Source organism: Salipiger sp. (genome assembly GCF_048261495.1).
Lineage (GTDB): Bacteria > Pseudomonadota > Alphaproteobacteria > Rhodobacterales > Rhodobacteraceae > Salipiger.
This window is the reverse complement of record NZ_JBLXFX010000005.1, coordinates 225,303-278,577: the sequence shown is the minus strand read 5'-3', so window position 1 is coordinate 278,577 and position 53,275 is coordinate 225,303. Positions and strand designations below refer to the sequence as shown.

Sequence of the window (53,275 nt, the reverse complement as noted above, 5' to 3'; positions counted from 1 at the left end):
CGGTGCGGGTCGCGAGATCGCGGCAGGCAAAGCCGATCATGCCGAGGATCGCGAGGACGGCATCGGCTCGGAAGGCCTCGGGGGTGGGGCGGATGATCAGGAGCACCCCGGTGAAGCCCACCGCCATGGCGATCCAGCGCCGGGGGCCGATGGTTTCGCCGAGCACCAGCGCGGCCCCCAGCATCACCACCAGCGGGGCGGCCTGCAGGATGGCCGAGGTGGTCGAGAGCGGCGTGAAGGCGAGGGCGAGGGCGAAGAACAGCCGCCCCATGATCTCGAACCCGGTGCGGATCAGCAGCGGCTTGCGCAGGTAGTCGGGCGACCAGACCGGCACCCCCTGCTGGCGCGCGAAGAGCGCGTAGAGCGCCATCGCGGTCAGGCCGAACTGGATCGTCGCCACGCCGGGAGAGATGCCGCCGGTGGCGACGGCGGCCTTGTAGAAGGCGTCCTCTATGCCGAAGCCGAGCATGGCCAGGATCATCCACAGCGCGCCGCGAAGATTGGGAGTCACGGGGTTTGCACCTTTCGCAGGGGAATGCGGGGGATCGTGGCGCCGGGGGTCGCCACGTCAGCCCCCTGCATGGCGTCGGGCGGGCCGGAGGGCCGCGCCACTTTGGCGGGCGGGCACGGGGACGGTATGGGCCGGGGGCCTCGCCGGGGCGCCGGCGCGCGCGCAAGGGAGGCGCGGCGGCCGGACGTCTTCGAGTCCCCGGGCGAAGCCGCGCGTGGCCATCACTCCAGCCGGTCCAGCAGGGCGCGGGCGGCGGCCTGTTCGGCCTGGCGCTTGTTGCCTGCCGTGGCCTGCGCCGTTTCGCCGGTTTCGAGCCGCACCTCGATGGTGAAGACGGGGGCGTGATCGGGGCCGGAGCGGGCGGTTTCGACATAGGCGGGCGGCGGCATTCCGCGCCCCTGCGCCCATTCCTGCAGCCCCGTCTTGGGGTCGCGGGCGTCCTTTTCGACCTCGGCCACGCGGGGGCCCCAGAGGCGCAGGATCATCTCCTTCGCGGCATCGAAGCCGCCGTCGAGATAGACCGCGGCGATCACCGCCTCCATCGCATCGCCGAGCAGGGCCATCTTGCGGCGCCCGCCGGACATCATCTCGGATCGGCCGAGCTTGAGCGCGGCGCCGAGGTCGATCTCGCGTGCGATGTCGGCGCAGGCTTCCTTGCGGACGAGAGCATTGTAGCGCGGCGCGAGCTGCCCTTCGGAGGCCTTGCGGTCGTCGGTCAGCAGGGCTTCGGCCATGACCAGTCCGAGCACGCGGTCGCCGAGAAATTCGAGCCGCTGGTTGTCCTCGCGGCCGGGGCCGGACATGGAGGAATGGGTGAGCGCGCGGCGCAGAAGCTCGGGCCGGTCGAACTGGTGGCCGAGGCGCTTTTCCAGCGCGATGAGGTCGGCGGAACGTTTCATGTCATCTCGTGCCGGGGGCGCCCCCCGTCTTCTGGCCCCTGGACGGGCTCAGTCGATCTTGTGGAAGAACCGGTCGCCGCGCCAGGTCCAGAAGTACAGCATGGAGCGTCCGGCGGAAGAGAACACCACGCGGTTGGCGCGGCCGATCAGGTTCTCGAAGGGCACGAAACCGACGCCGCCCGCGGCCGTCGAGAAACGGCTGTCGGTGGAATTGTCGCGGTTGTCGCCCATCATGAAGTAGTTGCCTTCGGGGACGGTGTAGACATTGGTGTTGTCCGCGGGGGACTGGCCGATGTTCAGGATGTCGTGGCTCACCCCGTTGGGCAGGGTTTCGCGGGTGCGGGATTTCTCGCAGACGCCGCCTTCGCCGACCGGGCCGTTCTCACAGCGCGGCGGCAGTCCTTCGGGGCCCTGACGCTCCGCGGTCTCGGAGAACACGCCGGCGGGTTCGAGCGTCACCGGCTCGCCGTTGATCTGGAGCACGCCGTCGATCATCTGGATGCGGTCGCCGGGCAGGCCGATCAACCGCTTGATGAAATCGCGCCCGGTGACCGGATGGCGGAAGACCACCACGTCGCCGCGCTCGGGCTCGGACCCGAAGAGACGGCCGTTGGCGTCACCGTCGAGCCAGCCGCAGATGTCCTTGGCGTCGATGTCGATGCCGAAGCCGGGCATGTAGAGCGAGGGGCAGGAGGCGTAGGAATAGCCGTAGGCCATCTTGTTGACGAAGAGGAAATCGCCGATCAGCAGCGTGTCCTTCATCGAGCCGGAGGGAATCCAGAAGGGCTGGAAGAACAGGGTCCGGAACACCCCGGCGATCAGCAGCGCATAGACCACCGTCTTGACGGTTTCGAGAATGCCGCCCGATTTCTCGGTCTTTGCCATGATGAACGCCCCTTCGACCTTGCGCCCCGGCTACATGAGCGGGCGGGTCCGAAGTGTCAAGGCGGGTGGGGCGCGGCGCAAATTCCTTCCAAGGAATTTGCAAATCTTTTCGGAAAAGATTTGCGCGGGCTCCGCCGTCAGGGATGCGGCCGGGCTTCGATGACCACGAAGGCCTGGGCCCAGGGGTGATCGTCGGTCAGCGTGACGTGGATGATGGCGTCATGCCCCGGCGGGGTCATCGAGTCGAGCCGCTCCCGCGCCCAGCCAGTCACTTCCATCACCGGCTGGCCGGTGCGCAGGTTGGACACCGCCATGTCCTTCCACGAGATGCCCATGCGCAGCCCGGTGCCGAGCGCCTTGGAACAGGCCTCCTTTGCCGCCCAGCGTTTGGCGTAGGTGCCCGCGACATCCTTGCGGCGTTCGGCCTTGCGCTGTTCGGTCTCGGTGAAGACCCGGTTGCGGAAGCGGTCGCCGAACCTCTCGAGGGTGGCGGCGATCCGGTCGATATTGGCGAGATCGGTGCCGATTCCCAGGATCAATGGTCGCGCGCCTCGACCCCGGCATCGGCCTGGTTGACGACGATTTCCAGAAGGAAGGGCGCAAAATCCTGCCGGTTCTGGTCGAAACGGGTGCCCGGAACGGTGATCGTCAGCCCCTTGGCGGCGTCATAGGCCGCCGTGGCGCCGGGCAGGGACAGCGAGGACCAGCCCATGCCGTCGTCCGAGGTGACGAAGTGGCAGGTGCCGTAGCCGATTTCGGGGTCGGGCACGGTCACCATCACCGCGGCGCCGCAGCAGGCGGGTTCGTCCTGCAGCAGGTAGATCAGCGCGATGTTGCCGTTGGCATATTCGCGCGTCGCCTCGGAGAAGGGGCGGGCGAGGTTGCGGGCATTGGCCTCGGCCCGGTCGCAATCGCTCACCTGCGCCGCGGTGACCGGCGAGGCAGCGGCGATGAGGGCGAGAAGGGCGGCGCGGATCATGACCGCGCCTCGTCCATCAGCCGCCGCATTTCGGCGATGGCGGGGCCGAGGCCCATGAAGATTGCCTCGCCGATAAGGAAATGACCGATGTTCAGTTCCATCACTTCGGGAAAGGCGGCGACGGGCTGCACGGTTTCGTAGGTGAGCCCGTGACCCGCATGCACCTCCAGCCCGAGATCGTGGGCGAAGGCGGCCATCTCGCGCAGGCGCCCGAGTTCGGCGTCGCGCTCGTCCGTCCGGCCTTCGGCATGCAGGTCGCAATAGGCGCCGGTGTGCAGTTCGATCACCTGGGCACCGATCCGGTGGGCGGCTTCGATCTGCGGCCGGTCGGCGGCGATGAAGATCGAGACGCGGCATCCGGCCTCGCGCAGCGGGGCGATGAAATGCGCCAACCTGTTTTCCTCGCGCGCGACCTCGAGCCCGCCTTCGGTGGTGCGTTCCTCGCGTTTCTCGGGGACGAGGCAGACGGCGTGCGGGCGGTGGCGCAGGGCGATGGCCTGCATTTCGTCGGTCGCGGCCATCTCGAAGTTGAGCGGCACGGTCAGCGTCTCCATCAGCCCGTCGATATCCGCATCCGAGATGTGGCGGCGGTCTTCGCGCAGGTGGGCGGTGATGCCGTCGGCTCCTGCCTCCTGGGCGATCCGGGCCGCGCGCAGCGGGTCGGGATAGGCGCTGCCGCGCGCGTTGCGCACGGTGGCCACGTGGTCGATGTTGACGCCGAGTCGGAGGCGTCCGGCAAAAGTCGTCATGGAGTCCTCATCCGGTTTTGCGAGGACATTAGAACGCCTTCGGACGCGGGGAAACCGGGTTTTGCGCCGTGACGCGCCGGGGTGACGGCGCGCCCGGTGCGGGGCGGATCAATCGGAGGGCGGCGGGGTGTCGGCGGGCTTTTTCTTTTTCAGCGCGCCGAGCTTGGCCTTCAGCGCGCCCTTGCGGCGGTTCTGATAGGCGCGGATCACCGGGACCGAAAGGTAGTAGGCCGTCAGCCCGCAGATGATGCCGGGCAGGATGCCGCCGATCATGTAGGGGTAGAAGACCTCGTGGTAGAAGATCTGCAGATCGCTCCAGTCCGTCGGTTCCCGCAGGACCCAGGCGATCAGGTTGTCCCAGAGTTCGCCGCCAGCATAGGTGAACTTGTGCAGGAGGGAGCTGTGGTGCGGCTCGTGGCGGTTGATGCCCAGCAGCCAGTAGCCGGTGCGCAGCGCGGCGATGCCGATGGGCACGTAGGTCAGGGGATTGCCGAAGAAGGTCCCGAGCAGGGCGGCGATGATGTTGCCGCGCAGGATCCAGGCGAGCAGCCCGGCGACCACGAAATGCATCCCGTAGAATGGCGTGAAGGTGGTGAAGACCCCGGCAAAGATGCCGCGAGCGATCTTTTCGGGCGGATCGGGCAGGCGGTGCAGGCGATGCTGCACGTAGCGGGCCGCCCGCCCCCAGCCGCCGCGCGGCCAGAACAGTTCCAGCACGATCCTCCAGAGGGGTCGTCTGTCGCGGCGTTTGAAGACCAAGGGTCCGTCCGATCTGTCCTGCTGCGACCTCCGGCCGCGTGTTTGTCCTTCTGCGGCCGGTGCGGCCGCGCAACTGCTCTGTTTCCGCCGTTGCGGCGGTTGCCTATTCCGCCGCGGCCGGCACGGCGGCAAGCGTGGGATCGCGCCGGCGGCTGACCGAAGCCACATCGCCTTCGGCGTCGAGGGCCGAAATCACCGAATGAAGATGTTCGGCATCCCTCAGCTCAATATCCACGCGAATTCTGAAGAAATCGGGTTTCCGATCGACAAAATGCATGTCCGAAATATTGCCCAGACGCTCTCCGATCAAGGTGCAAACCCGGCCCAGCACGCCCGCATCGTTGCCCACGGTCAGTTCGAGGCTGACATCGTAGGCGGCCGGGTGGGTTCCCTCGGCCCAGTGCAGGTCCAGCCAGCGGTCGGGCTGCGCTTCGAAGGCGGCAAGTGATTCGCAGTCGATCGCGTGCACGATCACGCCCTTGCCGCGCTGGGTGATGCCGACGATGCGCTCTCCGGGCAGGGGCTGGCAGCAGCGCGCCCGGGTAAAGCCCTTGCCGTCCGGGTCGAGGCCGATCACCGCGCGATGCGCGTCGACCTCGGCCTCGTCCGCGGGGTTGAGGTCGGGATAGACCGCGTGCACCACCTCGCGGGTGGTCAGTTCGGCGCTGCCGAGCCGGGCCAGAACCTCGTCCGCATCGACGAGGCGCAGGGTGGCGGCGGCCTTTTCCAGCACCTTCTCGGTGGATTTCTTGCCGACGTGTTCGAAAGCCGACCGAGCCAGTTCGTGACCGAGGCGGATGTAGCGCTCGCGCCCGGCCTCGCGCAGCGACCGGCGGATCGCGGTGCGAGCCTTGCCGGTGGTGGCGATGTCGAGCCAGGTCGCCTGCGGAGTCTGGCCGTCGGCGGTGATGATCTCGACCGACTGGCCGTTCTTCAGCCGGGTCCAGAGCGGCACGCGGATGCCGTCGACCTTGGCCCCGACGCAGGCCGAGCCGATGCGGGTATGGATCGCATAGGCATAGTCGAGCGGCGTCGCCCCGCGCGGCAGTTTCACCACGTCGCCCTTGGGGGTGAAGCAGAAGACCTTGTCGGAATACATCTCCAGCTTCACCGCCTCCATGAACTCGTCATGGTCTTCCTCGGCGTCGAACTGTTCGGTCAGCGAGGCGATCCAGCGGGCCGGGTCGACGGCGAAGGGGTTCTCGGAGCGCACGCCCTCGCGGTAGGACCAATGCGCGGCGACGCCGGTTTCGGCGACCTCGTGCATCTGGCGGGTGCGGATCTGCACCTCGACCCGCTTGCCGTCACGGCCCGACACGGTGGTGTGGATCGAGCGGTAGCCGTTGCTCTTGGGCTGGCTGATGTAATCCTTGAACCGGCCGGGCACCGAGCGCCAGCGCTGGTGGATCACCCCGAGCGCGCGGTAGCAGTCCATTTCGGACCGGGTGATGACGCGAAAGCCGTAGATGTCGGAAAGGCGGGAAAAACCCATGCCCTTTTCCTGCATCTTGCGCCAGATCGAATAGGGCTTCTTGGCACGGCCGAAGACTTCGGCCTCGATCCCGGCTTCGTCCAGCTCGTGCCGCATGTCGCCGGTGATGCGGTGGATAACGTCGCCCGCTTCCTTCTGAAGCGTGATGAAGCGGCGGATGATCGAGGCGCGCCCCTCGGGGTTCAGCACGCGGAAGGCGAGATCCTCGAGCTCTTCGCGCATCCACTGCATGCCCATCCGGCCCGCGAGCGGGGCGAAGATGTCCATCGTCTCGCGCGCCTTCTGCATCTGCTTCTCGGCGCGCATCGCCTTGATGGTGCGCATGTTGTGCAACCGGTCGGCCAGCTTGACCAGGATCACCCGCAGGTCCTTGGACATCGCCATGAACAGCTTGCGGAAATTCTCGGCCTGCTTGGTTTCGGAGCTGGAGAGCTGGAGATTGGTCAGCTTGGTGACGCCGTCGACCAGCTCGGCCACATCGGTACCGAACTTCTCGGCGATGTCGGCATAGGAGGCGCGGGTGTCCTCGATCGTGTCGTGCAGCAGGGCGGTGATGATGGTGGCATCGTCGAGCTGCTGCTCGGTCAGGATGGCGGCGACGGCGACGGGGTGGGTGAAATAGGGTTCACCCGACTGACGCATCTGCCCGTCGTGCATCGCGCGGCCATAGTCATAGGCCGCACGAATGAGGGCTTCGTTGGTTCTGGGATTGTAGTTGCGGACCAGGGCAACCAGGTCTTCCGCCGCGATCATGGGCGTCTATCCTTACCTGGCCCGCCGAACCGGGCCGGGACCTCAGTTTTCTCCCTGCGCCTCCATCAGGGCGCGGAGCAGCTTCTCTTCGGACAGATCGTCCTCGGCGGGCTTGTCCTGCTCGGCACCCATGAGCAGCGCCATGCTGTCGTCCTCGGGCTCGTCGACCTCGATCTGGGTCTGGTGGCTCTCGATCAGACGCTCGCGCAGCTCGTCGGCGGACTGGGTTTCCTCGGCGATTTCGCGCAGCGACACGACCGGGTTCTTGTCATTGTCGCGATCCACCGTGATCGCGTCGCCTGCCGCGATTTCACGGGCGCGATGCGACGCGAGCATCACCAGCTCGAACCGGTTGGGAACCTTGTCGACACAATCTTCTACCGTCACGCGGGCCATGGAGCGTCTCACCTTTGCGGGTTGCCGTCAGAAAGGGCATATCTAACGCGCCTGTCCCCGCTTGACAAGGCGGGAGTCGTTCACAAGGGCACGACCTCGGCGCGCGCCTCCGCGGGGAGGGCGGCACAGAGCTCGGCGGCGCTTCGGCCGAGCAGCGGGTGCACCCAGTCTGCCGCCACATCGCAGAGCGGCACAAGCACGAATGCGCGGTCCTGCAGACGCGGATGCGGCAGAATCAGGCGATCGGGGGTCCTGCCGATCTGCTGACCCGGCGGCAATGCGCGCCATTCCGCCTGTGTCGCAACGTCAGGCAGCACGGTCCCGCCGATGGCGAGCAGGTCGATATCGAGCGTCCGGCTCCCCCAGCGCTCGCGCCGCAGGCGGCCGAATTCCGCCTCCACCTCGTGCAGCAGGGTCAGGATGCCGGGGGCGTCTCCCGCCCCCGCGATCACGGCGCAGGCATTCACGTAATCGGGCCCGGTCCCGGCCGGAAAACAAGGTGTTGCGTAAAGCCGGCTGGTGCGCCGCAAGATCAGGTTCCTGGCGGTCAGGGATCGGAATGCGGCCCGGACCGTCTCGGCCGGGTCGCCGGCCTCGGAACCGAGGTTCGAGCCGAGGGCGATGAGGATTTCTTGTTCCAAAGGGTACTTTCGGCTATCCTTCAGGGTATCGTACGCGGGTTGAAACCCGCCTTGAAAAGTTTAATCTTGGCGAACTGGGCGCGCCGATTTTTTTACACTCACGGACGACCGCGGCGCTCCCGATTGCTTGAAAGGACATTTGATGTTTTACAAGGACGAACGGCTGGCGCTGTTCATAGACGGATCGAATCTGTACGCCGCTGCAAAGGCGCTCGGGTTCGATATCGACTATAAACTGCTTCGCCAGGAATTCGTGCGCCGTGGCAAGATGGTGCGCGCATTCTACTATACTGCCCTGCTGGAGAATGACGAGTATTCGCCGATCCGCCCCCTGGTGGATTGGTTGCATTACAACGGCTTCACCATGGTGACGAAACCCGCGAAGGAATATACGGACAGCCAGGGCCGACGCAAGGTCAAGGGCAACATGGACATCGAACTCACCGTCGATGCCATGGAGCTCGCGCCGCGCGTCGATCACATCGTGCTGTTCTCGGGTGACGGCGACTTCCGCCCGCTGGTGGAATCGCTGCAGCGTCAGGGCGTCCGGGTGTCGGTGGTTTCGACCATCCGCAGCCAGCCGCCGATGATCGCCGACGAACTGCGCCGCCAGGCCGACAACTTCATCGAGCTCGACGAGCTTCGCGAAGTCATCGGCCGTCCGCCGCGCGAACAGCAGGCCGAACGCAACTTCGAGGTCGCGAACGGCAACTGAGGCTGGTGCGGGGCTTTGTGGGGATGAGGCTCCGCCACCATGCTGACTGACGTATGGAGCCTGGGCGGCCTGTTCCTGGCCGCCTTCGGCGCCGCGACCATCCTCCCCTTTCAGTCGGAGGTTGTGTTCGTCGGCCTGCAGATCGGAACGCTGGTTCCGGTCTGGCTTCTCGTGGTCGTCGCCAGCATCGGAAACGTGCTCGGCGCGGTGGTGAACTACGCGCTGGGACTGGGGATCGAACATTACCGGCATCGCCGCTGGTTTCCCGTGACCGAGGCGCAGCTCGCCCGAGCGCAGGACTGGTACGTGCGCTGGGGCGTCTGGACGCTGCTTCTCAGCTGGGCGCCGCTGGGGGATGCCTTTACCGTGATCGCCGGGATCATGCGCACGCCGCTCTGGCTGTTCCTGCTGCTGGTGACCGTCGCCAAGACCGGGCGCTACATGGTTCTGGCCTGGGCCACCGTCCTCGCGGCGGGAGGCGTGCCCTAGCGCAACCGGAACACAGGCGAATTCCCGCAGCGCCCGCTCTGGACCCCGCCCGCCCGAGGGCTTACCTCTGGGCCGACAGGAGACCGCCATGACCCGACCGCCCCTCATGCTATACCTTGCCGCGCCGCGCGGCTTCTGCGCCGGTGTCGACCGCGCCATCCGGATCGTCGAACTGGCGCTGGAGAAATGGGGCGCTCCGGTCTACGTGCGCCACGAGATCGTGCACAACAAGTTCGTCGTCGACGGGCTGCGCGACAAGGGCGCGGTCTTTGTCGAGGAACTGGACGAATGCCCCCCCGACCGCCCGGTGATCTTCTCGGCGCATGGCGTGCCCAAGGCGGTCCCGGCCGAGGCCGCCCGGCGCGAGATGATCTATGTCGACGCCACCTGCCCGCTGGTCTCCAAGGTCCATATAGAGGCCGCCCGCCACCACGAGGCCGGGCTCCAGATGATCATGATCGGCCATGCCGGGCACCCCGAAACCATCGGGACCATGGGCCAGCTTCCGGAGGGCGAGGTGCTGCTGGTCGAAACCGTGGAGGATGTGGCCGGGGTCGAGGTGCGCGATCCCGCGCGGCTGGCCTTCGTCACCCAGACGACGCTCTCGGTCGACGACACGATCGACATCGTCGCGGCCCTGCGCGCGCGCTTTCCCGCCATCGTCGGCCCGCACAAGGAAGACATCTGCTACGCCACCACCAACCGGCAGGACGCGGTCAAGGCGATCGCCCCGTCCTGCGACGCCCTGCTGGTGGTCGGCGCGCCCAATTCCTCCAATTCCCGCCGTCTGGTCGAGGTCGCCCGCAAGGCCGGCTGCGGCTATTCGCAACTGGTCCAGCGCGCGGACAACATCGACTGGCGCGCGCTCGAGGGTATCCGCTCGGTCGGCATCACCGCCGGCGCCTCGGCCCCCGAAGTGCTGATCGACGAGGTCATCGACGCCTTCCGTGCCCGCTTCGACGTCACGGTCGAGATCGCCGAGACCGCCCGCGAGAACGTGGAATTCAAGGTGCCCCGCGTGCTCAGGATGCCGGCATGAGCGACGACGCCACCATCGGCTTCTACGACCGCCAGACCGAGGCCTACCGCAAGGTCGCCGAGGGCTTCGACAATGACGCGCTGCGCCGGATGATGCGGGATCTGCCTCCCGGCGCGCATGTGCTCGACCTCGGCTGCGGCCCCGGCCAGGATTCGCGCCTGCTCGCCCGCGCCGGGTTCCGCGTCACCGCGATGGATGCCAGCGCCGAGATGGTCCGTCAGGCGGGGCTGGAGCCGGGCGTCACCACGCGCCACGCGACCTTCGCCGATCTCGACGACGCGGCCGCCTTCGATGCGGTCTGGGCCAGCTTCTCGCTGCTGCACGCGCCGAAATCCGACTTCCCCGCCCATCTCGCGGCGATCCGCCGGGCCCTGAAGCCGGGCGGCACGCTGGTGCTCTCGCTCAAGACGGGCACGGGCGAAAGCCGCGACAGGCTGGGCCGCTTCTATGCCTTCTACGAGGAGGACGAACTCGCCTCCCTGCTCGCCGCCGCCGGTTTCGTGGTTGCGGAGACCCGCCGGGGCAGGGCAAAGGGGATGGCCGGAACCGAGGATCCCCACGTGACGATGACCGCCCATGCCTGACCTCTTCGCCTATACCGACGGAGCCTGCTCCGGAAACCCCGGCCCCGGAGGCTGGGGCGTGCTCATGCGCGCCATGGAGGGCGACGAGATCGTCAAGGAGCGCGAGCTCAGCGGCGGGGAGGCGGACACCACCAACAACCGGATGGAGCTGCTCGCCGCGATCAACGCGCTCGAAGCCCTGGCGCGGGCCTCGACCATCACCGTGATCACCGACAGCGCCTACGTGAAGAACGGCGTGACCGGCTGGATCCACGGCTGGAAACGCAACGGCTGGAAAACCGCGGCGAAGAAGCCTGTGAAGAATGCCGAACTCTGGCAGCGTCTCGACGAGGCGCAGCGCCGCCACGAGGTGACCTGGAAATGGGTCAAGGGGCACGCCGGACATCCGGAAAACGAACGCGCCGACGAATTGGCTCGGGCCGGAATGGCGCCGTTCAAACCCGCGAAGGGCTAGGGCACCGTGTCCCTGCTCGGTTTCCTCGACCACGCCTCGGTGCTGATCTTCGCACTCACCGGCGCGTTGGTCGCCAGCCGCGCGCAGCTCGATGTCGTGGGCTTCGCCGTGCTCGCCTGCCTGACCGCGCTGGGCGGCGGCACCGCCCGCGACCTGCTGCTCGACCGGCACCCGGTGCTCTGGATCGGCGATCCCTCCTACCTCGCCACGGCCTGCGCGGCGGCGGTGATCGTGTTCTTCACCGCTCACCGGCTCGAAAGCCGCTACCGGGCGATCCTCTGGCTCGATGCCTGCGCCCTCTCGGTCGCGGTCGCCGCCGGCGCCGGAATCGCGCTCAAGGACGGCCAGCCCGCCCCGGTGGTGCTGGTCATGGGCATGATGACCGGATGCCTCGGCGGTCTGCTGCGCGATGTCGTGGCGAACGAGGTGCCGCTGCTGCTCAAGCAGGGCGAGCCCTATGCCACCTGCGCGCTCGGCGGCGCGCTGTCGCTGCTCGCGGCAGAGGCGCTCGGCCTCGCGCCCGGTGCGGCGGCGCTGGCCTCTGCGGCCGCGACCTTCGCGCTGCGCGCCTCGGCCCTCGCCTTCGGCTGGCATATTCCGGTCTTCAAGGGACGGCCGCCGCGCAGCTAGGCGCCGCGCCGCTCCCTTCTTCTGGCCGAAAATATCCCGGGGAGTCCGCAACGCGGACGGGGCGGAGCCCCATCCGACGCGGGTGCCTCACTGCAGGTCGGCAAAGGCGCGCTGCAACCGCGCTCCGGCCTCGGCCACGATGGCCTCGGTGGTGGCGAGGTTGATCCGCAGGAAGGTCTCGCCCCCCGCACCGAAATCCGGCCCGGCGCTCGCGGCGATCTTTGCCACGTCCCGCACCCGCGCGCGGATCTCCTCGAAGTCCATGCCGGTGCCGGAGAAATCCACCCAGGCGAGGTAGGTCGCCTGCAACGGCAGCGACCGCACGCCGGGGATCGCGTTCACCGCCGCATCGAAGATCTCCCGGTTGCGGATCAGATGCGCGATCTGGGCATCCACCCAGGCGGCGCCCTCGGGCGAATAGGCCGCCGCCGTCATGATGAGGCCGAGCGTGTTCGGCTTGCTGTCGAGCGCCGTCAGTCGGGCCTGCATCTGTCCCCTCAGCGCCGGGTCGGCGATGACCAGCGCGCCGCAGCGCTGCCCGGCGATGTTGAAGGTCTTGGATGCCGCCACCAGCGTGACCAGCCGGTCCCGCGCGTCGGGGGCCGCCACGTCCATCGGCACGAAGGTGTTGCCGGGATAGACCAGGTCGTGATGAACCTCGTCCGACAGCAGGGTCAGCCCGTTCTCGGCGGCGAACCCGGCCACGGCGCGCAACTCCTCCGGGCTCCAGACCCGGCCAGACGGGTTCTGCGGCGAGCACCAGATCAGCATGGTCTCCTTGCCGGTTAGCCGCGCCCGCGCGTCGTCGAGGTCCAGCTCGTAGCGGTCGCCCTCGCGCTTCAGCGGGCATTCGGTGACATTGCGCCCCGCCCGTTCGATCTTGTTCGCGAATTCGTGGTAGACCGGCGAAAAGATCACCACGTGGTCGCCCGGCTGCGTCCAGACGTCGATGCACATGGCCACCCCGTTGCCGAGCCCGTGCACGGGGACGATCCAGTCCGCTCCGATCTCCCAGGAATGGCGGTTGGCCATCCACCACGTCACCGCGCGGGTGTAGCGGGCGCCGTCCGAGAAATAGCCGAAGATGCCGCGGTCGGCCTCGGCGCGGACCGCCTCCTGCACGCAGGCCGGCGCGGGATAATCCGAATCCGCCGTCCACATCGCCAGGCCCTCGGAGGGGTCGACCCCGAAGAGAGAGCCCATCAGGTCCCATTTCGAGGAGCCGGTGCCCCGGCGGTCGATCTGCGTATTGAAGTGATCTTTCATCTGTCGACAATTCCTGCGTTGACGTCCCGGAGGCACGCTAGCGCGATGCGTCCCGGGCGCAAGAGGGGTGCCTTGCACGGTCGCGCGGATTTGCCTAGATGATCCCCCATGAAACGCGCCATCCTCATCCATCCCGATCCCCGGCTGAAGAAACTCTGCGATCCGGTCGCGGATATCGGCGACGATCTGCGCAAGCTGGCGGACGACATGCTGGAAACCATGTATGACGCGCCGGGCATCGGCCTGGCCGCGCCGCAGGTCGGCGTGCTCGAACGGCTGATCGTGCTCGATTGTGTCAAGGGCGAGACCGAGGCGCCGCGCCCGCTGGTGATGTTCAACCCGCGCGTGATCGCGTCGTCCGACGAAACCAACGTCTACGAGGAAGGCTGCCTGTCGATCCCCGATCAATATGCCGACGTCGAGCGCCCCCGCGAGGTCGAGGTGGAGTGGCTGGACCGCAACGGCGCCCTGCAGACGGAAACCTTCGGCGGGCTCTGGGCGACCTGCGTCCAGCACGAGATCGATCATCTCGACGGCAAGCTGTTCATCGACTACCTGAAGCCGCTGAAACGCCAGCTCATCACCCGCAAGATGGTGAAGCTGAAAAAGGAACGGGCCCGGATTTGAGCCTGCGCGAGATCCTCCTGTGGCCGGACACCCGGCTGAAACGGCCCTGCGCTCCGGTCGAGGACGTGGCGGCCGTCGGCGCGCTGGTCTCGGACCTCTTCGAGACGATGTATGCCGCACCGGGTCGCGGACTTGCCGCGCCGCAGGTGGGGGCGATGGTGCGGGTCTTCGTGATGGATGCGGGCTGGAAGGACGGCGAGATGACGCCGCTGGCGCTGATCAATCCGCGTCTTCTTGCGGCGTCCGAGGAAACCGCGGTCGGCGGCGAAGGCTGCCTTTCGATCCCCGGCGTCACCGTGCCGGTGCGCCGCGCGACCAGGGTCCGCATGGGGTTCACCGACATGACCGGCGCCGCGCAGGAGCGTGATTTCGAGGGTGCCGAGGCCATCGTCGCCCAGCACGAATACGACCATCTCGACGGGCTGGTGCATTTCGACCGGCTCGACCCCGACGCGGCCGCCGCGTTGATGGCCGATTACGACGCGCTCCGCGCATGACCGCGCGTCCCTGCATCCCCTGGCCGGACAAACGCCTGCGTACTCCGGCGGACCCGGTGGACCTGATCACCGACGAGGTCCGTGCGACCTGGGCCGACATGGTCGACACGATGGAGGCGATGCCGGGCGTCGGTCTCGGTGCGCCGCAGATCGGGGTCATGCTGCGGCTGGCGGTCGTGGATGCCTCGGAAGAGCGCGGGCAGGCGGTGCTGATGGCCAATCCCGAGGTGCTGCACGCCTCGGTCAAGCTGCGCGCCCATGACGAGGCGAGCCCGAACCTGCCCGGAGTCTGGGCGACCATCGAACGTCCGCGCGCCGTGACGGTGCGGTTCCTGAACGCCGACGGGGTCGTCGAGGAGCGCGATTTCGTCAACCTGTGGGCAACCAGCGTGCAGCATCAGATCGACCACCTGAACGGGCGGATGTATTTCGACCATCTGAGCAAGACCAAGCGCGACATGCTGTTGCGGCGCGCCAGAAAGCGCGGCTAGGTCGCGCCGCCCCTTCCGAACGCCGTGCTGGCGGGACGGGTGCAAAGTGCGTATTTGGAACAAGAAGAAGCAGGGGGCGCGAAACCGACCATGCGTGTGATCTTCATGGGAACGCCGGAGTTTTCCGTGCCGGTGCTCGAGGCACTGGTGGCGGCGGGGCACGAGATCGCCGCGGTCTATTGCCAGCCGCCGCGCCCTGCCGGTCGCGGCAAGAAGGAGCGCCCGACACCCGTTCATGCCCGCGCGCTCGACCTCGGGCTCGAGGTGCGCCATCCCCTGCGGCTGCGCGGGGCGGAGGAACAGGCGGCCTTTGCCGCGCTCAAGGCCGACGTGGCGGTGGTGGTGGCCTACGGGCTGATCCTGCCGCAGGCGGTGCTCGACGCGCCGGCGAAGGGGTGCCTCAACATCCACGCCTCGCTCCTGCCGCGCTGGCGGGGGGCGGCGCCGATCCATCGCGCGATCATGGCGGGGGATGCCGAGACCGGCATCTGCATCATGCAGATGGAGGCGGGGCTGGACACCGGTCCGGTGCTGCTGCGCGACTCCACCCCCATCGCGGAGGAGGACACCACCGGGGCCCTGCATGACCGGCTGTCGGCCATGGGGTCCGCGCTGATCGTGCAGGCGCTGGAGCGGCTCGACACGCTGGTGCCGCAGCCTCAGCCCGAGGCCGGCGTGACCTATGCGCAGAAGATCGACAAGGCCGAGGCCGCGATCGACTGGACGGCGGACGCGGTCGGGGTCTCGCGCCTCGTGCGGGGATTGTCGCCGTTTCCGGGGGCCTGGACCATGCTGGGCGGAGAGCGGATCAAGCTGCTCGGCGCGCGGGTCGTCGACGGTGACGGAGCGCCGGGATGCGCACTGGACGACGGCCTCACCATCGCCTGCGGTCGCGGCGCGATCCGGGTCTCGCATGCGCAGCGGGCGGGCAAGGGCGCGCAGGAAGCGGCGAGCTTTCTGCGCGGAATGCCGGTGCCGGCGGGCACCGTGCTGGGAGAGGGCTGATGTTCCCCACCATGATCGGCACCGTGGTGATCGCCGGAATCGTCGGCTATGCCGCCGAGCGCAGCGGCTTCACGCGCAACGGCATTCTTCAGAGCATCATCATCTGCATCGGCGGGGCGTTCCTCGCCTATTTCATACGGATCATGTTCGGCATCGGCTTCGGGTCCCCGGGGGTGAACGCCGTGGCCTCCTCGGTCGGAGCGCTCATCATCGTGCCGACGCACTGGCGGCGCAGGAGGTAGGGCATGGGCGTGGTATGGCTTCTGATCGTCGGGGCGGCGGCGGGGTTTCTCGCCACCCGCGTCATGCGGGTCGAGGCGGGGGTGGTGCAGACCGTCGTGCTCGGCATGCTCGGGGCGGTGATCGGCGGGCTGGTCCTGCGGCTGCTGATCGCGGTCACCGGCGCGCTGGCCGGGCTGGTGGGTGCGGTCCTCGGGGCGATGCTGCTGATCTGGCTCTGGAAGACCTACGGCCCGCGCTGAGCGGTTGTGCGGCGCTGCAGGTACTCTGCGCGGATCGCCGGAATTGTCTCTTCCGCGCACAGGGCTACATGATGCACCGACTGTGAAGGGAGTGTTCGGATGGGTCAGCTGGTCGACGGAAAATGGCAGGACAAGTGGTACGATACCTCGAAAACCGGGGGCAAGTTCGTCCGCTCCACCACGGCGTTCCGCAACTGGATCACGCCCGACGGCGCGCCCGGCCCCTCGGGCGAGGGCGGCTTCGCGGCGGAGGCGGGGCGCTATCATCTCTACGTCAGTCTCGCCTGCCCCTGGGCGCATCGCGCGCTGATCTTTCGTGCGCTCAAGGATCTGGAGCCGCTGATCGACGTCTCCGTCGTCCATCCCGACATGCTGGGCGAGGGTTGGACCTTTGATGCGGATTATCCCGCCGCGACCGGCGACCGCCTGCACGGCGACCGCTTCCTGCGCGAGACCTATCTGCGCGCGGACCCCGGGCTCTCGGGCCGGGTGACGGTTCCGGTGCTCTGGGACAAGCAGCGCGAGACCATCGTGTCGAATGAAAGCGCCGAGATCATCCGCATGTTCAACAGCGCCTTCGACGGGCTCACCGGCAACCGCGACGATTACTGGCCCGAGGCGCTGCGCGAGGCCATCGAACCGGTGAACGCCCGCATCTACGACACCGTCAACAACGGCGTCTACAAGGCCGGGTTCGCGACCACGCAGGAGGCCTATGACGAGGCGGTGCATCCGCTGTTCGACACGCTGGACTGGATCGAGGAGCGCCTGTCGCGCAACCGCTACCTCATGGGGGCGCGGATCACCGAAGCCGACTGGCGCCTGTTCACCACGCTGATCCGGTTCGATTCCGTCTATCACGGCCATTTCAAATGCAACCGGAACCGGATCGTCGATTTTCCCGAACTCTGGGGATACACGCGCGAATTGTACCAGTGGCCGGGGGTGGCGGGGACGGTGAACCTCGATCACATCCGGCGGCATTACCACTACAGTCACGAGACGGTGAACCCGCACCGGATCGTGCCCATCGGCCCGGATCTCGACCTTGATGCGCCGCACGGGCGCGGACGGCTGGCCGCGGCATGACCGCCGCGCACGATCAGCCGGGCGCCGTCGATTGCCCGAAATGCTCGACCATCAGGGCAAGATCCGCCGGGGGGGTCGCGCTGGGGACATAGGCGCAGGCATTGGCACAGTGCCGGAAGATCGACCCGTCCGAGAAGAACGACGTGTTGGTCACGAAGATCACCGGGGTGTCGGGCTGGCGATAGCTGGCAAAGTCCGCGACCGCGAGCGCGCTGCCCTCGTCGATCACCAGGTCGAGGACGATGATGCCGAAGCTGATCTCGTGCAGCAGGCTGGTGGCGGAATCCTGATCGTGCGCCAGCCACACGGCGGAGCCCATGCGCTCAAGGTGTCGGCGCCAGAGCTCGGCGAGCTCCCTGCTGCTTTCCACGATGAGGACGTTCATTGGGGTCTCCGACAAATCCACTGTGACCTTTCCACAGTCAGAGGGTCCCGGGGATGCTCCCGAAGACCTCTCGCCACTTGTCTTCCCCACTTGTAAACAAAAGATTAATCCTTTGACAACGCACGTGAACAAATAGCTAACATTGGCGAAGACCCGCCGCTTGCGCGCCGGCCTGACTGCGGTAGGGTGCCGCACAAACCAGCATAGGGGATTCCATGCGCTGCCGTGACCTTCTTTTCGTGACACTTTCCGCGCTCGCGCTTGCCGGTCACGCGCGTGCCCAGGATACGCCCTGCGGCGGCGAGTTTGCCGCTTTCGTGGACGGGCTCGAATCCGAAGCGGTCGCCAGCGGTCACGATCCCGACACGGTGCGGCGATTCCTGGCCGGTGTGCGGCTCGATCCGAAGGTGCTGCAATCCGACCGGGGGCAGGGCATCTTCCAGACCCCGTTCATCGAGTTCTCGCGCAAGCTCATCAGCCAGAACCGGCTGGATCGCGGCCGCGCCATGTCCGAGCAATGGGACGAGGTCTTTGACCGGATCGAAACGGATTTCGGCATCGCCCGCGGCGTGCTTCTGGCCTTCTGGGCGTTCGAGACGGATTACGGCTCCTTCCAGGGGGATTTCAACACGGCGAACGCGCTGGTGACGCTGGCGCATGATTGCCGCCGCCCCGACATCTTCCGCCCGCAGATCTTTTCCGCCATGACACTCTACGAGCGCGGCGATTTCGACCCGGCCACGACGACAGGTGCCTGGGCGGGCGAGATCGGCATGGTCCAGATGCTGCCCAAGGACATTCTCGAAAACGGCATGGACGGCGACGGCGACGGACATGTGAAGCTCAAGACCTCCGTGCCGGATGCGCTGATGTCGGGGGCAAGGATGCTGTCCGGGCTGGGCTGGCGGCCGGGCGAGCCCTGGCTTCAGGAAGTGGTGCTGCCGCCGGATCTCGACTGGTCGATGACCGGGCTCGAAACCACGCTGACGGTGGCGGAATGGGAACGGCTCGGGGTCCGCGCGCGCGAGGGCGCGCTGGACGACGGCCGCTTCGAAGCCTCGATCATCATTCCGCAGGGCCGGGGCGGGCCGTCCTTCATCGCCTATCCGAACTTCCGCATCTATTTCGACTGGAACCAGAGCTTCGTCTACGTGATGACCGCCGCCTATTTCGCCACCCGCCTCGACGGGGCGCCGGTCTATGACGCCGGTTCGCCCGATCCCGGCCTGTCCGGCGCGCAGATGCAGGACCTTCAGCGCCGGCTTTCCGACCTCGGATACGATGTCGGCGGGGTCGACGGGATCCTCGGCGCGGGCACCCGGGCCGCCGTGCGCGACATGCAGTCCAAGCTGGGGCTGCCGTCTGACGGCTGGCCGACGCGCGACCTTCTCGACAAGCTCTGAGCACATTTCCGCGACCGTCCGCCGCAGGCCGGAACCGGCCTGTCCCGACCGGTGTTGGACGGCATGAAACGCGCCATCCCCCTTCTTCTCCTCGCCGTCCTCGTCTCCGCCTGCATCCCGGAGACCAGGACCCTGTCCAAAACCGTCCCCGAGTCCATGCAGGGCCGCTGGGGGCTTGTGCCCGCCGATTGCACCAGCACGGCGGGCGACAACAAGGGCCTCATGACCGTGAGCGCCGACTCGCTGCGCTTCTACGAGAGCACGGCGGAGATCGCCGAGGTGCGCGAGCGGACGGAGACCCGCCTCGACGCCGCCTTCTCCTTCTCGGGCGAAGGCATGGTCTGGACCCGCGACATGGTGCTGACCGTGAAGGACTCCGGCAACACGCTGATCCGCGAGGAATCCGGGCCCCAGGCGCTGCAGCCACTGACATACGCGCGTTGCGGCTGATCCGGGGTCTTGCCACAGCCTTGAGTTGAATTACACTTCCGCGACAGGAGGTGGTCATCCATGCCAGAACACGCGTCCGGCGTCGAAGTCCTTCACCGGCGCTTTCCGCCGACCGGGACGATCCCGAACAATCCCGCGCTCCCGGTGGTGATCCTCAGGGGCGCGTTCACCCCCGTGCCGCCGGACGAGATCTGCGAGCGGTTCGAGAAGAACGGCTGGACCGGGACATGGGTTTCGACGGTCTTCGATTACCACCACTACCATCCCGATGCCCACGAGGCGCTTGCCGTGGCCAGCGGCCGGGCGGAGATCCAGCTCGGCGGTCCGGACGGAGAGGTGTTTGCCGTGGTGCCCGGAGATTGCCTCGTGCTGCCGGCCGGCACAGGGCATTGCTGCCTGTCGGCGAGCGCCGATTTCCGCGTCTGCGGCGCCTATCCCGCGGGGCAGGAGGCCTATACCACCCGCCGCGCCGGGGCGCATGCGGCGCAGGATGCCGACACCATCTCGCGCGTGGCCCTGCCGGTCAGCGACCCGGTCTTCGGCAAGGGCGGGGCCACGGTCCGGGCGTGGTGGGGCTGATCGGCGACGCCGCCCGCCGGTTCAGCCGGGGATGATCTCGAACCGGAGGACATCCACCATGCCCCGGTCGGTGATCTTGAGCGACGGGATCACCGGCAGTGCCAGGAAGGCGAGTTGCAGGAACGGCTCTTCGAGGCTGACGCCGAGGCCGCGGGCGGCGGCGCGCAGCTCGACAAGCCGGTCGCGCACCTCCTCGAAGGGGGAAAGGCTCATCAGCCCGGCGACCGGCAGCGCCAGCTCCGCGAGAACCTCGCCGTCGCGGACCACGACGAAGCCGCCCTCGATCTCGCCCAGCCGGTTGGCGGCGACGGCCATGTCGCCGTAGGAGACGCCGACGCAGGCGATGTTGTGATGGTCGTGGCAGACGGTCGACGCGATCGCGCCAGCCGTCAGGCCGAACCCCTTCACGAAGCCGGTTGCGATGTTGCCGTTCCTGCCGTGGCGCTCGACCACCGCGATGCGCACGAGGTCGCGCGCCGGGTCGGGCGCCTTGTCGCCGTCGCGGATCTCGATCCGCTCGTGCAGGTGATCGGTCAGGATCTGCCCTTCGCGGATGCCGATGACGTCGGTCTCTTCGCGGTTGCCGGTGCTGCGGAAGCTCTCTGCCACGACGCGGGGCGCCCTGACCGACTGCCGCCCGACAGGCGCCACCGTGCCGCGCGCGGCAAAGGCCGCATCGTCGACCACCACGCCGCCCGCCAGGACCATCGCCGCATGGCACCCCTCCAGAGAATCCACCGCGACGATATCCGCCCGTTTGCCAGGCGCGATCATGCCACGGTCCCCGAGCCCGAAGGCCTCGGCCGCCGACAGCGATGCCGCCCTGTAGGCCGCAAGCGGCGGCGTGCCGAGCGCGATCAGCGTCCGGATCATGTAATCCAGGTGACCATGTTCGGCGATGTCCAGCGGGTTGCGGTCGTCGGTGCAGAGGCACATGTAGGGCGAGGTCCGCTCGTCCAGCAGCGGTTGCAGCGCCCGCAGATCCTTGGAAACCGACCCCTCCCGGATCAGCACCCGCATCCCCTTGCGCAGCTTCTCCAGCGCCTCGGGGGCCGAGGTCGCCTCGTGCTCGGTGCGGATGCCTGCGGCGACGTAGGCGTTCAGATCGCGCCCGGACAACAAGGGGCAATGGCCGTCGACATGCCCGCCTTCGAACAGACGCAGTTTCTTCATCGCCTCCGGGTCGCGGTGGATCACCCCCGGGTAGTTCATGAATTCCGCCAGCCCGATGCCGGAGGGATGCCCCATGAGCTCGGCCAGATCCTCCGCCGAAAGCGCGGCCCCGGCGGTCTCCATATGCGTCGAGGGCACGCAGGACGACAGCTGCACCCGGATGTCCATCAGGCTGTGCCGGCTGGCCTCCTGGAAATACCGGATGCCCTCGGCGCCGATCACGTTGGCGATCTCGTGCGGATCGCAGATCGCCGTGGTGACTCCGCGCGGGGTCACGCAGCGGTCGAATTCGAAGGGCGTGACCAGCGAGCTTTCGATGTGCAGATGGGTGTCGATGAACCCCGGAACCAGGACCAGGCCCGACACGTCCAGAATGCGCCGCCCCTCGTAGCGGTCGAAGACCCCGACGATGGTGTCGCCGCAGATCGCCACGTCGCCTTCGAGCAGCGCCCCGGTCACCAGGTCGAAGACCCGACCTCCGCGCAGCACCAGATCCGCCGCCTCGTCCCCGCGTCCCTGCGCGATGCGCTGTTCCAGACCTGCCATCGAAAGCCCCCTTCATCACCTTTCCCGATGATTTGCACGCCAGCCGGCGCGGCGCGAGTCCTCCGACCCCTTCCGGCCCGAAATATCCCGTGTGCGGCGCGGCCTGCCGCGACGGGAGCAGCGCGTCGGGCCCGCAGGACTTGCAAATGGCACCCCGGGCGGGTTTTTCTGGTCACCATCAGAACAGGGAGAAAAACAATGAAACCGCTTCACCTTGCCGCCGCAGGCCTGATGCTGCCGGCCGCCGCCTTCGCCGATTGCGATACCGTCACCTTCTCGGATGTGGGCTGGACCGACATCACGGCCACCACCGCCGCCACCACCACGCTGCTGAAGACGCTGGGCTACGAGACCGAGGTCAAGGTGCTCTCGGTTCCCGTGACCTACACCTCGCTCGCCCGCAAGGATATCGACGTCTTCCTCGGCAACTGGATGCCGACGATGGAGGCCGACATCGCCCCCTACCGCGAGGCCGGGACCGTGGATTCGGTGCGGGCGAATCTCGAAGGCGCCAAGTACACGCTGGCCACCAATGCCAAGGGGGCCGCGCTCGGCATCAAGGATTTCGCCGACATCGCCGCCCATGCGGAAGAGCTCGACTCCACCATCTACGGGATCGAACCCGGCAATGACGGCAATCGCCTGATCCTCGACATGATCGAAGCCGACGCCTTCGGTCTGACCGGTTTCGAGGTCCGCGAAAGCTCCGAACAGGGTATGCTCGCGCAGGTCGGACGGGCGGTGAACCGCGACGAACCCGTGGTCTTTCTTGCCTGGGAGCCGCACCCGATGAACGCGAATTACGATCTGACCTACCTGACCGGCGGCGACGACTATTTCGGACCGAACCTCGGCGGGGCCACGGTCTACACGAACACCTCGGCAGGGTATGTCGAGGCCTGCCCGAACGTCGGCAAGCTGCTGGAAAACCTCGAATTCTCGCTGGCCATGGAAAACGAGATCATGGGTGCGATCCTCGACGACGGGGAAGAGCCGGAAGACGCCGCCAAGGCCTGGCTCGCCGCGAATGCCGACGTGCTCGGCGGCTGGCTCGACGGGGTGACGACAAAGGACGGCGGCGATGCGCTCGCGGCCGTGACCGCCGCCCTCGAATGACCCGCGCGCCGGGGGCGGTGTACATCCGCCCCCGGCCGGCACCGGGCCTGCGTCGAGACCGGAACGGGAAGAATTGAAGGCATCTTGCCGGTGCCGTTCAGCGGATCTTCAGGAAACGCGCGCCATCATGGCACCCTGATCGTTGCAATCCGGGATCCTGTGGCATGTCGCTCCGTTTCATCATGCTAGGTGCACTGGCGCCGCTCGTACTTCTGCTGGCCTTCTTCCTCGAACAGGATCTGGCAAAGCTCGCCGCGGCCAGGGCGGAACAGTTGCGCCTGGTGTCCGTCGTGGCGGAAACCGACGCGCTGGCGGACCTCGTGCACGAACTGCAGAAGGAGCGGGGATATTCCGCCGGATTCATCGCCTCCCGCAGGGCGAATTTCAGCGTCGAGATCGTGAAACAGCGGCAGGACACCGATGCCGCGCTCCGCGCCTATCGCGGCGCCATCCCCGAAGCGACGAAATTCGCGCCCGCCCTGATCGCGGAGGCGGACAAGGCGCTGGCAAAGCTGGACGAGATGCGCGGTTCGGTGGACGACCTCGCCCTGACGGTGCCCGAGATGGCGGGCTTTTACACCGGTATCATCACCCATTTCCTCGATGCGGCCACGCGCATTCGCACCGGTGCCGCCCATGTCGACGCGGGCACGGCCATGGAAGCGCGCGAACTCGTTGCTCTGGCCAAGGAAAGCGCCGGGCTGGAACGTGCCATGGGGGCGACCGGCCTCGGCGCACCCGCCTTTCCCGATGCGGTGCACCGGACTTTCCTGGACCTCGGCAGCCGCCAGCGCGCCTTTCTGATCCGAGCGGGAGAGGTTCTGAACCGACCGGACTTCGTGACGGAGATCCTGAACGATCCCTCTGCGGTGAAGGTGCAAACCCTGCGCGAGGCGATCACCGCGCTGGCATATGGCGGTCAGATAGGGGATCTGACCGCTCCCCGGTGGTTCGCCGCCTCCACCGCGTGGATCGATCACCTGCGCGACGTCGAATCCGCCCTGGTCGACGAACTTTCCGGCTTCGCCGCGCAGAACGCGGCGGCGGCGCGAAGGCAGTTCCGTACCATGTCGCTGATGTTCGGCACTGCCGGGCTTGTCTTCTTCGGTGTCGCGATCGGGCTGTCGGAATTCGTGACCCGGCGCCTGCGCAAGCTCACCGCGATCATGTACGAATTCGTCGAAGGCCGTTTCGATGCCCGGGTGCCCTATGTCAAATCGCGGGGCGAAATCGGGCAGATGGCCAAATCCATCGATCGGTTCAAGCAGTTGTCAAAGGCCGCCATCGAAAAGCGCGCGCAGGACGAGGCGCGGCTGAATGCCAAGCACCAGCAGGTGGTCGACCTGGTGACGGAAGGGCTGAACGCGCTCGCCCGCGCCGATCTATCGCTCAATTTCGACGAGCCGCTGGCCTCGGAATACGACCAGATCCGCGCGGATTTCAACACCTCCACCGCCCGGTTGCGGGATGTGATGGTCGCCCTGTCGACAACGGTGAGCGATCTGCAGCAGAAATCGGGGGACCTGCGCACCGCGGCGTCGGACCTGGCCGACCGGACCACCACGCAGGTAAGCACCATCGGCCGCACGGCAACGACCGTCGCGGGGCTGAGCCAGACGATCCAGCAGACGAGCAGCGCGCTGAAGGATGCCAAGAGCCTCGCGGGGGAGGCACGCGGTCGCGCCGACCGCTCCGGAGAAGTGGTGCAGAACGCCGTCGCCGCCATGGACCGCATCGCGGAATCCTCGGGGCGCATTGCCCAGATCACCTCGGTGATCGAGGATATCTCCTTCCAGACCAATCTCCTCGCCCTCAATGCCGGGGTCGAGGCGGCGCGCGCCGGGGCCAGCGGCAAGGGGTTCGCCGTCGTGGCGATGGAGGTGCAGGGCCTGGCCAGCCGCTCTGCCGACGCGGCGCTGGAAATCAAGACGCTGATCGAGGAGAGCGCGCGCGAGGTCAAGGGCGGGGTCGATCTGGTGGGGGAGACCGGCGAGGCGCTTCAGGCCATCCTCGACCAGATCCTGAGGGTCGACGACGTTCTGACCGGCGTCAGCGAAGCCGCCGAAGCGCAGAGCCGCGAACTTCAGGAGGTCAACGCCGCGATGACGCAACTCAACGAATTGACCGATCAGAACACCGCCGTCGCCGATGCAAGCCGGGTCGCATCGACGGAACTCGCCGACGGCGCACAGCGACTGGCCCGCATGGTCGGGGAATTCGACCTCGGTCGGCAGGAACATTCCCGGATGCGAGGGGCCCGGGCCGCATGAAGCCGAGACGATGGTGAGCGTCCTGCAGGATCATTCAGCGCTTGACCGCCCGATGGCCGCGCGACAGGTTCGGCAGGATGGAATGGCTCACAGAACACAAGATCCCGGTCGGCGATGCGGCCGAAGCGGTATTCACCTGGTTGCAACGCCACGCGACCTGGTTCTTCGACGGCCTGGCCATTGTCATGGAACATCTGATCGACGGCATCCTCTGGGTCCTGCAGACACCGCCCGAGCTGTTGGTGATCGCCGTCTTCGTGGCGCTGACCGGGGCCTGTCACCGGAACTGGCGGGTGCCGGCGCTGGTCGCGGCGGGTTTCCTGTTCATTCTGAACCAGGGCTACTGGGAAGAAACCACAGAGAGCCTCACGCTGGTATTGTCCGCCTGCGTGGTCTGCATGGGGGTCGGCGTGCCCATCGGCATCGCCGCGGCGCATCGCCCGAAACTCTACCGCAGCATGCGCCCGGTGCTCGACCTGATGCAGACCCTGCCGACCTTCGTCTATCTCATCCCGTCGATCGTCTTCTTCGGGATCGGCATGGTTCCCGGCCTCATCGCCACGGTGATCTTCGTGCTCCCCGCCCCGATCCGGCTGACCTGCCTCGGCATCTCCTCGACCCCTGCCGCCCTCACCGAAGCGGCGCGGGCGTTCGGGGCCACGCCACGCCAGACCCTCTGGAAGGTGGAACTGCCCCATGCCGCACCGCAGATCATGGCCGGGCTGAACCAGACAATCATGTTGTCGCTGTCGATGGTGGTCATCGCGGCGCTGGTCGGGGCGGACGGGCTGGGCGTTCCGGTTCTGAGGGCCCTCAACCGGGTCGACACCGGGCTCGGCTTCGAATCCGGGCTCATCATCGTGGTGGTCGCGATCATGCTCGACCGCGCACTGAGAGTACGGGAATGAACGTCGCAGTTTCCTTCCGCGAGGTCTGCATCGTGTTCGGCGACCAGCCCGAAACCGCGCTCCCCCTTGCCGATGCCGGGCAGAGCCGTGCCGAAATCCAGGCGGGCACCGGGCAGGTTCTGGGCGTGCACGAGGCCAGTCTCGACGTCCGGGAGGGCGAGATCGTGGTGTTGATGGGGCTGTCTGGGTCCGGCAAATCGACCCTGCTGCGCGCGGTCAACGGCCTCAACCCGGTGTCGCGCGGGTCGCTCCTCGTGCATGACGGCGACGGCATGGTCGACGTCACCACCTGCAGGGGCGAGACCCTGCGCCGTCTCAGGCAGCAGCGGATCGCCATGGTGTTCCAGCAGTTCGGCCTGCTGCCCTGGCGCAGCGTGGCGGAAAACGTGGGCTTCGGCCTCGAACTGGCGGGCATGGCCCCGGCCGAACGCCAGGACATCGTGGCGCGGCAACTGGCGCTGGTCGGCCTGTCCGACTGGGGGAACCGCAAGGTGGGCGAGTTGTCCGGCGGCATGCAGCAGCGGGTGGGACTTGCCCGCGCCTTTGCCACCGATGCCCCGATCCTGCTCATGGACGAGCCTTTCTCGGCGCTGGATCCGCTGATCCGCTCGCGGCTTCAGGATGAATTGCTCGACCTTCAGCGCGATCTGCGGCGCACCATCATCTTTGTGAGTCACGATTTAGACGAGGCGTTCAAGCTCGGCGGGCGGATCGCGATCATGGAAGGCGGGCGCATCGTGCAATGCGGCACCCCGCGCGAGATCTTTTCTAACCCGGTCAACGATTACGTGGCCGATTTCGTGGCGAACATGAACCCGCTCGGGGTTCTGACCGCGCGCGACGTGATGACGGAGGGGCAGGGCGGGCCGGAGGTGGCGGCGGAAACGCCGGTGCGCGATCTCATGACCCTGCTGAAGGAGACCCACACCCTGACCGTGACGGAGGGCGGCGACGCCATCGGCCAGGTCACCGCCGATAGCGTGGTCGCGCGCCTCGCCGGGTGACGGCTGGGGTCTAGCGGATCATCGCCTTGATCGCGCGGGCATGGGCGGCATCCGCGCCCAGCGTGTCGAGCGACAGCGCCCGCGCCTCGGTCATCAGCGCGTCGGGCTCGACGATGCGGTCGATCAGACCCCAGGTCAGGGCCTCCTCGACCGGGATCTTCTGTCCCGCCATCAGGATCATCCGCGCGCGCGACGGCCCGACCAGCGCGCTCAGCCGCGCCGGGTCGGAGGGCTGCGGCAGGAAGCCGAGCTTCATCACCGGGTAGAACACCTTGGCTCCCGGCACCGAGAGGCGCAGATCGCAGGCCAGCGCCATGCCCATGGCGCCGCCCGCGACGGTGCCGTTCAGCGCGCAGATCGACAGGCCCGGCAGGCGCGCGATCGCGCCGGAGAGACGTTCCCAGAGGGGGGAGGTGGCCAGCCCGGCCCGCGCGGCTTCCAGATCCGCCCCGGCGGAGAACACCTTGCCCACGCCGGTCAGGACCAGCACCCGCGCCTCGCGGGCAGCCTCCGCGATCTCGCACAGGCGCTCCAGCATCTCCGGCGTCAGGGAATTGGCCTTGTCCGGGCGGTCGATGACCGCGATCCAGTAGCCGTCGTCCTTTTCCAGGGAGATCATGCGAGGCCGACCTTCGCCCGGATGCCTTCGTCACGCAGCGACACCTCGTCGCCGAGAAAGCCGTCGGCCTCGGCAGAGCACATCCAGACCAGCGTGCGTGCGACCCATTCCGGGGGGATGTGATCTTCCCACGCCAGTTGCGACACCGGGTTGATGCCCGAGGCCTTGATCTCGCGTTGCATCTGCGTGGCGACGGTGCCGGGCGACAACGACAGGGCGCGGATCCCCTTGTCGCGGTTTTCCTTGTCCGCCATCCGGGTCAGCATCAGCGCCCCGGCCTTCGAGGAGCAGTAGTGCGACCAGCCTTCCACCGGCCCGTGCGCCGCCCCCGATCCGATGGTCAGGATCGTGCCGCCGCCCGCGCCGATCATCACCGGCAGGGCCGCGCGCATCCCGTGAAAGACGCCCTTGAGGTTGATGTCGATCACCGCCCCCCAGGCATCGGGATCTGCGTCGGCAAGGTGCGAGACCGGCTCGATCACGCCGGCGTTGTTGACGAGGATGTCCAGCGATCCGAAGGCGGTGAGCGCGTTGCGCACCGCCTGCTCGACTTCCCAGTAGCGCGAGACCTCGCAGGACATGGCGACCGCTTTCGCCCCGATTTCGCCGGCGATCCGCGCAACGGCATCGGTGCTGCGCGCCAGCAGCACCACGTTCGCGCCGGCATCGGCAAAGGCCCGCGCAGCCGCCGCCCCGATTCCGCGGCTCGCCCCCGTGATCAGCGCCGTTTTCCCCGTCAGGTCCATGACTTGCCTCGCTCTCTTCGATTCACGTTCTTGGTAAAGGCAGGAAAACCCCCGGTCCAGCCCCTTGACCCGATGACGGTCGAGGCACAGGGTATGGGCCATTCATCCGGTCCCTGAACTTGAAGAGGTGTTTCATGAGAGTATCGGTCACGGCGCTGGGCGCCAGCCTCGCGGCACTTCTGGCGGCCTCCCCCGCGTTTGCCGACGTTACCCCTGCACAGGTCTGGGACAATCTTTCCGGGTACATGGCGGAACTCGGCTATACCGTCGGCGGCACGGTGGGCGGGTCCGACGCGAAGATGACCGTGTCCGGTGCAACCATCTCGCTCCCGGTCGAGGAGCCCGACGGGACGGCGGTCATCCGGCTCGGCGACCTGTCGCTCAGCGATCTCGGCGACGGCACGGTCCGGGTGAGCTTTCCGGAGTCCATGCCGATCGAGGTCATGGTGACGCCGCCAGACGAACAGCCCGTGGAAGTGGTGATCGACTACCGCCAGCAGGGGCTCGACATGATCGTGTCGGGAGCGCCGGAAGAGATGGTCTATGCGGCCACCGCGGACTCGATCACCCTCGCGCTGAGCAAGCTGGTCGCGGACGGCGCCGAAATGCCCCGCGACGTGATCCGCGCCGAGATGAGCCTTGCCCCGGTGACATCGGACAGCACCATCGGCATGCGCGGCGACATGCGCCACATCGCCCAGTCCACCACGATCGGCACCCTGTCCTACGACATCGCCGGACGGGCGCCGGACGGCAGCGGAAGCGGCAATGTCACCGGCCGCATGTCGGGCGTTTCCGGCGCGAGCGACATGGTCCTGCCGACCGGCATGGCAGAGACGGATCCGGCGGCGATCATGGCGTCGAGCCTCGAGGGCACCAGTTCCTTCCGCCACGAGGGCGGGGACGTGCAGTTTTCCTTCACCGAGGACGGCAAGACCACGAGCGGCGCCGCATCGAGCGGCGGGTTCGACCTCTCGGCGCGGTTCTCCGGCGCGGAGATGGCGCTCGACACGCGGGCGACCGGCGTCACCTGGAACGCGGCGGGAGGCGACCTGCCGTTCCCGCTCAGCGCGTCGACGGATGAACTGGCCTTTGCCACCGTCCTGCCGCTGGCGAAGTCCGACACGCCGGAGGACGTGGCCCTCGGGGTGACGCTGGCAGGCTTCACGACGGCGGACATGATCTGGAACCTGTTCGATCCGGGCAAGGTTCTGCCGCGCGATCCCGCCACCATCGCCATCGACCTGACCGGCAAGGTCACGCCCTTCGTCAATCTGTTCGACGAGGCGGAAATGGCGCGGGTGGAGGCCGGCGAAGTGGTTCCCGGCGAACTCAACGCGCTGACGCTGAACAGCCTGACGGTCGAAGCGGCGGGCGCGAAGATCACCGGGACCGGGGACTTCGTCTTCGACAACACCGACATGACGAGCTTCGAAGGGATGCCGAAGCCGACCGGCGAGGTGAACCTCACGGTGGCCGGCGCCAACGGGCTGATCGACAATCTGATCCGTATGGGCTTCGTCAGCGAAGAGGATGCGATGGGAGCCCGGATGATGCTGAGCATGTTCGGGGTGCCCGGACCCGCGCCGGATTCCCTGACGTCGAAGATCGAGGTCAACGATCAGGGCCATGTCCTGGCCAACGGCCAGCGCATCAAGTGACGATGACCATGGGCACGGGGCGGTCCCGTGCCCATGGAGCGCCGCAAATCTTTTTCAAAAGATTTGCAAATTCCTTGAAAGGAATTTGGCCGCCCGTGGCTCAGACCGGTTCCCGGAGGGCCGGGAGGCCGACGCCCGTGGAGTCGAAGCCGCCGTCCACCGCCAGCACCTGGCCGTTGACGTAGGAGGCCTTGTCCGACGCGAGGAAGACGATGGCTTCCGCCAGTTCCCGCTCGGAGCCGTAGCGATTGAGCGGAATCGCATCGTGATAGGCCTGGATGATCGCCGGGCTGTGCACGGCCATGGAGAGCTTGGTCTTGACCGGTCCGGGGGCGACGCAATTGGCGCGGATGCCGAATTCGCCCAGTTCCGCCGCATGTTGCTTGGTCAGGTGGATGACCGCGGCTTTCGAGGTGCCGTAGGCGACCCGCAGCGTCGAGGCCCTCAGACCGCTGATCGAGGCGATGTTGACGATGGCGCCGCGGGAATCCTTGAGCGCATCGGTGCAGGCTCTGGTGCACAGGAACACGCCGTCGAGATTGGTCGCCATGACCCGGCGCCACATCTCGAAATCGCAATCCTCGATGGGGCCGAACTCGGCGACCCCGGCATTGTTCACCAGGGCGTCGATCCGGCCTGCCCGTTCCAGCGTGTCGCGCACCATGGCGTTCACGTCCTGCGGATTGGAGACGTCGCGCTCGACGGCGAGGACATGGTCGCGCGCGGAGGCCACCTTGCGCAATTCCTCGGCATCGCGATCGACCATCGCCACCGTCCAGCCCTGTTCCAGGAACAGGTCCGTCGTCGCCAGGCCGATGCCGCGCGCCGCACCGGTCACGATGGCACATTTTCGGGTCATTTCGCTCCTCCCCTTTCGAAATGGTATACCATCCTTTTGGCATGGTGATGCGGCAGAGGAAAGGGATTTGGCGCCGCGCCGCTCAACCCGGTGCGTCGGCGGCGATCCTGCGGCGCACGGCGCTCAGGAACTGCGAACAGACGCGGGACATCGACCGGCGGCCCGACCAGAAGGCATAGGCCGCGCAGTCGATGCGCGGTGTGAAGCGCCGGACGCAGAGTTTGCCGTCGTTCATCTGGCGCGCGGTCCAGGGATCCACGAGGGCGGAGCCGAGACCCGCGCGGACCATGGCGCAGGCGGTCGCGGCGTTGCTGACCTCGATGGCGAATTCGAAGGGAACGCCGGCCTTGCGGAACCCGTCCCGGGTGACCTCTCCCAGCGTCGTGCGGCCGTCGAGCGCGATGAAGGGCTCGCCGCGCAGATCGTCGGAGGTGATCGCCCCCCGCGAGGCCAGCGGGTGGTCCGGGCGGCAGATGCAGACCATCTCCTCCACGGCGAGCTTCTGGGTCACCAGACCGGGTCCCGCGCGCAGTTCGAGGCCGAAGCCGATGTCGACCTGCCCGGTTTCGACCCCGCGCACCACCTGCGACAGCCTGCGGATGTCGTAGCGATAGGTCATGCCGGGATGGCTGGTTGCAAATTTCTTGAGCACTTCCGGCAGAAGGCCGAGGCCAAGCGGCCCCGTGGAGAGGATGCGCAACCGGCTCAGCTTGTCCGTTCTCAGATCGTCGATCCGCTCTTCCAGAGCTTGCAGCGTGCTGAAGATCGGCTCTGAATCCTCCAGCAGGATCTTTGCGGAATCGAGCGGGTAGATGCGGTTGTTGGATCTCTCAAACAGCTGAATTTCAAGAGATGTTTCCATCTTTCGAATGGCGTTCGAGATCGCCGGTTGCGACATGCCGAGGCTGCGCGCGGCACCGGCGGTCGTGCCGCGGAGGATCACCGTCCGGAGGATTTCGATCTGTCTCAGGCTGAGCATCATATTCCTCGGATGAATAGGTTTTGCGATAAATTAATAACCTGCTTTGTTGCGGTCGCAAGGCGTGGCCACTACTCGTTGAAGCGGGTCGCGACGGTCGCCGCAGAGGCCCGCCGCGTGTCCCGCAAAGACAGGAGGTCAGGATCGTGCCCAGGATCATACGTATTGCCGCCGCGCAGATGGGCCCCAATCAGAAGCGCGACCGCCGCGAGGATATCCTCGACCGGATGATCGCCCTGCTCGAAGAGGCTGCCGGCAGGGGCGCGCAACTCGTGGTATTTCCGGAACTGGCCTTTACCACCTTCTTTCCGCGCTGGCTGCTGGAGGGGGCGGAGCTTGACGGCTATTACGAAACCGCGATGCCGAACCCGATGGTGCAGCCGTTGTTCGACCGCGCGCGCGAGCTGTCGGTCGGCTTCAACGTCGGCTATGCCGAACTGACCCCGGAGGGCCGCCGTTTCAATGCCGCGATCACCACGGGGCCGGATGGGGCGATCCTCGGCAAGTATCGCAAGGTGCATCTGCCGGGCTCGGTCGAGCCGCGCGCCGGCTCGACGTTCCAGCAGCTCGAGAAACGCTATTTCGAATATGGTGACGAGGGGTTCCGGGCCTTCGACGGGGTCGAGGACTGGGGGCATCCGCGCATGGGCATGCTCATCTGCAACGACCGCCGCTGGCCCGAGGCCTGGCGCGCCTATGGTCTTCAGGGGGTGGAGCTGATGGTGATCGGCTACAACTCGGCCGCTTATGATCCCAATGGCGGTTCGACCGAGGATTCTTCGTTGCGCACCTTTCATTCCAAGCTTGTCGCGCAGGCGAACGCTTACATGAACGCGACCTGGGCGGTGGCCGTGGCCAAGGCCGGGGACGAGGACGGATCGGGCCTGATCGGCGGCTCCTGCATCGTCGATCCGAACGGATGTCTCGTCGCCGAGGCGCAGACACTGGGGGACGAGGTCATCGTCGCGGAGTGCGACCTGGACGCATGCCTGCAGGGCAAGACCAAGATGTTCGACTTTGCGGCCCATCGCCGCCCGGAGCATTACCGGAGGCTGATCGACCAGGTCGGCGTTGCGTGATGCCCCGTGCCGCGATGCTGCAGGGACCACTTATCTGAGACGGAGAGGCATTTGGCCGAATACGAACTGCTGCTGAAGAACGGGGCCTGCGTCACGCCTCACGGGATCGAGACCGCCGACGTCGTCGTGAAGGACGGGCGCATCGCGGGTATGGGCAGTTTCGACGCCGCCCTCGCGGACGAGGTGATCGATTGCAGCGGGTTGCACGTGCTGCCCGGCCTCATCGACCCGCATGTGCATGCCCGCGACCCCGGCGACCCCTCGGTCGAAACCTTGCTGACCGCGACGAAGGGCGCCGTCCTGGGCGGTCTCTGCGGGATCTTCGACATGCCGAACACCGTGCCGCCGCTGCTGTCGGTCGCGGATCTCGACGCCAAGCGCGCGCGCATGCCGGAGGAGACCTGGTGCGACGTGGGCTTCTACGTCTCTGCCGCGCGGTCGAACCTCGACAGCCTCGAAGAGCTCGAGGCGCAGGCCAATGTCTGCGCGGTCAAGCTTTTTGCCGGCGGGTCGCGCGGCGATCTGCTGGTGGAGGATGACGCCTCGATAGAGACCGCCCTGCGCAACGGACGCCGCCGCATGTGTTTCCATGCCGAGGACGAATACCGCGTGCGGGAGCGCAAGGCGCTTTACGCTTCGGGCGATCCGCACCGCCTGCATGCCGAATGGCGCGATGTGGACTGCGCGATGATCGGCACCCGGCGCATCGTCGGCCTTGCGCGCAAGGTCGGCAGGCCGGTCCACATTCTGCATGTCTCGACCGCCGAGGAACTGGAGTACCTCTCCGGCTGCCGCGACATCGCGACGGTCGAACTTCTGGTGAACCATCTGACCCAGACCGACGAGGCCTATGACCGGCTGGGCGGCTACGCGGTGATGAACCCGCCGATCCGCTCCGAACGTCATCGCGAGGCGGCCTGGGCGGCGCTCAACAGCGGGGCGGTGGATGTCATCGGCTCGGACCACGCGCCGCACTCGCGGGAGGCCAAGGAAAAGCCCTGGCCGGACACCGCCGCCGGGCTGACCGGCGTGCAGACGCTGGCGCCGATCATGCTCGACCATGTCAACGCCGGTCGGCTGCCGCTCACCCGGTTGGTCGATCTGATGTCGGCGGGTCCGGCGCGGGTCTACGGCGTGCCGACCAAGGGGCGGCTGGCCGCGGGCTTCGACGCCGATTTCACCATCGTCGACATGAAGAAGCAGCGCACCATCGACTCCGGCTGGATCGCCTCGCCCTGCGGGTGGACGCCCTTCGACGGCCATTCCTGCACCGGCTGGCCGCGCATGACGATCATCCGGGGCCGCACGGTGATGCGCGATGACGAGCTTCAGGGCGCCCCGGCGGGCAAGCCGGTGCCCTTCCTCGGCACCGGCATGACGCGCTGAGCAGAAAGCAGGTAGGCAGGGCGATGACAGGACCGATCCTTTTCATCAATCCGAATTCGTCGCGCAGGGTGACCGATGGCATGGCAGAGGCGCTCGCCCCCCTTGCGCCCGCCTGGGCGCCGGGGTTCGAATGCCTCCGCCTCGAGGACGGGCCGCCGACCATCGCCACCGATCTGCACGTGGCCGAGGCGGCGGTCGGGCTTGCACGGCTGGTCCGGGAACGGCCCGATGCCGCGGCCTATGTCGTGGCCTGTTTCTCCGATCCCGGTCTCGAGGTGATGCGCAGCCTGACGGATCGCCCGGTCCTCGGGTTCCAGCAGGCGGGCGTGATGGCGGCGCTGGCGCGGGCGGATCAGTTCGGGATCATCTCGCTCGGACCCGCCTCGAAGGCGCGGCACCGGCTGCGGCTGCGGCAGGCCGGGGTGATGTCGCGCTTTGTCGGTTCCGTCGATCTCGGCGGGGTCTCGGCCGAGGATGTGGGCCACGACGCGGACACCTTCGACAAGAGCTGTGCGGCCGGTCAGGGACTGGTCGCTCTGGGCGCGGATGTGGTCGTGCTGGGCTGCGCGGGGTTTGCGCCGCAGCGCCGGCGGATCGAGGAAGCCATCGGCGTTCCGGTCATCGACCCGGTCATCGCCGCCGCGGGGCTGGCGCTGGCCGCCTGCCTCTAGCGCGGCAGCTTCAGCGGATAGGGCAAGTCGTGAAACTCGGTATCCTCGGCGTCGCTCTTGCGGGCCATGAGGACGGCCACATCGCAGCGCCGGTCGGGGCTGAGCAGGCCGTGATGCCAGACCCCGCGCCGGTATATGACGCCGACGCCCGGCGGCAGCAGCACAGGCATGAGACGCCCAAGGTCCGGCCTTCCGTCGGGCAGGGACGGGCAGACCGCCGTCAGCAGCGTGACCGAGGCCAGCGGCATGAAGCTTTGCGCGCTGAGCGGGTGCCGTTCGATCCGGGACAGCAGGATGTCGCCCGCCACGGGCTCCAGCCGGTTGACCCACAGAAGCGGCCGCGTCCCCGGCAGCATGTCGTCATGGGCCAGGGGAAGGTGACGGCGGCCCGCGCGACCGTCGTGCCGGATCACCGCGCCGAAGGGGGCAAAGACCTCGTCCGAGATCATCACGGGCGCGGGGCCGATGCGGGGCACGGTCATGGCGACGCCCCCGTCAGCCCGCCACCGGCGGATGCTCGCGTACCCAGTGGCGGGCAATGTCGACACGGCGGCAGATCCAGACGCCGTCCTGCGCGCGGATATGTTCGAGGAAGCGGCGCAGGGCGACGGCGCGCCCGGGATGCCCCATCAGGCGGCAATGCAGGCCGACGCTCATCATCTTGGGATGGGTTGCGCCCTCTTCGTGCAGCAGGTCGAAGCTGTCGCGCAGGAATTCGAAGAACTGCCCGGCCGTGGCCGCGTTCCCGCGCGAAAACTTCCCGTCATTGAGCGCGAGGCTGTAGGGCACCACGAGGTGGTCGCGCCCGGAAACCCGCGTCCAGTATGGCAGTTCGTCGGCATAACTGTCGGAATCGTAGAGAAAGCCGCCATGCGCGACGATCAACTCGCGCGTCCGCTCGGTCGGGGCATAGCGGCAGTACCAGCCGGCCGGCGCCTCGCCGCTCATCCCGGAAATCACGTCGAAGGCGCGGGCGATGGCGGCGCGTTCCGCGTCTTCGGTCAGTCCCTGGTGGCGGATCCATCGGTCCCCGTGCGCGCAGACGTCCCAGCCGTTGGCGACAAGGGCGCGCACCACCTCGGGGTTCCGCTCGAACGCGCGGGCACAGCCGAAGACGGTGGCGGGAACGCCGGCCTCCTGCAGGATGCGGAACAGCCGCCAGACACCGACCCGGCTGCCGTATTCGTACATCGATTCGGCCCCGAGATCGCGGCTTGCAAAGGCACCGCCTCCGCCCTCGGTCAGCCCGCCTTCGGACAGGCCGTCGCCATCGGGAAAGCTCTCTTCCGAACCCTCTTCGTAGTTCACCACGATATTGACGGCGATCCGCGCGCCGCCGGGCCAGCGCGGATCGGGCGGGTTGGGGCCGTAGCCGATGAAGTCGCGGTCCATGTCAAACTGCCTTTCGTGTCGCGGGTCCGGGGCGGGGTCAGCGCCGGTCGGCCCCGAGGATCTGCGCCCCGGTCCGCAGCCAGTCGACATGGTCGCGGCAGGCGGTTTCGGGCGGGCGGAAGTCGAAGCCGAAATCCGTGGTGAACCGGGCGGAGAGCAGCGGTTGCCGCAGGTCGCCCGGATGGTCGGGGAAGAACAGACCGCTGTCGCTGCCGTCTTCCGCCCCCGCGTCGTGGCGCCAGCCGGGGCAGAGCGTGCCGAGGGCGTCGGCCAGGATCTCCGGCGGCCATGTCCGTCCGATGCCGAGGTTGTAGAGGTCGCGCGGCACCTCCGGCGCAGTGGCGAGCAGCACCAGCGCCTCGGCCACGTCGCGGCTGTAGGTCCAGTCGCGCCGGTGGCCCCGGGGCAGCCGCACCGGCGTGTCGGTCATCGCGGCGCGGACAAGCTGGAAGGGCAGGCTCATCAGGTCGCGGGTGGCGGTTTCGCGTTCGTGCGGGCCGAACAGCGCGGTGATGCGGGCGCGCACGCAGGACAGGCCGAAGCTTGCGGCGGTTTCGGTCACGAGGCGCTCGCTCGCCAGTTTGGTGTAGCCGTAGACCGAGGCGGGGCGGGGCGCGGCCGTCTCGTCCACCGGCGCGCGGTCGTACAGGGCGTGTCCGTAGACCGCCGTCGAGCTGGGATAGACGAAGCGCGCGACACCGGCCTTGCGTGCCTCCTCCAGCAGGATGGCGGTCGAGACGGTGTTGACGTCGAACGCCGTCTCGACGCCGGTCAGGCTGCTGCCGGGGGCAAGGGTGACCGCCGCCGCGTGGATCACGCAGGACACCCCGTGCCGCGCCAGCACCCCGGCAATCGCGCGACGGTCGCGGACGTCGGCGGTCTCGGTCACGATGCCCGCGGGCAGATCGAAACCGGCGGGCAGGGGGCGGTCGTTCAGCGCCACGCAGCCGAGGCCGCGGGCCGCGATCGCGTCGACGAGGTTGAGCCCGAGGAAGCCTCCGGCGCCGGTCAGGAGGATGGTCATGGAGGGGCGGCCCCGACGGGCAGGCCACCGGCCCGCGTCTCGGGGCCGGCGGTCGTCGGCAGGCAGCGCGGTGCGTCCATGCCTCAGTCGCTCATGTTGCGGGGCAGCCAGAGCGCGAGGTCCGGCAGGTAGATGATGATCGCGATGAAGGCGATGAAGGCCAGCACGAAGGGCGCGATGCCGATGAAGACATCGTTGATGTCGGAATCCTTCGGCCGCAGGTTCTGGATCACGTAGAGGTTCAGCCCCACCGGCGGCGTGATCAGCGAGAGTTCCATCAGGATCGTCAGGAAGACACCGAACCACAGCGGGTCGAAGCCGGCGGCGATGACGATGGGCACGACGATGCCGACGGTCGTGACCATCATGGCCACCGCTTCGAGAAAGCAGCCGAGCACGGCGTAGAACAGCACGAGCAGCCAGATCAGCGCATAGGGTCCGAGCCCGGCCTCGGAGATCGCGCGCGAGGCGTCCTGCGGCAGGCCCAGGATGGAGATGATGAAGTTGAGGCAGAAGGCCGAGACGATGATGAGCATGATCATCGAGGTCGTGCGGAAGGCTGCCGCGAAGGCGGCGTGCATCATGCGGATCGACAGCTTGCGGTTCCAGGCCGCCAGCCCGAGGGCGGCGACGATGCCGAGGGCGGCCGCCTCGGTCGGCGTGGCGAGGCCGCCGTAGATGCTGCCCATGACGATGAAGAAGACGAGGAAGATCGGCGTGACCTTCCACAGCATCCGGATGCGTTGTGCGACGGGGACGGGTTCGCTCCGGATCGCGGGCGGGGCGATGAAGACCGAGACGATGACGATGGTCAGCGACATCATCCCGGCCAGCAGCAGGCCGGGTACGATGGCGGCGATGAACAGCTTGCTGACCGACAGTTCGGCAAGCGTGCCGTAGACGATCATGAGGATGCTCGGCGGGATCAGCACGCCCAGCGTCCCGCCCGAGGCGAGCGAACCGTAGATCAGGCGGCGGTTGTAGCCGCGCGCCTCGAGTTCGGGAATGGCGATGGTGCCGATGGTGGCGGCGGTCGCCACGCTCGACCCTGAGGTCGCGGCAAAGACGGTGCTGGCGTAGATGTTGGTATGCAGCAGGCCGCCGGGCAGCCGGTTCATCCAGACCGAAAGCGCGGAATAGAGCTGGTCCGCGACCCCGCCCCGGATCAGGATTTCGCCCAGCATGACGAACAGCGGGATGGCGACCAGGGTGAAGTCGTTCATCTTGTCCCAGGCGATCGAGCCGAGCGAGGCGACCATCATCCCGTTGCTCAGCAACTGGTCCGCGCCGTAGGCGAGCAGGATCAGGGCGCTGGCGACATGCAGCCCCAGCATGAGCAGGGCCAGAAGCCCGCCGACGAAGAGGAGTGCGATCTCCATTATTCGAGCCCCTGCACGCGGGCGCCGTCAACGCTGCCCGCGCCCGAGGCGTTCTCGCCCAGAAGCTCCGCCGTCCCCGCCTCGTCGCCGGTCAGGACGGTCTGGAACAGGTGCAGTAGGCGCACCAGGATGGCGAGGAAGAACAGGCAGAACCCGGCGGTCCAGATCGCCTGCGGGTAGACCATCGGCGTGCGCAGCGGCGTGTTCGAGAAGGCGCCGAACATCTGCGATTCCTCGGTCAGGCGGTAGGCTTCCAGCGCCAGCATGGCGACCACCACCCCGAGGATCGCGATGGCCAGCACGGCGAGGAGCCGGCCGACGGGCCGGGGAAGCTTGCGCACGACCAGGTCGATGCGGATGTGGGCATGTTCGTAAAAGCAGTAGGCCAGCCCCAGCGACGCGGTGGTCGCAAGAGCATAGCCGCCGTATTCGTCGATCCCCTGCAGGGATGCGTTGAACACCTTCCTCAGAACGACTTCGACGCAGATGCCGAAGGACAGCAGGATCACGAACCAGCCGCCGATGATGCAGGCGGCGTGCGAGACGGCCTGAAGGGCCGCCTCGGCCGTCGGTATGATACGTTTCATGGTTTTCTTGCGCCGAAGTCTTCTGGTGCGGAAGGGGGTCGCGGGCCGATCACTCGGCCGCGATCACCTTGCCGATGGTCTCGTCGAAACGCTCGCCGCATTCCGGGAAGATCGGGGTGCAGCTGGCTTTCCAGTTCGGGATGACCGTCTCGTTCACGATCTTGGCGAGGATGTCCTTGTCCGCTTCCGAAACCTCGGTGAAGGTCATGCTGCCCGGCTCTCCGCCCAGTTCGCATTCGCCCTGGCCGGTGGCGCAGGCGACGCCCTGCTGGTGGACGGCGGGCGCCATCTCCCAGAGCCGATCCTCGGCGACCTTCATCTTTGCCTTGATCATCTCCTGGTCCTCGGTCGACAGCTTGTCCCAGAAACCCTTGTTGGCGACCTGGATCACCTGGCTGTAGCTGCCGAGCGGGAAGTTGTAGAGGTGGTTCGCGACTTCGTGCCACTTCGTCCGGTAACCGTAGGTGGACCCGGTCGAGCCGCAATTCACCAGCCCCCGCTGCAGCGCCTGGTAGACCTCGCCGCCGGTCAGGTTGACCGCCGTGGCGCCGAGCTGTTCGAGGGTCTCCGCCGCCGGGGCCCCGGCGACCCGCACCTTGCGCCCGGCAAGGTCGGAGATGCTGTTCACCGGATCGTTGCACCAGACGATCTGCGGGTTGAACGGCCAGTGGCTCAGCAGCACGCCGTCGAAACGCTCCAGACGCTCGGCCATCGTCGGGCGGTAGGCGTCCGAGATCTTGCGCAGCGTCTCGTAGTCGTAGGCCAGTCCGGGCAGGTCGACCGCCACGAGCGAGGGTTCGTCACCGGCCACGTAGGCGGGGTTGATCGTCATGATGTCGAAGGAGCCGCGCTTGAGAAAGCGCAGCGCCTGGTCGCCCTTGAGACCGGATTCGTTCAGCGTCAGGTACTGGACCTCGATCCGGCCGCCGGAGTCCGCTTCGATGCTTTCCCACATCGGGCGGTCGACATCGTCGATCTGGGGCTGGTTGCCGAAGAAGCCGAGGACCTTGATCGTCACGTCGGCGGCCTGCGCCATGCCTGCCGTCGAAACGGCAAGGGCAAGCGCGGCGGTGATGACTCTGGATGCTTTTCTCACTGTTGAACGTCCCTGTTCGTTGGGGGGTATCCATGCCGCCCCTGCGGGCGACCATTCCGGTTTTGTCTGGGTCGGCGCGGGGCCGGAGCCGTGGAATTCCTGGTAACCCTCTGTTCTTGCTTGTCTGGTTCGAGGCGGCGCAGGCAAGTCGAAGGCCTGCGTCACCAGATGGTCAGATCCCGGTTGCGGGCAGGGCGCTGCGTGGCGTTGCCCTGCCGGTCACGCGTCCCCCCGGCCATGAGCCGCCCCGCGCCGGTCTCCGAGACCTGACCGGATTGAATTCTTTGCCCCCAGTGAATTTCCAATTAATTGTCGGAGCATCCATATAACTCAGGGTTATACGAGTGAACGTCCGCTACCTCGAGATCTTCAACGCCGTCATGCAGTCGGGCTCCACTTCGGCGGCGGCAGAGCTTCTGATGATCTCGCAGCCGGCGGTGTCGAACCAGCTGCGCCAGCTTGAATCGCAGATCGGGCTGCAACTGTTCGACCGTCGCAGCAGGCGCCTCGTCCCGACCCGCGAAGCGACATTGCTCTATGAGCGGTCGCGCAATTTCTTTACGGCATTACAATCGCTTGATGCCTTTTCCGAGCAGCTTCGCAGGGGCGAGCGCGGGGTCCTGAACTTTGTCTGCAGCCCCACCATGACGAACGGCTGCGTGCCCCAGGCCATCCGGCGTTTTCATCAGGACCGGCCGGAGGTGGCGCTCAAGATCGACATGCCCTCGAACGAGCGCATCGTCTCGATGATCCTCTCCGGGATGACCGAATTCGGCCTCACGATCACGCCGCTGGAGCATCCGAACCTCGAGTCCTCATTGCTCGCGAAGTTGCCGATATTCTGCGTTCTGCCGAAATATGATGCGCTTTCCGAACGCGAGACGATCCGGCCCGACGACCTTAAGGGGCGCAAGCTGATCTCCTACCCCCGGCAGTCCGAGGTCGGCCGGATCATCGAGTCGGTGTTGCCGGTCTCGGCCCGAAACGCCGCCCCCTTCGTCGAGGTGCGCTACATCTCCATGGCGCTCCGGGTGGCCGAGGCGACCGGGGGCATCGCGCTTGTGGACGAGGATACCGCGCTTGCCGCGAACCAGGATGTGGTGTGCGTGCGGCCCGTCGAGACCGATCAGTACCTGCCCCTGCTGGCGACGCATCTGAAGGGTCAGAAGCTGTCGCTCATCGCGGAACGCTTCATCGAGGACTACGTCAGGGTGACGCGCGCCGGTCCGCGCTGACCTGCCCCCGCCAGGCGGTTGTCCCTTGCCATCGCGGTGGCCGCCGGTGAACTATCGCACCGGGGAGGTCCGACTTCAGAAGGATCCGGGCACAATGACATCCAGACCACTCGCGGATCGCGTCGCGATCATCACCGGCGCGCGCGGCGATCTCGGGCAGGCCATCGCGGCGCGGCTTCACGAGGCCGGGGCGCGTGTCTGCCTTGTGGATCTCGAACCGGTCGCGCTGGCGGGGGAAACCGGCGAGGGGGTTCTGCCGCTTGCCTGCGACATCACCGACGAGGACGCGGTGGACCGGACCGTCCGGGCCGTTGCCGCGCATTGGGGGCGGATCGACATCATCGTCAACAACGCGGCCGCCGAGTCGCGCATCGGCAAGATCTGCGATCTGCCGGTGGAGGCGTGGAGGCACACGCTGGATGTGAACCTGACCGGCGCCTTCCTGCTGTCCCGCGCCGCGATCCCGCATCTGCGCGAGACCAAGGGCGTCATCCTGAACATCGCCTCGCAGCTCGGGCACGTGACGGCGCGGGGTCATGCCGCCTATTCGGCAAGCAAGGCCGGGCTGATGTCGCTCACGCGGACACTGGCGCTGGACCATGCCGACGAAGGCATCCGCGCGGTCAGCCTCTCGCCGGGGGCGGTCATGACCAGCCGCCTGATCCGCCGCGCGGGCAGCGAGGAGGAGGTTCTGAACCAGCACGGGCCGCGCCATCCCATCGGGCGCATCGGCAAACCCTCGGAAATCGCCGAGGCGGCCCTGTTCCTCGTCAGCGATGCCGCGGCCTTCATCACCGGCAGCGATCTGCTGGCCGACGGGGGGTATACGCTGAAGTAAGGTGGGTCACGCGCCTCCGGGGTCGGACAGTGCCGCCCGGACTGCCGGGCGAAGCTGTGCTTCCAGCCGGGCAGGGCGCAGGTGTGTGTCTCCCGATCCTGCGGTGCTCAGCTCCATGGCGATCGCCCGCCGCTCGTCCGTTTCGACGATCCAGAGCGCAGGGTCCGCCCACCCACGGAAGCGATGCCGTTCCAGAAAGGCGCGTACCGCGTCGGCGCCCGGCCGGGGCCAGGGCGGTGCAGGCGTCTCGCCTTCGAGCAGTTGCTGCACCGTGGCGAGGTCTTCCTGCCGTGCGGGCCTGAGGATCAGCTTGCCCGCCTGGCGCCGCGGCGGGTTCAGGAAATGCCATTGCTCGGGGGTCATCACGTGGTCGCGGCATGTCATGGCCGATCCCGCGCCATGAAAGAACAGGCGCCGAGTCACCGGACGGGGCGAAAAGCCGAGCCTGTGGAGAAGCGCGACCGAGGTGGCGTTGTCCTCGCGGCAGGTCGCGATCAGCGGCGGACCGTCCCTCGCGAAACAGGCTCCGAGCGCGGCGTGCAGGGCACACGTCATGTGCCCGCCGCCCTGATGCCGCGGATCAAGCCAGTACCAGAACCGCGGGCCGATACAGAAGCCGCCGATCACCCGCCCCGAGAGCTCCAGCAGCCGGACCGTCTGCAACGGATCGCGCGCGACGGCGAGCACCTCGCGCGCCTGCGCCGGGTCGACCGGCGGGCGGATGGCGGCAAGCCACTCGGCGACGCGCGGATCGGAGAGTTGGGCGGCGATCTCGGCCAGGTCGTCGTCGCGCATCTCGCGAAGCGTCGGGCGCGGCGGAACGGAGGGGGGCGGAGGCTGGATCATCGGACGGACCAGATGGCTGCGACGCGGGGATCGGCGCCGCCAAGGCACGCAAACCGATTCGCTGCGTCGCGGCGGAATGGGCATCGCGGCAGCCGGGCGGCCGAGGGGTTGGAACACATTTTTACGTCCTCCTCCGGACGGTGTAACGGGGCTTTACGATTTCCCGCCGCTCCAGCCATTGTCCGCCAAAAATTCATATTTTTCAAAGGTTTTGATTGCACGGCGGCGGCGCGGCGATAGCCTGTTGCGACCTTGGATCAACGGAGGGGAGGCCGCGATGATCACGAGCGATATCCGTCCTTTCAAGACCATTCCGACAGGCGCGGAGCGACGACGGCAGCCGCTGTCCGTCCCCCGGATCACCGGGAGTGCGCCGTGACGGACAACCCCGACACCCTCGAAGGCCTGCTGATGGCCCGGCTCGCCGTTGCGCAGAAGATCTCGGCGGCGACGGCGGAGCATCTGCGCCTGAACCAGCGGCTCTGCGGGATGGAGGTTCTGGAGATGGGCGAGGTCGAGGAGACGGCGCAGGGCATGGCGATGCTGCGCGACGAGATTTCCGCCTGCGAAGGCCGGATCGGAACACTGGAACGGGACATGGCCGCGCTTGACGAGGCATTGGCGCGGCACAGCAAGGGAGAAGCGACATGATCGAGACCAAACCACCGCAGGCGACCAACCTGTTCGACCTGATCGGACGGGAATGGGCGCTGGAGGGGGCCGTCACCGGGCTGACCTTCAACGCCGGGACCAGCGCGGTGGCCTGCGCGATGGAGGACGGCACCCTGACCATGCTGCCGGTGGCGGATTCCGAGCACCCGGAAAAGCGCATCCGCATGGACCTGGAAACCGGGCGCACCACGATCCGCCCGCGCGAAGGGGCGCTGCCCCATCCCCAGCGGACCGAACGCCTGCGCCCCGGCGCCGCGCTCTGCGCGCTGGGCGGGCAGGGCTTTGCGGTCGCGGGCGAGGGGGCCTCGCTCTGGCGGGTCACGGCGCGGGGTCAGACCGTGCGCCTGGCGCGGGACGGGGTGGCGCCGGTTTCGGCGCTCTGCTCGGTCGGGACGGAGCGGATCTGTGTCGCGCGGGACGGCCATCTGAGCCTGATGGATGCCGAGGACATGACCCTGCTGGCGAATTGCGCGCTCCCCCTGCCGGTAGAGCGGCTGGAGGCTTCGGCCGACGGCATGCTGATCGTCGCCTGGTCGCCCGAACGTTTCACCATCCTCAAGGCCGGAACGCTGGCCGTTCTGGCCGTCATCGCGGCCCCCGGTCAGGTCAACAGCCTTGCCTGGTCGCGGGACCGGCGCTGGATCGCGGCGGGTTGCGAGGACAAGTCACTGGTTCTGGTCGATGTGCTGCGCGGCCTTGCCGACCGGATCGTCGATTTCCCCGCCCCGGTCATGTCGGCCGGGTTCAACGCCGAGGCGGAGGCGCTGGTCGCGTCCGGGGCCTTTCGCGTGGTCGGCTGGCGTTTGCCCGACCTGCCGTTCGGAGACCACGAGGGCGACCCGATCCGCAGCGGCCGGGCGGGGCTGACCATCGTCGAACGGGTTGCGCCGAACCCGGTGCGCGACACCTGCGCGGTGGGTTATGCCAGCGGGTTGGTGACACTCTGCCCGCTCGGTGGGCGCGACGAGCTGATGTTGCGCGAAGGGGCGGGCGCGCCGGTCACGGCGCTGGACTGGTCCGGGGACGGTACGCACCTGGCGATCGGGTTCGCCGATGGCCGCGCGGGCATCGTGACCTTTCCCAAGGTCATGTTCAAGTAACTGCAAACACATGAAAATCGGGAGGAACCATGAAACCTGAACTGTCAGTCGAAGAACAGAGCAAGGACCGCTATTTCAAATCGCTCGCAGCGATCGCGGAAGAGATGGTCGAGGCGCATGGCAAGGATTTCGCCATGGGCGCGCTGGTGCTCGCCGCGCGCTGGATCGCCGAGGGCAAGTTCGGAAAGACCGAAGAGCCGGTCCACTAGTGGCGCGTCGCCCCGCCCGCGTGGCGGGGCGCGGGACGCGACAGGCTGCGGATCTGCTGGATCAGCACCCGCCCCAGCGGCGCGGCCAGCGGGGCGAGGCGCGCGTCGGCTGCGCCGGCGGGCGCCGCCATGTCCGCGGCGCGGCCAAGCGCGTCGCTCAGATCGGGGGCGATGAGATGCGCATAGGCACAGAGCTCATGAAGCCGGAAGGTCGAGAAATAGAGGGAATCGTCGTTGCCCAGCCCCCGGCGGTCCGGTTCGGGCGGGGTCAGGGCGTTGCTGTGCACCGCCGCCCCGAGAACCGCGAGCACCTGCTGCCGCCACCGGGCGTAGTCGGTATCGGCGGAGTGATCGAGCCCGATGTCGTAGAGCTTTTCCGTGACGGCGCGAAAGGCGCGGCCGCCGGCGATGTGGCGGCGCCAGAACTCGTTCGCCTCCTCCACATCGCGGCAGGCGACGAACCGCGCGGCGAGCTTGCGACGCGCCAGCAGCGCCAGCATCATGTCCACATCTTCCGAGATCGACCGGGCGATCTGCATTGCGGGCATCGGGAGGTTGGTCAGCGCAAGCATGCGCAGCGCGGTGACCTGTTCGATCAGGCGGGCGGAGACGGCCGTCATGCCCTGCCATTGCGCGGGATCGGGGCCTGCCGTGCCCTGCGCGCGGCCCTGCGTCGCGGCCTGGTTCAACGCCTTCAGCCAGATCACGCATTGATCAAAGAGAAACACCAGATCGACCTGCGCGCTGGTGCCCGTGTCGATCCGGGGCAGCGCGCGAAAGCCCGGCATGGCGCGCACGGCAATCCGCCAGGGGCCATCGAAATCAAGCCCTTGCGCCGACCAGAGCTGCCGGACCCGCGCCAGCAACTGCGGCGAGAGGCCCGGATACGACAACTCGGGCGGTGCACTGTCCAGGGGGACGATTTCGCCGATCAGATCGTCGCTCATGGGCCGGTCCATCCGCTTTGGGTTTCCCGCAGGATAGACGCGCGGCCGGTTCCGCGGCCAGAATTTTCTGCGCGGGGGGCAGTCTCATGTCGATGAGCCTCGGCCTTGTGACCACGCAGAAGCAGGCGTTCGTGCTTCACCAGTCGATGGCGCTTCTGCGGATGTCGTCGCAGGAGCTGACCGATTTCCTGCTCGAAACCGCCGAGGTCAATCCGCTCCTTCTCGTGACGCGTCCGAGGCGGCGGCTGCGGGTGCGCAACAGCACGACCGACGCGCTGGAGGCGATGGCGGAAGAGGCCTCCGCCAGCCTGTTCACCCATGTGACCGCCGAATTGCGCGGCCTGCTGGCGCGCGGCGGCCTGCTGGCGAGGATCGTCGAGGCGCTGATCGAGGAACTGGAGCCGAGCGGATGGCTGGGCGCGCCACTCTCCGGGATCGCCGGGCGGTTCGGGATCGCCGAGGCGCACGTGGCCTCGGTCCTGACGCTGGTGCAGAAACGGGTGGAGCCCGCGGGGCTCTTTGCGCGCTCGCTTCAGGAGTGCCTGCGCCTGCAACTGGAAGAGCAGGGCGAGGTCGGTCCCGACATGCTGGCCGTGCTGGCGCATCTCGATCTGCTGGAACGCGGCAACGCAGGCGATATCGCGAAACGGACGGGAGTGTCGCACGATCATGTGCTCGACTGCTTGGCGGCGCTGCGCAGGCTCGACCCCAAGCCCGGCGCGCGCTTTGCCCCGCCGTCTGCCGCCCTGATGCGCGAACCGGATGCGCAGGTGGTCCGCGGGCCGCATGGCTGGGAGGTCCGCTTCCACGCCGCTTCGGAACCGACGGTCGGCATCGCCGCGCTTCCGCGCGGCCTGCGCAGCGACGAGGTCGCGCAGGCGCTGAAACAGGCGCGGGCGCTGAAACAGGCGTTGGACTTGCGGCTCTCGGCGATGCGCAAGGTCGTGGCCGAACTCGTCGTCCGCCAGCAGGCCTATTTCGACCACGGCGCGGTGGCCCTGCACCCACTGGCGATGGCGGATCTCGCCCGGGCGACCGGGTTTCACGCGAGCACCGTCGGCCGCGTCCTGAACGGCTACCTGATCGAAGGGCCGCACGGCGTGATCGGCGCGCGCGATCTCTGCTCCGGCGCCGCCTCGCGAGGGAGCGGCGCCCATTCCAGAACGCAGGTGATGGCGCTGCTTCGGGGGCTTCTGGACAGCGAAGACCCCGCCGCGCCCCTGTCCGACGCCCGGCTGGCCGCGCTGCTGCTGGCCGAAGGCGTCACCCTTTCGCGCCGCATGGCAGCGAAATACCGCCAGCTTCTGGGCTATGCGCCCGCTGCGCTGCGGCGCCGACGCGCCTGATCCATCCCGTCCCGAACGCGCACGACCGGACATCCGGGATGTCCGGTGTAACGCTGCGTCACTGTCCGCTGTAACGTCCATCCGCCCGCCGTCCGACCGGGGTGTAACGCAATGTGACGGTGCGGCGGCCTGTCGCAGGTGCGCCCCCGCCCCGGAAATTTCCGCACAAAAATAAGTGGAAAATAAAACTTCTTAAAATCAACACCATGGCGGGAATTTTCCGGAAAGATCCCGCCCTTCTCCCGGCTCTGGAACGCCGCCTGCCTATTGGATCGGCACAAGATGAACGCTCCGCCCCCGGCGGGGAGGTCGCAAGAACGAAGGAGAGGAAGCCGCACCGCAGCGAAATCCGGCCCGCCAGCCCACCCGGCGCGCCGCACCGCAGCAAAGCCGCCGCTTTCCAACCTTTGCCGTGATCCACGGCCCGATGCCCGACCCGGGCGGAGGGCGCTTTGAACCCGGCGACGCATGTCGCCCATCATCGCGGCCGGACCACCGGCCGCCGAGCTTGAGAGGAGGCTCATGGCATGACTTTGACGTTGAACAAGATCACGTCGCAGCGTGGCATTTCGGTCGGGGAGGCCACGAAGAAGATTTCGGACCTCGGCTGGAATCCCACCTACGTCCAGGAGGCAAGCACCTTCCCCACGGACTACAAGATCACCAAGGCACCGCGCGATCCGATGAAGCAGGTGCTGCGGTCGTATTTCCCCATGGAGGAGGAAAAGGACAACCGCGTCTACGGCGCGCTCGACGCCGCTCTGCGTGGCGACATGTTCCGCAATGTCGAACCGCGCTGGATCGAATGGATGAAGCTGTTCCTGGCGATCATCCCCTTCCCGGAAATCTCGGCCGCGCGGTCGATGGCCATGGTGGCCCGTCTCGCACCGGGGGAGGATCTGCGCACCGGCTTCACCATGCAGATGGTGGATGAATTCCGCCACTCCACGATTCAGATGAACCTGAAGAAGTGGTACATGGAGAACTACATCGATCCGGCCGGCTTCGACATCACCGAAGAAGCCTTCGGCAAGTGTTATGCCACCACCATCGGACGCCAGTTCGGCGAGGGGTTCATCACCGGCGACACCATGACCGCCGCCTGCATGTACCTGACCGTGGTTGCGGAAACCGCCTTCACCAACACGCTGTTCGTGGCCATGCCGTCCGAAGCCGCCCGCAACGGCGACTATGCGCTGCCGACGGTGTTCCTGTCGGTGCAGTCCGACGAGAGCCGCCACATCGGCAACGGGCATTCGCTGCTGATGGCCGCTCTGAAGGAGCCGGAGAACCACCTGCTGCTCGAGCGCGACCTGCGCTACGCCTTCTGGCAGAACCACGCCATCGTCGATGCCGCCATCGGCACCTTCATCGAATACGGCACCACCAACCGCGACAAGGACAAGGAATCCTACGCGGAGATGTGGCACCGCTGGATCTTCGAGGACTACTACCGGACCTACATGCTGCCGCTCGAGAAGTATGGCGTGAAGGTGCACCACGACGACGTGCAGGAAGCCTGGAAGCGGATCACCGAAAAGAACTACGTCCACAAGGTCGCCCAGTTCTTTGCCGTCGGCTGGCCCGTCAACTTCTGGCGGATCGAGGCCCAGACCGACAAGGACTTCGAATGGTTCGAACACAAGTACCCGGGCTGGTACGCCGAGTTCGGCGAGTTCTGGAAATGGTACGACAAGCTGTCGGTCCCCGGTGAAAAGATCATCACCTTCAACGAGGATGTCGGCTACGTCTATCCGCACCGCTGCTGGTCCTGCCTGGTGCCCTGCCTCATCCGCGAGGACATGGTGGTCGACGAGATCGACGGGCAGCTCCACACCTTCGCGCACGAGCTGGATCGCTGGACCGCAGTCGAGGCCTTCTCGAACGAATACCAGGGCCGGCCGACTCCGGCGATGGGCAAGTTCTCGGGCAAGCGCGAGTGGGAGACGGTCTATGACGGCTGGGATCTTGCCGACGCGATCAAGGACCTGAACTTCGTCCGCGACGACGGCCAGACGCTCGTGCCGCAGCCGCACCTGCGGTTCGACGACAAGGACATGTGGAAGCTGGAGCACGTCCGCGGCCACACGCTCGGGTCGCCGCTGAACGCGCTGCGCGGGATGTCCCCGACGGATCGCGAGGCGCACATCGCCGAGTATCGCAAGGGCTTCACCATCAACCCCTGCAACTGATGCCGAAAGGAGAGGCCGCGCCGCGCGGCCTCTCCACCAAAGCTGCGCCCGGAAGAGGCGCGGAAGGACCCGGGAGAAGACAGACATGGCGGACATCCATACCGTCCGATTGGAGCCAGTTGGCGTGGAATTCGAGGTCGAGGAGGGCGAGACCATCCTCGATGCGGCCTTCCGCCAGGGCATCGCGCTGCCGCACGGCTGCAAGGAAGGCCAGTGCTCGGCCTGCAAATGCGTGCAGCTCGAGGGCGAGACCGAGATGCTGAAATATTCGACCTTCGCGCTGAACGACGGCGAGAAGGACAGCGGGCACGTCCTGATGTGCCGCACGCTGGCCTACAGCGACGTGGAGATCGAACTGCTCAACTACGACGAGGAGCTGCTCTCCAAGTCCATTCCCGTGAAGGACTATTCCGGCAGCATCGTCGATTTCCGCAAGCTGACCCACGACATCCGGAGCGTTCGGATCGACCTGGATGCGCCTCTCAAATTCTGGGCGGGCCAATATGTCGACATCACCGTCAGGACCGAAGAGGGGGAGGAGATTACACGCTCGTTCTCCATGGCAAATCCGCCGAGCGAAACCCAGAGCCTCTCCTTCATCATCAAGAAATACCCCGACGGACGATTCTCGAACGAACTCGACGACGGAGGAATCCGCGCCGGGGCCGAGGTCAGGGTCACCGGACCCTACGGGATGTGCTTCCGACGGGAAGACCGGGAAGGACCGGTGATCCTGGTGGGGGCGGGGTCGGGCATGTCGCCGGTCTGGTCGATCCTGCACGACCACATCGCGAGCGGCGAAGAGCGCCCGGTCTATTTCTTCTACGGCGCCCGGTCGCAATCCGACCTGTTCAAGCTGGACGAGATCGGCGCGGTGACGGCGGCCCATCCTTCGGTGCGCTTCATCCCCGTGCTGAGCCACGAGGAAGAAGGCAACGGCTGGGAGGGCGAGCGGGGCTTCGTGCACGAATGCGTCGACCGCACCCTGCGCGGGCTGGGGATCGAAGGCCAAGGCGATGTCTATGCCTGCGGCCCGCCGCCGATGATCGACGCGCTGACGCCGGTGCTCTTCATGCACGACTACGACACGGATCGCATCTTCTACGACAAGTTCACGCCCACTTCCGGTTCTTCGGGCCACTGAAACGGCCCGAACGCTAGTGACGTGAACACTCATCAACAAGGGAGGCTACAATGGTAGCAACATCAAGCTCGGTCGGATCCGGGGCAGCAGGCGCCGCGATCTTCGCAGGGTCCAAGAGCCGCAAGTACAATTACTACGAACCGCGCGGCAAGCGGGCGACCCATTACGAGGACGTCACCGTCGACGTGCAGCCCGATCCCGAACGCTACCTGATCCAGAACTGGATCATCGAGTTCGAGGGCGGCAAGGGCGGCGGCGCCTATCAGAAGACCTACACCAAGGCGCAGTCGTCGAACTGGCACGCCTTCCGCGCGCCGGACCAGGAATGGGAGCGGACCCACTACCAGCGCCAGTCCCGGATCGAGACGATGGTGCAGGCGGTGATCTCGAACGCCCGCAAGGCCGGCGCCCCCACCGCCTTCGACAAGGTCTGGACGATGGTGCTGCAGAAGCATCTCGGCGCCTGGAAGCATGCGGAATTCGGCATGGGCACCTCGCTCATGCAGGCGCAGCGCTACGGCTACACGCAGATGATCAACAACGCCACGCTGACCAATTCCTCGTACAAGATGCGGCTATCGCAGGACATCACGCTCTACCTGGCCGAGATCGGCATGGATATCGACGGCTGGGACGACACGCTGGGCAAGACCGCCTGGCTCGAGGATCCGATCTGGCAGCCGACCCGCGAGGCGATCGAGACGATCATGGGCACCGAGGATTACCTCGAACAGTATTTCGCCATCAACATCATCTTCGAACCGCTGGTGGGCGAACTGTTCCGCTCGGGGTTCCTGATGCAGGCGGCGGCGGCGAACAACGATTTCATCACCCCGCCGGTGATTTCGGCCGCCGAGGCGGACTACGAGCGCAACCTCGCCAACACGGTCGACCTTGTCTACCTGCTGGCCAACGACCCGGAGTTCGGGGCGCAGAACAGGGCGCTGTTCCAGTCCTGGATCAAGAAGCACGGCGACCTGGCCGACAAGGCCGCCGCCGCGCTGCAGCCGATCTGGTCGCAGCCGCATTCCAAGCCGGTCTCGTTCGAGGATGTCAAAGCCGTGTCGCACGAGCGCATCGGCCAGATCCTCGGCGAGCTGGGCCTGAACCGTTAATCGCATTCAAGGGAGACACACATGTCCAGCACTGCACGTGACGCGTCCAAGGGCAACATCTTCAAGGCCATGAAGGACATCACCTTCGAACAGTCCATCTCGCACCAGTGCGGGGTGACGATGAACGACAGCGTCGAGGCCCGCGCCATCGCCGAGTTCATGGATCAGGACCCCAAGGTGACGGTCACCTACAACCCGGCCACCATCCGCGTCGACGGCGAGGGCAAGCTGATCTTCAAGATGGACGAGATCGCCGAATTCCTCGGCCGCGACATGACGGCGGAAATCTTCGAGGTGAACACCTCCACCCACTATGGGCGGATGGTGCGCGTCGATGACAACACCGTCGTCCTCTACGGCGACATGGAAGAGATGTTCGAGTTCATCTGATCCACCGATCCGGGGCCGGGAGGGACACCGGCCCCGTCACCCCCAAACAGCCCATCCGACAGTGATTTCGAGGGAGGAAACCATGTTCAAGACACCCGACGGCAAGGAAGTGTTCATTCTGGACGCCCACACCCATTTCTGGGACGGCAGCCCCGAGAACCAGTCCAATATCCACGGCAAGCAGTTCATCGACTGCTTCTATGCCTACCACACCAACCTGAGCCCCAAGGAACATCTCTGGGAAAAGCCCAAGTTCGAGAAGTATTCCGAGGATGACATCTACCGCGACCTTTTCGTCGACGGTCCCGACGACATGGCGATCATCCAGTCGACCTACCTTTCGGACTTCTACAAGACCGGCTTTTCCAAGATCGAACGCAGCGCCTCGATGGCGGCGCGTCATCCCGAACGCTTCATCATCAACGGCACCTTCGATCCGCGCGACGGGGAAAAGGCGCTGGAATACATCCACTACATGAAGGAAGAGTTCGATATCA

At 67.0% G+C, this 53,275-nt stretch carries 60 protein-coding genes (2 of these 60 only partly in view); 35 read left to right on the top strand and 25 right to left on the bottom strand.

The features are described from left to right. The 10 genes from ACN0RJ_RS12685 to folK all read right to left on the bottom strand — a co-directional run. Nucleotides 1-511 carry the 5' portion of a DMT family transporter gene (locus tag ACN0RJ_RS12685; RefSeq protein ID WP_417720244.1) on the bottom strand. The gene continues 377 nt to the left of window position 1, outside the view, so 511 of the gene's 888 nt are visible here — the first part of the coding sequence; it begins with the start codon at nucleotides 509-511; the stop codon falls past the left edge of the window. 221 nt (nucleotides 512-732) lie between these two features. Further along, entirely contained in the window at nucleotides 733-1,410 is a 678-nt protein-coding gene (rnc, locus tag ACN0RJ_RS12680) for a ribonuclease III (protein WP_417720243.1), read from the bottom strand. Nucleotides 1,411-1,458: 48 nt separating this feature from the next. Further along, on the bottom strand, nucleotides 1,459-2,295 hold the full coding sequence (gene lepB, locus ACN0RJ_RS12675) for a signal peptidase I (RefSeq protein WP_417724484.1): 837 nt from the start codon (nucleotides 2,293-2,295) through the stop codon (nucleotides 1,459-1,461). 137 nt (nucleotides 2,296-2,432) lie between these two features. Continuing rightward, complete coding sequence (gene acpS / locus ACN0RJ_RS12670) at nucleotides 2,433-2,834, bottom strand: holo-ACP synthase (RefSeq protein ID WP_417720241.1); 402 nt, start codon at nucleotides 2,832-2,834, stop codon at nucleotides 2,433-2,435. Continuing rightward, the gene (locus ACN0RJ_RS12665; RefSeq protein WP_417720240.1) at nucleotides 2,831-3,274 is read right to left on the bottom strand and encodes a hypothetical protein; all 444 of its coding nucleotides are present in this window, start codon (nucleotides 3,272-3,274) and stop codon (nucleotides 2,831-2,833) included. The genes acpS and ACN0RJ_RS12665 overlap by 4 nt, the downstream gene beginning before the upstream one ends. Then, nucleotides 3,271-4,023 (bottom strand): pyridoxine 5'-phosphate synthase, encoded by a 753-nt coding sequence (locus ACN0RJ_RS12660; protein WP_417720239.1) that lies wholly within the window; start codon nucleotides 4,021-4,023, stop codon nucleotides 3,271-3,273. The genes ACN0RJ_RS12665 and ACN0RJ_RS12660 overlap by 4 nt, the downstream gene beginning before the upstream one ends. 108 nt (nucleotides 4,024-4,131) lie before the next feature. Continuing rightward, a complete protein-coding gene (locus tag ACN0RJ_RS12655) occupies nucleotides 4,132-4,782 on the bottom strand; it encodes a DUF2062 domain-containing protein (RefSeq protein ID WP_417720238.1) in 651 nt (216 codons plus the stop codon). A gap of 103 nt (nucleotides 4,783-4,885) precedes the next feature. Then, nucleotides 4,886-7,027 (bottom strand): RelA/SpoT family protein, encoded by a 2,142-nt coding sequence (locus ACN0RJ_RS12650; protein ID WP_417720237.1) that lies wholly within the window; start codon nucleotides 7,025-7,027, stop codon nucleotides 4,886-4,888. Between the two features lie 42 nt (nucleotides 7,028-7,069). Then, complete coding sequence (rpoZ, locus tag ACN0RJ_RS12645; RefSeq protein WP_417720273.1) at nucleotides 7,070-7,423, bottom strand: DNA-directed RNA polymerase subunit omega; 354 nt, start codon at nucleotides 7,421-7,423, stop codon at nucleotides 7,070-7,072. An 80-nt stretch (nucleotides 7,424-7,503) separates the two neighbouring features. Continuing rightward, a complete protein-coding gene (folK, locus tag ACN0RJ_RS12640) occupies nucleotides 7,504-8,064 on the bottom strand; it encodes a 2-amino-4-hydroxy-6-hydroxymethyldihydropteridine diphosphokinase (RefSeq protein ID WP_417720236.1) in 561 nt (186 codons plus the stop codon). 142 nt (nucleotides 8,065-8,206) lie between these two features. Between folK and ACN0RJ_RS12635 the strand changes: the two genes are divergently transcribed. The 6 genes from ACN0RJ_RS12635 (at nucleotide 8,207) to ACN0RJ_RS12610 (ending at nucleotide 11,975) form a co-directional block, all read left to right on the top strand. Then, nucleotides 8,207-8,779: an NYN domain-containing protein gene (locus ACN0RJ_RS12635; protein WP_417720235.1), complete on the top strand. Its 573-nt coding sequence runs from the start codon at nucleotides 8,207-8,209 to the stop codon at nucleotides 8,777-8,779. A 39-nt stretch (nucleotides 8,780-8,818) separates the two neighbouring features. Beyond that, nucleotides 8,819-9,268 carry a YqaA family protein gene (locus ACN0RJ_RS12630; protein WP_417724483.1) on the top strand — a complete coding sequence of 150 codons (450 nt, stop codon included), beginning with the start codon at nucleotides 8,819-8,821 and terminating at the stop codon, nucleotides 9,266-9,268. Nucleotides 9,269-9,356: 88 nt separating this feature from the next. Then, nucleotides 9,357-10,307, top strand: a complete 951-nt coding sequence (ispH, locus tag ACN0RJ_RS12625) for a 4-hydroxy-3-methylbut-2-enyl diphosphate reductase (RefSeq protein ID WP_417724482.1) — start codon at nucleotides 9,357-9,359, stop codon at nucleotides 10,305-10,307. After that, a complete protein-coding gene (locus tag ACN0RJ_RS12620) occupies nucleotides 10,304-10,891 on the top strand; it encodes a methyltransferase domain-containing protein (protein ID WP_417724481.1) in 588 nt (195 codons plus the stop codon). The genes ispH and ACN0RJ_RS12620 overlap by 4 nt, the downstream gene beginning before the upstream one ends. Then, complete coding sequence (rnhA, locus tag ACN0RJ_RS12615) at nucleotides 10,884-11,345, top strand: ribonuclease HI (protein WP_417720231.1); 462 nt, start codon at nucleotides 10,884-10,886, stop codon at nucleotides 11,343-11,345. The genes ACN0RJ_RS12620 and rnhA overlap by 8 nt, the downstream gene beginning before the upstream one ends. Before the next feature lie 6 nt (nucleotides 11,346-11,351). Further along, nucleotides 11,352-11,975 carry a trimeric intracellular cation channel family protein gene (locus ACN0RJ_RS12610; protein ID WP_417724480.1) on the top strand — a complete coding sequence of 208 codons (624 nt, stop codon included), beginning with the start codon at nucleotides 11,352-11,354 and terminating at the stop codon, nucleotides 11,973-11,975. A gap of 87 nt (nucleotides 11,976-12,062) precedes the next feature. Here the strand turns inward: ACN0RJ_RS12610 and ACN0RJ_RS12605 are convergent, their stop codons facing one another. After that, nucleotides 12,063-13,241 carry a MalY/PatB family protein gene (locus ACN0RJ_RS12605; protein WP_417724479.1) on the bottom strand — a complete coding sequence of 393 codons (1,179 nt, stop codon included), beginning with the start codon at nucleotides 13,239-13,241 and terminating at the stop codon, nucleotides 12,063-12,065. A 108-nt stretch (nucleotides 13,242-13,349) separates the two neighbouring features. Between ACN0RJ_RS12605 and def (ACN0RJ_RS12600) the strand changes: the two genes are divergently transcribed. From def (ACN0RJ_RS12600) to ACN0RJ_RS12570, 7 genes are all read left to right on the top strand, one after another. Continuing rightward, the gene (gene def / locus ACN0RJ_RS12600) at nucleotides 13,350-13,868 is read left to right on the top strand and encodes a peptide deformylase (RefSeq protein WP_417720228.1); all 519 of its coding nucleotides are present in this window, start codon (nucleotides 13,350-13,352) and stop codon (nucleotides 13,866-13,868) included. Further along, nucleotides 13,865-14,365, top strand: a complete 501-nt coding sequence (gene def, locus ACN0RJ_RS12595; protein ID WP_417724478.1) for a peptide deformylase — start codon at nucleotides 13,865-13,867, stop codon at nucleotides 14,363-14,365. The genes def (ACN0RJ_RS12600) and def (ACN0RJ_RS12595) overlap by 4 nt, the downstream gene beginning before the upstream one ends. Beyond that, on the top strand, nucleotides 14,362-14,856 hold the full coding sequence (def, locus tag ACN0RJ_RS12590) for a peptide deformylase (RefSeq protein WP_417720226.1): 495 nt from the start codon (nucleotides 14,362-14,364) through the stop codon (nucleotides 14,854-14,856). The genes def (ACN0RJ_RS12595) and def (ACN0RJ_RS12590) overlap by 4 nt, the downstream gene beginning before the upstream one ends. 90 nt (nucleotides 14,857-14,946) lie before the next feature. Continuing rightward, nucleotides 14,947-15,861, top strand: a complete 915-nt coding sequence (gene fmt / locus ACN0RJ_RS12585) for a methionyl-tRNA formyltransferase (protein WP_417724477.1) — start codon at nucleotides 14,947-14,949, stop codon at nucleotides 15,859-15,861. Beyond that, entirely contained in the window at nucleotides 15,861-16,103 is a 243-nt protein-coding gene (locus ACN0RJ_RS12580; protein WP_417720224.1) for a hypothetical protein, read from the top strand. The genes fmt and ACN0RJ_RS12580 overlap by 1 nt, the downstream gene beginning before the upstream one ends. 3 nt (nucleotides 16,104-16,106) lie before the next feature. Then, on the top strand, nucleotides 16,107-16,343 hold the full coding sequence (locus ACN0RJ_RS12575; RefSeq protein ID WP_417720223.1) for a GlsB/YeaQ/YmgE family stress response membrane protein: 237 nt from the start codon (nucleotides 16,107-16,109) through the stop codon (nucleotides 16,341-16,343). Nucleotides 16,344-16,442: 99 nt separating this feature from the next. Further along, entirely contained in the window at nucleotides 16,443-17,432 is a 990-nt protein-coding gene (locus ACN0RJ_RS12570) for a glutathione S-transferase family protein (RefSeq protein WP_417724476.1), read from the top strand. A 13-nt stretch (nucleotides 17,433-17,445) separates the two neighbouring features. Here the strand turns inward: ACN0RJ_RS12570 and ACN0RJ_RS12565 are convergent, their stop codons facing one another. Then, nucleotides 17,446-17,817 carry a response regulator transcription factor gene (locus tag ACN0RJ_RS12565; protein WP_417720221.1) on the bottom strand — a complete coding sequence of 124 codons (372 nt, stop codon included), beginning with the start codon at nucleotides 17,815-17,817 and terminating at the stop codon, nucleotides 17,446-17,448. Between the two features lie 215 nt (nucleotides 17,818-18,032). Here ACN0RJ_RS12565 and ACN0RJ_RS12560 point away from each other — a divergent pair, with 215 nt between their 5' ends. From ACN0RJ_RS12560 to ACN0RJ_RS12550, 3 genes are all read left to right on the top strand, one after another. After that, nucleotides 18,033-19,220: a lytic murein transglycosylase gene (locus ACN0RJ_RS12560; RefSeq protein WP_417724475.1), complete on the top strand. Its 1,188-nt coding sequence runs from the start codon at nucleotides 18,033-18,035 to the stop codon at nucleotides 19,218-19,220. 63 nt (nucleotides 19,221-19,283) lie between these two features. Then, on the top strand, nucleotides 19,284-19,670 hold the full coding sequence (locus tag ACN0RJ_RS12555) for a hypothetical protein (protein WP_417720219.1): 387 nt from the start codon (nucleotides 19,284-19,286) through the stop codon (nucleotides 19,668-19,670). A gap of 60 nt (nucleotides 19,671-19,730) precedes the next feature. Next, on the top strand, nucleotides 19,731-20,249 hold the full coding sequence (locus tag ACN0RJ_RS12550; protein WP_417720218.1) for a cupin domain-containing protein: 519 nt from the start codon (nucleotides 19,731-19,733) through the stop codon (nucleotides 20,247-20,249). A 21-nt stretch (nucleotides 20,250-20,270) separates the two neighbouring features. Here ACN0RJ_RS12550 and ade read toward each other — a convergent pair whose 3' ends face one another. After that, nucleotides 20,271-21,968: an adenine deaminase gene (gene ade / locus ACN0RJ_RS12545; RefSeq protein ID WP_417724474.1), complete on the bottom strand. Its 1,698-nt coding sequence runs from the start codon at nucleotides 21,966-21,968 to the stop codon at nucleotides 20,271-20,273. Nucleotides 21,969-22,166: 198 nt separating this feature from the next. Here ade and choX point away from each other — a divergent pair, with 198 nt between their 5' ends. From choX to choV, 4 genes are all read left to right on the top strand, one after another. Beyond that, entirely contained in the window at nucleotides 22,167-23,084 is a 918-nt protein-coding gene (gene choX, locus ACN0RJ_RS12540; protein ID WP_417724473.1) for a choline ABC transporter substrate-binding protein, read from the top strand. Nucleotides 23,085-23,266: 182 nt separating this feature from the next. Beyond that, entirely contained in the window at nucleotides 23,267-25,354 is a 2,088-nt protein-coding gene (locus tag ACN0RJ_RS12535; RefSeq protein WP_417724472.1) for a nitrate- and nitrite sensing domain-containing protein, read from the top strand. A gap of 77 nt (nucleotides 25,355-25,431) precedes the next feature. After that, nucleotides 25,432-26,262, top strand: a complete 831-nt coding sequence (choW, locus tag ACN0RJ_RS12530; protein ID WP_417720214.1) for a choline ABC transporter permease subunit — start codon at nucleotides 25,432-25,434, stop codon at nucleotides 26,260-26,262. Beyond that, nucleotides 26,259-27,266 (top strand): choline ABC transporter ATP-binding protein, encoded by a 1,008-nt coding sequence (choV, locus tag ACN0RJ_RS12525; protein ID WP_417724471.1) that lies wholly within the window; start codon nucleotides 26,259-26,261, stop codon nucleotides 27,264-27,266. Before choW ends, choV begins: the two co-directional genes overlap by 4 nt. Before the next feature lie 10 nt (nucleotides 27,267-27,276). On the opposite strand, the gene ACN0RJ_RS12520 is transcribed toward choV, so the two are convergent. Together ACN0RJ_RS12520 and ACN0RJ_RS12515 are read right to left on the bottom strand one after the other, a co-directional pair. Further along, the gene (locus ACN0RJ_RS12520; protein WP_417720212.1) at nucleotides 27,277-27,885 is read right to left on the bottom strand and encodes an enoyl-CoA hydratase/isomerase family protein; all 609 of its coding nucleotides are present in this window, start codon (nucleotides 27,883-27,885) and stop codon (nucleotides 27,277-27,279) included. Beyond that, the gene (locus tag ACN0RJ_RS12515; protein WP_417724470.1) at nucleotides 27,882-28,631 is read right to left on the bottom strand and encodes an SDR family oxidoreductase; all 750 of its coding nucleotides are present in this window, start codon (nucleotides 28,629-28,631) and stop codon (nucleotides 27,882-27,884) included. Before ACN0RJ_RS12515 ends, ACN0RJ_RS12520 begins: the two co-directional genes overlap by 4 nt. 134 nt (nucleotides 28,632-28,765) lie before the next feature. Between ACN0RJ_RS12515 and ACN0RJ_RS12510 the strand changes: the two genes are divergently transcribed. Next, the gene (locus ACN0RJ_RS12510) at nucleotides 28,766-30,292 is read left to right on the top strand and encodes a DUF2125 domain-containing protein (RefSeq protein WP_417724469.1); all 1,527 of its coding nucleotides are present in this window, start codon (nucleotides 28,766-28,768) and stop codon (nucleotides 30,290-30,292) included. A 100-nt stretch (nucleotides 30,293-30,392) separates the two neighbouring features. Here the strand turns inward: ACN0RJ_RS12510 and ACN0RJ_RS12505 are convergent, their stop codons facing one another. Together ACN0RJ_RS12505 and ACN0RJ_RS12500 are read right to left on the bottom strand one after the other, a co-directional pair. After that, the gene (locus ACN0RJ_RS12505; RefSeq protein ID WP_417724468.1) at nucleotides 30,393-31,151 is read right to left on the bottom strand and encodes an SDR family NAD(P)-dependent oxidoreductase; all 759 of its coding nucleotides are present in this window, start codon (nucleotides 31,149-31,151) and stop codon (nucleotides 30,393-30,395) included. 82 nt (nucleotides 31,152-31,233) lie between these two features. Next, on the bottom strand, nucleotides 31,234-32,130 hold the full coding sequence (locus ACN0RJ_RS12500; RefSeq protein ID WP_417724467.1) for a LysR family transcriptional regulator: 897 nt from the start codon (nucleotides 32,128-32,130) through the stop codon (nucleotides 31,234-31,236). Nucleotides 32,131-32,276: 146 nt separating this feature from the next. Between ACN0RJ_RS12500 and ACN0RJ_RS12495 the strand changes: the two genes are divergently transcribed. The 3 genes from ACN0RJ_RS12495 to ACN0RJ_RS12485 are packed head-to-tail and all read left to right on the top strand — an operon-like array spanning nucleotide 32,277 to nucleotide 35,266. Continuing rightward, nucleotides 32,277-33,209, top strand: coding sequence for an N-carbamoyl-D-amino-acid hydrolase (locus tag ACN0RJ_RS12495; RefSeq protein ID WP_417724466.1), 933 nt, complete (start codon nucleotides 32,277-32,279; stop codon nucleotides 33,207-33,209). A gap of 51 nt (nucleotides 33,210-33,260) precedes the next feature. Further along, a complete protein-coding gene (locus ACN0RJ_RS12490; RefSeq protein WP_417724465.1) occupies nucleotides 33,261-34,595 on the top strand; it encodes a dihydroorotase in 1,335 nt (444 codons plus the stop codon). Between the two features lie 23 nt (nucleotides 34,596-34,618). Then, nucleotides 34,619-35,266 (top strand): aspartate/glutamate racemase family protein, encoded by a 648-nt coding sequence (locus tag ACN0RJ_RS12485; RefSeq protein ID WP_417720205.1) that lies wholly within the window; start codon nucleotides 34,619-34,621, stop codon nucleotides 35,264-35,266. On the opposite strand, the gene ACN0RJ_RS12480 is transcribed toward ACN0RJ_RS12485, so the two are convergent. From ACN0RJ_RS12480 to ACN0RJ_RS12455, 6 genes are all read right to left on the bottom strand, one after another. Then, nucleotides 35,263-35,748 (bottom strand): ureidoglycolate lyase, encoded by a 486-nt coding sequence (locus ACN0RJ_RS12480; protein ID WP_417724464.1) that lies wholly within the window; start codon nucleotides 35,746-35,748, stop codon nucleotides 35,263-35,265. The genes ACN0RJ_RS12485 and ACN0RJ_RS12480 overlap by 4 nt on opposite strands. Nucleotides 35,749-35,761: 13 nt before the next feature. After that, nucleotides 35,762-36,658, bottom strand: coding sequence for an allantoinase PuuE (locus ACN0RJ_RS12475; protein ID WP_417724463.1), 897 nt, complete (start codon nucleotides 36,656-36,658; stop codon nucleotides 35,762-35,764). A gap of 37 nt (nucleotides 36,659-36,695) precedes the next feature. After that, a complete protein-coding gene (locus ACN0RJ_RS12470) occupies nucleotides 36,696-37,682 on the bottom strand; it encodes an NAD-dependent epimerase/dehydratase family protein (RefSeq protein ID WP_417724462.1) in 987 nt (328 codons plus the stop codon). Nucleotides 37,683-37,765: 83 nt separating this feature from the next. Next, complete coding sequence (locus tag ACN0RJ_RS12465) at nucleotides 37,766-39,061, bottom strand: TRAP transporter large permease (RefSeq protein WP_417720201.1); 1,296 nt, start codon at nucleotides 39,059-39,061, stop codon at nucleotides 37,766-37,768. Then, entirely contained in the window at nucleotides 39,061-39,648 is a 588-nt protein-coding gene (locus ACN0RJ_RS12460) for a TRAP transporter small permease subunit (RefSeq protein ID WP_417720200.1), read from the bottom strand. Before ACN0RJ_RS12460 ends, ACN0RJ_RS12465 begins: the two co-directional genes overlap by 1 nt. Nucleotides 39,649-39,697: 49 nt before the next feature. Further along, entirely contained in the window at nucleotides 39,698-40,744 is a 1,047-nt protein-coding gene (locus tag ACN0RJ_RS12455; RefSeq protein ID WP_417720199.1) for a TRAP transporter substrate-binding protein, read from the bottom strand. A gap of 344 nt (nucleotides 40,745-41,088) precedes the next feature. Between ACN0RJ_RS12455 and ACN0RJ_RS12450 the strand changes: the two genes are divergently transcribed. Further along, nucleotides 41,089-41,979 carry a LysR family transcriptional regulator gene (locus ACN0RJ_RS12450; protein ID WP_417720198.1) on the top strand — a complete coding sequence of 297 codons (891 nt, stop codon included), beginning with the start codon at nucleotides 41,089-41,091 and terminating at the stop codon, nucleotides 41,977-41,979. Nucleotides 41,980-42,073: 94 nt separating this feature from the next. Further along, a complete protein-coding gene (locus tag ACN0RJ_RS12445) occupies nucleotides 42,074-42,817 on the top strand; it encodes an SDR family NAD(P)-dependent oxidoreductase (protein ID WP_417720197.1) in 744 nt (247 codons plus the stop codon). A 6-nt stretch (nucleotides 42,818-42,823) separates the two neighbouring features. On the opposite strand, the gene ACN0RJ_RS12440 is transcribed toward ACN0RJ_RS12445, so the two are convergent. Beyond that, on the bottom strand, nucleotides 42,824-43,612 hold the full coding sequence (locus ACN0RJ_RS12440; protein WP_417724461.1) for a GNAT family N-acetyltransferase: 789 nt from the start codon (nucleotides 43,610-43,612) through the stop codon (nucleotides 42,824-42,826). A gap of 426 nt (nucleotides 43,613-44,038) precedes the next feature. Between ACN0RJ_RS12440 and ACN0RJ_RS12435 the strand changes: the two genes are divergently transcribed. From ACN0RJ_RS12435 to ACN0RJ_RS12425, 3 genes are read left to right on the top strand one after another with little or no spacing between them, the layout of a single operon-like run. Then, the gene (locus ACN0RJ_RS12435) at nucleotides 44,039-44,314 is read left to right on the top strand and encodes a hypothetical protein (RefSeq protein ID WP_417720195.1); all 276 of its coding nucleotides are present in this window, start codon (nucleotides 44,039-44,041) and stop codon (nucleotides 44,312-44,314) included. Then, nucleotides 44,311-45,435: a hypothetical protein gene (locus ACN0RJ_RS12430; protein WP_417724460.1), complete on the top strand. Its 1,125-nt coding sequence runs from the start codon at nucleotides 44,311-44,313 to the stop codon at nucleotides 45,433-45,435. Before ACN0RJ_RS12435 ends, ACN0RJ_RS12430 begins: the two co-directional genes overlap by 4 nt. Nucleotides 45,436-45,464: 29 nt before the next feature. Then, the gene (locus tag ACN0RJ_RS12425; protein WP_417724459.1) at nucleotides 45,465-45,644 is read left to right on the top strand and encodes a hypothetical protein; all 180 of its coding nucleotides are present in this window, start codon (nucleotides 45,465-45,467) and stop codon (nucleotides 45,642-45,644) included. Here ACN0RJ_RS12425 and ACN0RJ_RS12420 read toward each other — a convergent pair. Next, the gene (locus ACN0RJ_RS12420; protein ID WP_417724458.1) at nucleotides 45,641-46,591 is read right to left on the bottom strand and encodes a hypothetical protein; all 951 of its coding nucleotides are present in this window, start codon (nucleotides 46,589-46,591) and stop codon (nucleotides 45,641-45,643) included. The two genes, ACN0RJ_RS12425 and ACN0RJ_RS12420, sit on opposite strands and share 4 nt — an antisense overlap. Before the next feature lie 86 nt (nucleotides 46,592-46,677). Here ACN0RJ_RS12420 and ACN0RJ_RS12415 point away from each other — a divergent pair, with 86 nt between their 5' ends. From ACN0RJ_RS12415 to ACN0RJ_RS12390, 6 genes are all read left to right on the top strand, one after another. Continuing rightward, nucleotides 46,678-47,937 (top strand): RNA polymerase subunit sigma-54, encoded by a 1,260-nt coding sequence (locus ACN0RJ_RS12415; protein ID WP_417724457.1) that lies wholly within the window; start codon nucleotides 46,678-46,680, stop codon nucleotides 47,935-47,937. Nucleotides 47,938-48,464: 527 nt separating this feature from the next. Continuing rightward, entirely contained in the window at nucleotides 48,465-50,129 is a 1,665-nt protein-coding gene (locus tag ACN0RJ_RS12410) for an aromatic/alkene/methane monooxygenase hydroxylase/oxygenase subunit alpha (RefSeq protein WP_417720190.1), read from the top strand. Between the two features lie 85 nt (nucleotides 50,130-50,214). Continuing rightward, on the top strand, nucleotides 50,215-51,273 hold the full coding sequence (locus ACN0RJ_RS12405; RefSeq protein WP_417720189.1) for a 2Fe-2S iron-sulfur cluster-binding protein: 1,059 nt from the start codon (nucleotides 50,215-50,217) through the stop codon (nucleotides 51,271-51,273). A 50-nt stretch (nucleotides 51,274-51,323) separates the two neighbouring features. Beyond that, the gene (locus ACN0RJ_RS12400) at nucleotides 51,324-52,388 is read left to right on the top strand and encodes an aromatic/alkene monooxygenase hydroxylase subunit beta (protein WP_417720188.1); all 1,065 of its coding nucleotides are present in this window, start codon (nucleotides 51,324-51,326) and stop codon (nucleotides 52,386-52,388) included. Between the two features lie 21 nt (nucleotides 52,389-52,409). Continuing rightward, complete coding sequence (locus ACN0RJ_RS12395; RefSeq protein WP_417720187.1) at nucleotides 52,410-52,778, top strand: MmoB/DmpM family protein; 369 nt, start codon at nucleotides 52,410-52,412, stop codon at nucleotides 52,776-52,778. An 82-nt stretch (nucleotides 52,779-52,860) separates the two neighbouring features. Beyond that, nucleotides 52,861-53,275, top strand: the 5' portion of a protein-coding gene (locus ACN0RJ_RS12390) for an amidohydrolase family protein (RefSeq protein WP_417720186.1). 608 nt of this gene lie beyond the right edge of the window; 415 of the gene's 1,023 nt are visible here — the first part of the coding sequence; it begins with the start codon at nucleotides 52,861-52,863; its stop codon lies beyond the right edge, outside the window.

Bases quoted from the DNA above. Each gene is read 5' to 3' on its own strand.
- ACN0RJ_RS12400 (WP_417720188.1), top strand. From the start codon at position 51,324: ATGGTAGCAACATCAAGCTCGGTCGGATCCGGGGCAGCAGGCGCCGCG.
- rnc (WP_417720243.1), bottom strand. From the start codon at position 1,410: ATGAAACGTTCCGCCGACCTCATCGCGCTGGAAAAGCGCCTCGGCCAC.
- ACN0RJ_RS12425 (WP_417724459.1), top strand. From the start codon at position 45,465: ATGAAACCTGAACTGTCAGTCGAAGAACAGAGCAAGGACCGCTATTTC.
- ispH (WP_417724482.1), top strand. From the start codon at position 9,357: ATGACCCGACCGCCCCTCATGCTATACCTTGCCGCGCCGCGCGGCTTC.
- ACN0RJ_RS12565 (WP_417720221.1), bottom strand. From the start codon at position 17,817: ATGAACGTCCTCATCGTGGAAAGCAGCAGGGAGCTCGCCGAGCTCTGG.
- ACN0RJ_RS12480 (WP_417724464.1), bottom strand. From the start codon at position 35,748: ATGACCGTGCCCCGCATCGGCCCCGCGCCCGTGATGATCTCGGACGAG.
- ACN0RJ_RS12620 (WP_417724481.1), top strand. From the start codon at position 10,304: ATGAGCGACGACGCCACCATCGGCTTCTACGACCGCCAGACCGAGGCC.
- ACN0RJ_RS12505 (WP_417724468.1), bottom strand. From the start codon at position 31,151: ATGACCCGAAAATGTGCCATCGTGACCGGTGCGGCGCGCGGCATCGGC.
- fmt (WP_417724477.1), top strand. From the start codon at position 14,947: ATGCGTGTGATCTTCATGGGAACGCCGGAGTTTTCCGTGCCGGTGCTC.
- rpoZ (WP_417720273.1), bottom strand. From the start codon at position 7,423: ATGGCCCGCGTGACGGTAGAAGATTGTGTCGACAAGGTTCCCAACCGG.
- ACN0RJ_RS12575 (WP_417720223.1), top strand. From the start codon at position 16,107: ATGGGCGTGGTATGGCTTCTGATCGTCGGGGCGGCGGCGGGGTTTCTC.
- ACN0RJ_RS12465 (WP_417720201.1), bottom strand. From the start codon at position 39,061: ATGGAGATCGCACTCCTCTTCGTCGGCGGGCTTCTGGCCCTGCTCATG.
- ACN0RJ_RS12605 (WP_417724479.1), bottom strand. From the start codon at position 13,241: ATGAAAGATCACTTCAATACGCAGATCGACCGCCGGGGCACCGGCTCC.
- ACN0RJ_RS12550 (WP_417720218.1), top strand. From the start codon at position 19,731: ATGCCAGAACACGCGTCCGGCGTCGAAGTCCTTCACCGGCGCTTTCCG.
- lepB (WP_417724484.1), bottom strand. From the start codon at position 2,295: ATGGCAAAGACCGAGAAATCGGGCGGCATTCTCGAAACCGTCAAGACG.
- ACN0RJ_RS12440 (WP_417724461.1), bottom strand. From the start codon at position 43,612: ATGCGCGACGACGACCTGGCCGAGATCGCCGCCCAACTCTCCGATCCG.
- def (WP_417720226.1), top strand. From the start codon at position 14,362: ATGACCGCGCGTCCCTGCATCCCCTGGCCGGACAAACGCCTGCGTACT.
- ACN0RJ_RS12570 (WP_417724476.1), top strand. From the start codon at position 16,443: ATGGGTCAGCTGGTCGACGGAAAATGGCAGGACAAGTGGTACGATACC.
- def (WP_417720228.1), top strand. From the start codon at position 13,350: ATGAAACGCGCCATCCTCATCCATCCCGATCCCCGGCTGAAGAAACTC.
- ACN0RJ_RS12430 (WP_417724460.1), top strand. From the start codon at position 44,311: ATGATCGAGACCAAACCACCGCAGGCGACCAACCTGTTCGACCTGATC.
- ade (WP_417724474.1), bottom strand. From the start codon at position 21,968: ATGGCAGGTCTGGAACAGCGCATCGCGCAGGGACGCGGGGACGAGGCG.
- ACN0RJ_RS12415 (WP_417724457.1), top strand. From the start codon at position 46,678: ATGTCGATGAGCCTCGGCCTTGTGACCACGCAGAAGCAGGCGTTCGTG.
- ACN0RJ_RS12460 (WP_417720200.1), bottom strand. From the start codon at position 39,648: ATGAAACGTATCATACCGACGGCCGAGGCGGCCCTTCAGGCCGTCTCG.
- choX (WP_417724473.1), top strand. From the start codon at position 22,167: ATGAAACCGCTTCACCTTGCCGCCGCAGGCCTGATGCTGCCGGCCGCC.
- ACN0RJ_RS12635 (WP_417720235.1), top strand. From the start codon at position 8,207: ATGTTTTACAAGGACGAACGGCTGGCGCTGTTCATAGACGGATCGAAT.
- ACN0RJ_RS12650 (WP_417720237.1), bottom strand. From the start codon at position 7,027: ATGATCGCGGCGGAAGACCTGGTTGCCCTGGTCCGCAACTACAATCCC.
- ACN0RJ_RS12535 (WP_417724472.1), top strand. From the start codon at position 23,267: ATGCTAGGTGCACTGGCGCCGCTCGTACTTCTGCTGGCCTTCTTCCTC.
- ACN0RJ_RS12665 (WP_417720240.1), bottom strand. From the start codon at position 3,274: ATGATCCGCGCCGCCCTTCTCGCCCTCATCGCCGCTGCCTCGCCGGTC.
- ACN0RJ_RS12445 (WP_417720197.1), top strand. From the start codon at position 42,074: ATGACATCCAGACCACTCGCGGATCGCGTCGCGATCATCACCGGCGCG.
- ACN0RJ_RS12405 (WP_417720189.1), top strand. From the start codon at position 50,215: ATGGCGGACATCCATACCGTCCGATTGGAGCCAGTTGGCGTGGAATTC.
- ACN0RJ_RS12630 (WP_417724483.1), top strand. From the start codon at position 8,819: ATGCTGACTGACGTATGGAGCCTGGGCGGCCTGTTCCTGGCCGCCTTC.
- ACN0RJ_RS12510 (WP_417724469.1), top strand. From the start codon at position 28,766: ATGAGAGTATCGGTCACGGCGCTGGGCGCCAGCCTCGCGGCACTTCTG.
- ACN0RJ_RS12470 (WP_417724462.1), bottom strand. From the start codon at position 37,682: ATGACCATCCTCCTGACCGGCGCCGGAGGCTTCCTCGGGCTCAACCTC.
- ACN0RJ_RS12555 (WP_417720219.1), top strand. From the start codon at position 19,284: ATGAAACGCGCCATCCCCCTTCTTCTCCTCGCCGTCCTCGTCTCCGCC.
- choW (WP_417720214.1), top strand. From the start codon at position 25,432: ATGGAATGGCTCACAGAACACAAGATCCCGGTCGGCGATGCGGCCGAA.
- ACN0RJ_RS12515 (WP_417724470.1), bottom strand. From the start codon at position 28,631: ATGGACCTGACGGGGAAAACGGCGCTGATCACGGGGGCGAGCCGCGGA.
- choV (WP_417724471.1), top strand. From the start codon at position 26,259: ATGAACGTCGCAGTTTCCTTCCGCGAGGTCTGCATCGTGTTCGGCGAC.
- ACN0RJ_RS12475 (WP_417724463.1), bottom strand. From the start codon at position 36,658: ATGGACCGCGACTTCATCGGCTACGGCCCCAACCCGCCCGATCCGCGC.
- ACN0RJ_RS12560 (WP_417724475.1), top strand. From the start codon at position 18,033: ATGCGCTGCCGTGACCTTCTTTTCGTGACACTTTCCGCGCTCGCGCTT.
- ACN0RJ_RS12485 (WP_417720205.1), top strand. From the start codon at position 34,619: ATGACAGGACCGATCCTTTTCATCAATCCGAATTCGTCGCGCAGGGTG.
- ACN0RJ_RS12520 (WP_417720212.1), bottom strand. From the start codon at position 27,885: ATGATCTCCCTGGAAAAGGACGACGGCTACTGGATCGCGGTCATCGAC.
- ACN0RJ_RS12660 (WP_417720239.1), bottom strand. From the start codon at position 4,023: ATGACGACTTTTGCCGGACGCCTCCGACTCGGCGTCAACATCGACCAC.
- ACN0RJ_RS12410 (WP_417720190.1), top strand. From the start codon at position 48,465: ATGACTTTGACGTTGAACAAGATCACGTCGCAGCGTGGCATTTCGGTC.
- ACN0RJ_RS12420 (WP_417724458.1), bottom strand. From the start codon at position 46,591: ATGAGCGACGATCTGATCGGCGAAATCGTCCCCCTGGACAGTGCACCG.
- rnhA (WP_417720231.1), top strand. From the start codon at position 10,884: ATGCCTGACCTCTTCGCCTATACCGACGGAGCCTGCTCCGGAAACCCC.
- ACN0RJ_RS12580 (WP_417720224.1), top strand. From the start codon at position 15,861: ATGTTCCCCACCATGATCGGCACCGTGGTGATCGCCGGAATCGTCGGC.
- ACN0RJ_RS12500 (WP_417724467.1), bottom strand. From the start codon at position 32,130: ATGCTCAGCCTGAGACAGATCGAAATCCTCCGGACGGTGATCCTCCGC.
- ACN0RJ_RS12395 (WP_417720187.1), top strand. From the start codon at position 52,410: ATGTCCAGCACTGCACGTGACGCGTCCAAGGGCAACATCTTCAAGGCC.